53 protein-coding genes, 1 pseudogene and 1 riboswitch (2 of these 55 running past the window's edge) are annotated in these 56,434 nt (G+C 68.6%); of the genes and pseudogenes, 24 read left to right on the forward strand and 30 right to left on the reverse strand.

The annotated features are described in order from the left end of the window. Both Acor_RS20525 and Acor_RS20530 read left to right on the forward strand, forming a co-directional pair. Window positions 1–854: the 3' portion of a hypothetical protein gene (locus Acor_RS20525; protein ID WP_155338318.1), read on the forward strand. 316 nt of this gene lie to the left of the window's left edge; the window shows 854 of its 1,170 coding nt (coding positions 317–1,170); the start codon falls outside the window, past its left edge; its stop codon occupies window positions 852–854. A gap of 424 nt (window positions 855–1,278) precedes the next feature. Further along, entirely contained in the window at window positions 1,279–2,271 is a 993-nt protein-coding gene (locus Acor_RS20530; RefSeq protein WP_155338319.1) for a glycoside hydrolase family 11 protein, read from the forward strand. A 447-nt stretch (window positions 2,272–2,718) separates the two neighbouring features. On the opposite strand, the gene Acor_RS44500 is transcribed toward Acor_RS20530, so the two are convergent. The 3 genes and pseudogenes from Acor_RS44500 to Acor_RS20540 all read right to left on the reverse strand — a co-directional run bounded on the left by Acor_RS44500 (window position 2,719) and on the right by Acor_RS20540 (window position 3,566). Continuing rightward, a complete protein-coding gene (locus tag Acor_RS44500; RefSeq protein ID WP_246238850.1) occupies window positions 2,719–2,925 on the reverse strand; it encodes an MMPL family transporter in 207 nt (68 codons plus the stop codon). A 50-nt stretch (window positions 2,926–2,975) separates the two neighbouring features. Then, window positions 2,976–3,248, reverse strand: a pseudogene (locus Acor_RS44505) (MMPL family transporter); the annotation flags it as partial. A gap of 105 nt (window positions 3,249–3,353) precedes the next feature. Further along, complete coding sequence (locus Acor_RS20540) at window positions 3,354–3,566, reverse strand: cell division protein CrgA (protein ID WP_170317012.1); 213 nt, start codon at window positions 3,564–3,566, stop codon at window positions 3,354–3,356. A gap of 243 nt (window positions 3,567–3,809) precedes the next feature. On the opposite strand from Acor_RS20540, the gene Acor_RS20545 reads away from it, so the two are divergent. Next, window positions 3,810–4,562 carry a glycoside hydrolase family 12 protein gene (locus Acor_RS20545; RefSeq protein ID WP_155338321.1) on the forward strand — a complete coding sequence of 251 codons (753 nt, stop codon included), beginning with the start codon at window positions 3,810–3,812 and terminating at the stop codon, window positions 4,560–4,562. An 86-nt stretch (window positions 4,563–4,648) separates the two neighbouring features. Here the strand turns inward: Acor_RS20545 and Acor_RS20550 are convergent, their stop codons facing one another. Beyond that, complete coding sequence (locus tag Acor_RS20550) at window positions 4,649–5,320, reverse strand: helix-turn-helix domain-containing protein (protein WP_155338322.1); 672 nt, start codon at window positions 5,318–5,320, stop codon at window positions 4,649–4,651. A 421-nt stretch (window positions 5,321–5,741) separates the two neighbouring features. On the opposite strand from Acor_RS20550, the gene Acor_RS42820 reads away from it, so the two are divergent. Beyond that, window positions 5,742–7,253 (forward strand): trypsin-like serine peptidase, encoded by a 1,512-nt coding sequence (locus Acor_RS42820; RefSeq protein ID WP_174876172.1) that lies wholly within the window; start codon window positions 5,742–5,744, stop codon window positions 7,251–7,253. Window positions 7,254–7,397: 144 nt separating this feature from the next. After that, window positions 7,398–8,006, forward strand: coding sequence for a pentapeptide repeat-containing protein (locus Acor_RS20560; protein WP_155338323.1), 609 nt, complete (start codon window positions 7,398–7,400; stop codon window positions 8,004–8,006). Window positions 8,007–8,055: 49 nt separating this feature from the next. Here Acor_RS20560 and Acor_RS20565 read toward each other — a convergent pair whose 3' ends face one another. After that, entirely contained in the window at window positions 8,056–8,763 is a 708-nt protein-coding gene (locus tag Acor_RS20565; protein WP_155338324.1) for a hypothetical protein, read from the reverse strand. A gap of 287 nt (window positions 8,764–9,050) precedes the next feature. Here Acor_RS20565 and Acor_RS20570 point away from each other — a divergent pair, with 287 nt between their 5' ends. From Acor_RS20570 to Acor_RS20580, 3 genes are read left to right on the forward strand one after another with little or no spacing between them, the layout of a single operon-like run. Further along, on the forward strand, window positions 9,051–9,770 hold the full coding sequence (locus tag Acor_RS20570) for a GAF and ANTAR domain-containing protein (protein ID WP_170317013.1): 720 nt from the start codon (window positions 9,051–9,053) through the stop codon (window positions 9,768–9,770). After that, window positions 9,745–10,239 (forward strand): STAS domain-containing protein, encoded by a 495-nt coding sequence (locus Acor_RS44510; protein ID WP_155338326.1) that lies wholly within the window; start codon window positions 9,745–9,747, stop codon window positions 10,237–10,239. Before Acor_RS20570 ends, Acor_RS44510 begins: the two co-directional genes overlap by 26 nt. Continuing rightward, complete coding sequence (locus Acor_RS20580) at window positions 10,160–11,152, forward strand: quinone-dependent dihydroorotate dehydrogenase (RefSeq protein ID WP_246238852.1); 993 nt, start codon at window positions 10,160–10,162, stop codon at window positions 11,150–11,152. The genes Acor_RS44510 and Acor_RS20580 overlap by 80 nt, the downstream gene beginning before the upstream one ends. 48 nt (window positions 11,153–11,200) lie before the next feature. Here Acor_RS20580 and Acor_RS20585 read toward each other — a convergent pair whose 3' ends face one another. From Acor_RS20585 to Acor_RS20600, 4 genes are all read right to left on the reverse strand, one after another. Further along, window positions 11,201–12,052: a carbohydrate ABC transporter permease gene (locus Acor_RS20585; RefSeq protein ID WP_155338328.1), complete on the reverse strand. Its 852-nt coding sequence runs from the start codon at window positions 12,050–12,052 to the stop codon at window positions 11,201–11,203. Window position 12,053: 1 nt separating this feature from the next. Continuing rightward, the gene (locus Acor_RS20590; protein ID WP_218034391.1) at window positions 12,054–13,100 is read right to left on the reverse strand and encodes a carbohydrate ABC transporter permease; all 1,047 of its coding nucleotides are present in this window, start codon (window positions 13,098–13,100) and stop codon (window positions 12,054–12,056) included. A 68-nt stretch (window positions 13,101–13,168) separates the two neighbouring features. Next, window positions 13,169–14,428 (reverse strand): extracellular solute-binding protein, encoded by a 1,260-nt coding sequence (locus Acor_RS20595; RefSeq protein ID WP_155338329.1) that lies wholly within the window; start codon window positions 14,426–14,428, stop codon window positions 13,169–13,171. A 45-nt stretch (window positions 14,429–14,473) separates the two neighbouring features. Next, window positions 14,474–15,490, reverse strand: coding sequence for a LacI family DNA-binding transcriptional regulator (locus tag Acor_RS20600; RefSeq protein WP_155338330.1), 1,017 nt, complete (start codon window positions 15,488–15,490; stop codon window positions 14,474–14,476). Window positions 15,491–15,783: 293 nt separating this feature from the next. On the opposite strand from Acor_RS20600, the gene Acor_RS20605 reads away from it, so the two are divergent. Next, window positions 15,784–17,829, forward strand: a complete 2,046-nt coding sequence (locus Acor_RS20605) for a glycogen debranching N-terminal domain-containing protein (protein ID WP_246238837.1) — start codon at window positions 15,784–15,786, stop codon at window positions 17,827–17,829. Here Acor_RS20605 and Acor_RS20610 read toward each other — a convergent pair. The 4 genes from Acor_RS20610 to Acor_RS20625 all read right to left on the reverse strand — a co-directional run bounded on the left by Acor_RS20610 (window position 17,822) and on the right by Acor_RS20625 (window position 21,824). Beyond that, complete coding sequence (locus Acor_RS20610; protein WP_155338331.1) at window positions 17,822–19,456, reverse strand: beta-N-acetylhexosaminidase; 1,635 nt, start codon at window positions 19,454–19,456, stop codon at window positions 17,822–17,824. The two genes, Acor_RS20605 and Acor_RS20610, sit on opposite strands and share 8 nt — an antisense overlap. 33 nt (window positions 19,457–19,489) lie before the next feature. Continuing rightward, on the reverse strand, window positions 19,490–20,317 hold the full coding sequence (locus Acor_RS20615) for an N-acetylmuramoyl-L-alanine amidase (RefSeq protein ID WP_155338332.1): 828 nt from the start codon (window positions 20,315–20,317) through the stop codon (window positions 19,490–19,492). 78 nt (window positions 20,318–20,395) lie between these two features. After that, the gene (locus Acor_RS20620) at window positions 20,396–20,644 is read right to left on the reverse strand and encodes a hypothetical protein (RefSeq protein ID WP_155338333.1); all 249 of its coding nucleotides are present in this window, start codon (window positions 20,642–20,644) and stop codon (window positions 20,396–20,398) included. Between the two features lie 76 nt (window positions 20,645–20,720). Next, window positions 20,721–21,824, reverse strand: a complete 1,104-nt coding sequence (locus Acor_RS20625; protein ID WP_155338334.1) for a LacI family DNA-binding transcriptional regulator — start codon at window positions 21,822–21,824, stop codon at window positions 20,721–20,723. Window positions 21,825–21,954: 130 nt separating this feature from the next. On the opposite strand from Acor_RS20625, the gene Acor_RS20630 reads away from it, so the two are divergent. After that, the gene (locus tag Acor_RS20630; protein WP_246238838.1) at window positions 21,955–22,638 is read left to right on the forward strand and encodes a TetR/AcrR family transcriptional regulator; all 684 of its coding nucleotides are present in this window, start codon (window positions 21,955–21,957) and stop codon (window positions 22,636–22,638) included. A 141-nt stretch (window positions 22,639–22,779) separates the two neighbouring features. Here the strand turns inward: Acor_RS20630 and bldC are convergent, their stop codons facing one another. Beyond that, window positions 22,780–22,983, reverse strand: a complete 204-nt coding sequence (gene bldC, locus Acor_RS20635) for a developmental transcriptional regulator BldC (protein WP_013133571.1) — start codon at window positions 22,981–22,983, stop codon at window positions 22,780–22,782. 321 nt (window positions 22,984–23,304) lie between these two features. Beyond that, the gene (locus Acor_RS20640; protein WP_155338335.1) at window positions 23,305–24,159 is read right to left on the reverse strand and encodes a DUF8083 family protein; all 855 of its coding nucleotides are present in this window, start codon (window positions 24,157–24,159) and stop codon (window positions 23,305–23,307) included. A 129-nt stretch (window positions 24,160–24,288) separates the two neighbouring features. Here Acor_RS20640 and Acor_RS20645 point away from each other — a divergent pair, with 129 nt between their 5' ends. Beyond that, entirely contained in the window at window positions 24,289–25,383 is a 1,095-nt protein-coding gene (locus Acor_RS20645) for a Leu/Phe/Val dehydrogenase (protein WP_155338336.1), read from the forward strand. 151 nt (window positions 25,384–25,534) lie between these two features. Next, window positions 25,535–25,771 carry a DUF3073 domain-containing protein gene (locus Acor_RS20650; RefSeq protein ID WP_155338337.1) on the forward strand — a complete coding sequence of 79 codons (237 nt, stop codon included), beginning with the start codon at window positions 25,535–25,537 and terminating at the stop codon, window positions 25,769–25,771. Between the two features lie 259 nt (window positions 25,772–26,030). Here the strand turns inward: Acor_RS20650 and purM are convergent, their stop codons facing one another. Continuing rightward, the gene (gene purM / locus Acor_RS20655; RefSeq protein ID WP_155338338.1) at window positions 26,031–27,056 is read right to left on the reverse strand and encodes a phosphoribosylformylglycinamidine cyclo-ligase; all 1,026 of its coding nucleotides are present in this window, start codon (window positions 27,054–27,056) and stop codon (window positions 26,031–26,033) included. After that, a complete protein-coding gene (gene purF, locus Acor_RS20660) occupies window positions 27,053–28,489 on the reverse strand; it encodes an amidophosphoribosyltransferase (protein ID WP_155338339.1) in 1,437 nt (478 codons plus the stop codon). The genes purM and purF overlap by 4 nt, the downstream gene beginning before the upstream one ends. Before the next feature lie 133 nt (window positions 28,490–28,622). Between purF and Acor_RS20665 the strand changes: the two genes are divergently transcribed. Beyond that, window positions 28,623–29,681 carry a DUF4190 domain-containing protein gene (locus tag Acor_RS20665; protein WP_155338340.1) on the forward strand — a complete coding sequence of 353 codons (1,059 nt, stop codon included), beginning with the start codon at window positions 28,623–28,625 and terminating at the stop codon, window positions 29,679–29,681. A gap of 3 nt (window positions 29,682–29,684) precedes the next feature. Here the strand turns inward: Acor_RS20665 and Acor_RS20670 are convergent, their stop codons facing one another. Further along, complete coding sequence (locus Acor_RS20670; protein WP_155338341.1) at window positions 29,685–30,125, reverse strand: sterol carrier family protein; 441 nt, start codon at window positions 30,123–30,125, stop codon at window positions 29,685–29,687. Window positions 30,126–30,318: 193 nt separating this feature from the next. On the opposite strand from Acor_RS20670, the gene Acor_RS20675 reads away from it, so the two are divergent. Then, window positions 30,319–32,409, forward strand: a complete 2,091-nt coding sequence (locus Acor_RS20675) for a PhoX family protein (protein ID WP_218034392.1) — start codon at window positions 30,319–30,321, stop codon at window positions 32,407–32,409. Window positions 32,410–32,454: 45 nt separating this feature from the next. Here the strand turns inward: Acor_RS20675 and Acor_RS20680 are convergent, their stop codons facing one another. Continuing rightward, the gene (locus Acor_RS20680) at window positions 32,455–33,855 is read right to left on the reverse strand and encodes a DHA2 family efflux MFS transporter permease subunit (RefSeq protein WP_155338343.1); all 1,401 of its coding nucleotides are present in this window, start codon (window positions 33,853–33,855) and stop codon (window positions 32,455–32,457) included. A gap of 79 nt (window positions 33,856–33,934) precedes the next feature. Between Acor_RS20680 and Acor_RS20685 the strand changes: the two genes are divergently transcribed. Further along, a complete protein-coding gene (locus Acor_RS20685; protein ID WP_246238840.1) occupies window positions 33,935–34,600 on the forward strand; it encodes a TetR/AcrR family transcriptional regulator in 666 nt (221 codons plus the stop codon). Here Acor_RS20685 and Acor_RS20690 read toward each other — a convergent pair. From Acor_RS20690 to Acor_RS20700, 3 genes are read right to left on the reverse strand one after another with little or no spacing between them, the layout of a single operon-like run. Then, window positions 34,557–36,041, reverse strand: coding sequence for an MFS transporter (locus tag Acor_RS20690; protein WP_155338345.1), 1,485 nt, complete (start codon window positions 36,039–36,041; stop codon window positions 34,557–34,559). The two genes, Acor_RS20685 and Acor_RS20690, sit on opposite strands and share 44 nt — an antisense overlap. Before the next feature lie 22 nt (window positions 36,042–36,063). Then, a complete protein-coding gene (locus Acor_RS20695; protein WP_155338346.1) occupies window positions 36,064–36,729 on the reverse strand; it encodes a Crp/Fnr family transcriptional regulator in 666 nt (221 codons plus the stop codon). A 43-nt stretch (window positions 36,730–36,772) separates the two neighbouring features. Then, window positions 36,773–39,007 carry an adenylate/guanylate cyclase domain-containing protein gene (locus Acor_RS20700; protein ID WP_246238842.1) on the reverse strand — a complete coding sequence of 745 codons (2,235 nt, stop codon included), beginning with the start codon at window positions 39,005–39,007 and terminating at the stop codon, window positions 36,773–36,775. A gap of 382 nt (window positions 39,008–39,389) precedes the next feature. On the opposite strand from Acor_RS20700, the gene Acor_RS45510 reads away from it, so the two are divergent. Continuing rightward, window positions 39,390–40,109, forward strand: coding sequence for a collagen-like protein (locus tag Acor_RS45510; protein ID WP_218034393.1), 720 nt, complete (start codon window positions 39,390–39,392; stop codon window positions 40,107–40,109). Between the two features lie 277 nt (window positions 40,110–40,386). Here the strand turns inward: Acor_RS45510 and Acor_RS20710 are convergent, their stop codons facing one another. The 4 genes from Acor_RS20710 to pdhA form a co-directional block, all read right to left on the reverse strand. Beyond that, window positions 40,387–41,166, reverse strand: a complete 780-nt coding sequence (locus Acor_RS20710) for a hypothetical protein (RefSeq protein ID WP_155338347.1) — start codon at window positions 41,164–41,166, stop codon at window positions 40,387–40,389. 210 nt (window positions 41,167–41,376) lie between these two features. Continuing rightward, window positions 41,377–42,924: a dihydrolipoamide acetyltransferase family protein gene (locus tag Acor_RS20715; RefSeq protein WP_155338348.1), complete on the reverse strand. Its 1,548-nt coding sequence runs from the start codon at window positions 42,922–42,924 to the stop codon at window positions 41,377–41,379. A 12-nt stretch (window positions 42,925–42,936) separates the two neighbouring features. Then, window positions 42,937–43,911 (reverse strand): alpha-ketoacid dehydrogenase subunit beta, encoded by a 975-nt coding sequence (locus Acor_RS20720; protein WP_155338349.1) that lies wholly within the window; start codon window positions 43,909–43,911, stop codon window positions 42,937–42,939. Beyond that, the gene (pdhA, locus tag Acor_RS20725) at window positions 43,908–44,996 is read right to left on the reverse strand and encodes a pyruvate dehydrogenase (acetyl-transferring) E1 component subunit alpha (RefSeq protein ID WP_155338350.1); all 1,089 of its coding nucleotides are present in this window, start codon (window positions 44,994–44,996) and stop codon (window positions 43,908–43,910) included. The genes Acor_RS20720 and pdhA overlap by 4 nt, the downstream gene beginning before the upstream one ends. A gap of 269 nt (window positions 44,997–45,265) precedes the next feature. Here pdhA and purS point away from each other — a divergent pair, with 269 nt between their 5' ends. From purS to Acor_RS20750, 5 genes are all read left to right on the forward strand, one after another. After that, entirely contained in the window at window positions 45,266–45,517 is a 252-nt protein-coding gene (gene purS, locus Acor_RS20730; RefSeq protein WP_155338351.1) for a phosphoribosylformylglycinamidine synthase subunit PurS, read from the forward strand. Between the two features lie 104 nt (window positions 45,518–45,621). Then, window positions 45,622–46,071, forward strand: coding sequence for an ATP-binding protein (locus Acor_RS20735; protein WP_155338352.1), 450 nt, complete (start codon window positions 45,622–45,624; stop codon window positions 46,069–46,071). Between the two features lie 114 nt (window positions 46,072–46,185). Then, complete coding sequence (purQ, locus tag Acor_RS20740; protein ID WP_155338370.1) at window positions 46,186–46,860, forward strand: phosphoribosylformylglycinamidine synthase subunit PurQ; 675 nt, start codon at window positions 46,186–46,188, stop codon at window positions 46,858–46,860. Beyond that, window positions 46,857–49,106, forward strand: coding sequence for a phosphoribosylformylglycinamidine synthase subunit PurL (purL, locus tag Acor_RS20745; RefSeq protein WP_155338353.1), 2,250 nt, complete (start codon window positions 46,857–46,859; stop codon window positions 49,104–49,106). The genes purQ and purL overlap by 4 nt, the downstream gene beginning before the upstream one ends. Before the next feature lie 17 nt (window positions 49,107–49,123). Then, window positions 49,124–49,417: a Dabb family protein gene (locus tag Acor_RS20750; RefSeq protein WP_155338354.1), complete on the forward strand. Its 294-nt coding sequence runs from the start codon at window positions 49,124–49,126 to the stop codon at window positions 49,415–49,417. Window positions 49,418–49,461: 44 nt separating this feature from the next. On the opposite strand, the gene Acor_RS20755 is transcribed toward Acor_RS20750, so the two are convergent. Continuing rightward, on the reverse strand, window positions 49,462–51,273 hold the full coding sequence (locus Acor_RS20755; RefSeq protein ID WP_155338355.1) for an acyl-CoA dehydrogenase: 1,812 nt from the start codon (window positions 51,271–51,273) through the stop codon (window positions 49,462–49,464). Window positions 51,274–51,421: 148 nt separating this feature from the next. Continuing rightward, a riboswitch (guanidine-III (ykkC-III) riboswitch) is annotated at window positions 51,422–51,489 on the forward strand. A gap of 12 nt (window positions 51,490–51,501) precedes the next feature. On the opposite strand from Acor_RS20755, the gene Acor_RS20760 reads away from it, so the two are divergent. Then, on the forward strand, window positions 51,502–51,738 hold the full coding sequence (locus Acor_RS20760) for a CBU_0592 family membrane protein (protein WP_155338356.1): 237 nt from the start codon (window positions 51,502–51,504) through the stop codon (window positions 51,736–51,738). A 41-nt stretch (window positions 51,739–51,779) separates the two neighbouring features. Then, window positions 51,780–52,157 (forward strand): VOC family protein, encoded by a 378-nt coding sequence (locus Acor_RS20765; RefSeq protein WP_155338357.1) that lies wholly within the window; start codon window positions 51,780–51,782, stop codon window positions 52,155–52,157. Window positions 52,158–52,162: 5 nt separating this feature from the next. Here Acor_RS20765 and Acor_RS20770 read toward each other — a convergent pair whose 3' ends face one another. Next, window positions 52,163–52,609, reverse strand: coding sequence for a hypothetical protein (locus Acor_RS20770; RefSeq protein WP_155338358.1), 447 nt, complete (start codon window positions 52,607–52,609; stop codon window positions 52,163–52,165). An 86-nt stretch (window positions 52,610–52,695) separates the two neighbouring features. Here Acor_RS20770 and Acor_RS20775 point away from each other — a divergent pair, with 86 nt between their 5' ends. Further along, window positions 52,696–53,154 (forward strand): GNAT family N-acetyltransferase, encoded by a 459-nt coding sequence (locus tag Acor_RS20775; RefSeq protein WP_155338371.1) that lies wholly within the window; start codon window positions 52,696–52,698, stop codon window positions 53,152–53,154. Here Acor_RS20775 and Acor_RS20780 read toward each other — a convergent pair. Both Acor_RS20780 and Acor_RS20785 read right to left on the reverse strand, forming a co-directional pair. After that, window positions 53,142–55,169, reverse strand: coding sequence for a molybdopterin-containing oxidoreductase family protein (locus Acor_RS20780; protein ID WP_425542222.1), 2,028 nt, complete (start codon window positions 55,167–55,169; stop codon window positions 53,142–53,144). The two genes, Acor_RS20775 and Acor_RS20780, sit on opposite strands and share 13 nt — an antisense overlap. Window positions 55,170–55,264: 95 nt before the next feature. Further along, window positions 55,265–56,434 carry the 3' portion of a M28 family metallopeptidase gene (locus tag Acor_RS20785; protein ID WP_170317014.1) on the reverse strand. Its footprint extends 207 nt past the window's final position, so 1,170 of the gene's 1,377 nt are visible here — the last part of the coding sequence; its start codon lies beyond the right edge, outside the window — the gene reads right to left on this strand; it ends in the stop codon at window positions 55,265–55,267.

The raw sequence follows: 56,434 nt of genomic DNA on the forward strand, positions 1-56,434 counted from the left end.
TCCTGGATCTGACCAGCCAGGAGGAAGAGGAGTACTGGGAGGAGGACGTCGAACGTTCACTGTCGGCGATCGTCGGGGTCCGCGCGGAGCTGGCCGCCGGCGACCTGCGTCCGTTGTATCTGGCCTGGCTGTCCGCCTACGGAACGTGGGAGCGAGACGAGGACGCCTTCGACTACGCCGAGGAAGACGAGCTGGAACCACCCGTTCCGCCGGGGCTCGGCTCCCTGACCGCAGCGCAGCGTGCGTTGGCCGATTTCCTGCGTCTGGACGAGGATCTGCTCGCCGTCGCGGCTGCGGCCAGCCCGGTGGCACAAACCGTGAATCCTGACCGGGCCGTTCTGCGCGCCTGGATTCGCGACCTGCCCGTGGATCGGAAGGACGCACTGCTGCTGCGGGTCGTCGAAGACGAGGTCACCCGGGTGCGGCTCGAACTGCTCGCGGCGTTCCGCGGCGAGAGCGAGACCGCGGCGGTGCCGCAGCCGGGCCGTACGGTCGCCGAACTGCTGGACGCCGCCGCCAGTCGCCGCCACGCCCGCGAGGAGCGGGAAGCCGCCGTTCGCGCGGAGCAGCAGGCGCGCCGTGAACGCGAACGCGTGGCAGCCCGTGAGCGCCACCTCGACCAATTGGCTCAGGACGTTGAATCGGCCTGGGCGCGGGTGGAGTCCCTCATCCACACCAAGAAACCCCGCGACTACGACGAGGCCGTCACTCTGCTGCGTGACCTGCAAGCTGTCGCCTACCGCGCTGATCACATCGGGACGTACACCGAACGCTTCACCCACCTGCGGGAACGGCACCTGGGCAAGCCCAGCCTGATCAAGAGGTTCGACAACGCCGGGCTCATCCCGGACTGATGGGCGCAACATGACCGAAAGTGTCCCGAAACTTTCGGCTGTATCAACCCTGCTTTGGATGCCCAAAAGAGGCTTTCATAGGCCGACTCTGAACTTGATCAACTAATCATGCTCGCTGAACTGGCAAAACATCAATTCCAGCACCCCTTTATCAAGATCAAGTTTCCGATATATTTCTGAAAGTTGTTGACAGTCTGGTCGAGTCAAACTCATAATTTCGCCATCGACAGACCTCCACCCACTGTCGATCCGGGTCGCTCACCGCGACTCGGCCCTCCGGTCGCCGATCCCGCGACCATCACCGCCGCGTCGTACGGCGCCAAGCGCGGCGGCCGTCACCCTGTGCCACCAACGCTCCCCGCTGGGTTGTCTCACGCTGCCCGGCCCTGCCCCCGGCCGGCCCTCACGAGGAGGAAGCACGCACATGAACGACGCCCCCGCCCGTCCCAAACGCCGCAGAAGCGGCCGCGCCAGGCTGCTCATCGGCGGCACCTGGGCCGTTGCCCTGGCCCTGGTCGCGATGCTGCCCGGCATCGCCCACGCGGCCGTCACCACCAACCAGACGGGCACCAACAACGGCTACTTCTACTCCTTCTGGACCGACCGCCAAGGCTCGGTCTCGATGGAGCTGGGCTCCGGCGGCAACTACAGCACCTCATGGAGCAACACGGGGAACTTCGTCGCCGGCAAGGGCTGGAGCACCGGCGGACGCAGGTCCGTGAGCTACTCGGGCAGCTTCAACCCGTCCGGTAACGCCTACCTGACCCTCTACGGGTGGACCAGAAACCCGCTGATCGAGTACTACATCGTCGACAACTGGGGCACCTACCGGCCCACCGGAACATTCAAGGGTACGGTCACCAGCGACGGCGGCACGTACGACATCTACCAGACGACGCGCACCAACCAGCCCTCCATCGAAGGCACGCGGACCTTCCAGCAGTACTGGAGTGTCCGGCAGTCGAAGAAGACCGGCGGAACCATCACCTCCGGCAACCACTTCGACGCGTGGGCCAGCAGGGGAATGAGTCTGGGCAGCCACGACTACATGATCCTGGCGACCGAGGGCTACCAGAGCAGCGGGAACTCCAACATCACGGTGGGCGGCACCACTCCGCCGAACTCGCCGCCCCCGGGTGGCGGCGGTGGTGGTAACTGCACCGCGTCACTGTCGGCCGGCCAGAGCTGGAGCGACCGCTACAACCTCAACGTCTCGGTCTCCGGTTCGAGCAACTGGACGGTGACGATGAACGTGCCGTCCCCGGCGAAGATCATCGCCACCTGGAACATCACCGCCAGCTACCCCAGCGCCCAGGTGCTGACCGCCAGGCCCAACGGCAGCGGCAACAACTGGGGTGTGACGATCCAGCGCAACGGCAACTCGACCTGGCCGACGGTCTCCTGCAGCGCGAGCTGACCCTGAAATAGATGTGTGGGCGCGGTGGCTTATGGGCTGCCGCGCCCCACTCGGGGGATGCTTCACCCGGTATGGCCCAGATCGCTGGGCCACCAAGCCCGTACGCCCAGATCCCGTACCAGCGCGGGAACCAGCAGAGACCGCACCCGACCATGACGCCTTTCTCAGCGGAAAGCGCGGCACGCAGGCGCTTGACCGTGTCCTGCGCGGCGTCACTGTCCGGCGCGTCACGCAACGTCGCCTCCACCAGCCCATCGACGATCCGCGTCTCCGCCACGCCCTCGACCCCCCGCGCCGCCTCCGCCACAGCCGCGGCCCGCCCGGCCGGCGCGACGATGACCGCAGGCTGCCCAGAACCCCCGGGAAAGTGCCTGCTCAACGTCGCCTGCGCCGCCACCGACGGCGCATCGTTCACAAAAGTCTCATCCAGCGGTACGCCTCTCGCGTTCAACTGCGGCGCGAAAAGAGCGAGCCCGACGGCGGCAGCACAGTCCCGATCCAGAGCCGAAGCGGATGCTGATCGACCAAGGCGGCCACCCGCCGCCAAATCCCACTGGCCTCAGCCCGGTACGGCTTCGCCGGCCACAAAGCCGCACGATCCAGCAGAACAAGAACAGCAGGCAGAAAGGTGAGCGCGCTGAGCGCCGCACACACACGATGCCGATGGCGCCCACCGGCCCGAGCGCACGATTGTTGGTCAGGCTGCTGAGCAGCAGCGCCAGCGCCACCGTGGCCGCACTGGCGACGATCGGCGCGAACGAACGCCGCAACGCGACGCGGCCCGCGGCGAAGCGGTCGCCCGTCGCGGCCAGTTCCTCCCGGAAACGGGCGGTCAGCAGCAACGCGTAGTCGGTGGCCGCGCCGATGACCAGGATGAACAGGATCCCCTGCACCTGGCCGTCGACCCGGACGACGCCACGGTCGGCCAGGACGTACACGACGGCGTAGGCCAGGCCCAGCGCGAAGACCGCGCCCATGATGATGACGAGAGGCAGCAGCAGACTCCCGCCCTCCGCCTAGCTCAGTGATCAGGAACTCGATGTCCTGACCCTGTCTTCGGGTGCGTGGGCTGAATGGTTGCACTAGCGACGGCGGGCCACCAGGGTCGTTATCAACAGAGCCACCACAAACACCGCTCCGAGAGTGAGCAGCAGGCGTGCTATCAGGAGATTCAGGTTGCCCAGGGCGCTGATCACCGGTGTTTCCGGCGCGACATACAAGACCACCATCCACAGCAGGCCGATGACCCATGAAGACATCGTCGCTATGACCAGCCAGCGTCTGGAACTATTCATCGGACTCCCTGTGCGACGTCTTCCTGGCCCGAACATGACACAGGAGCGTGTGCGCCGGCGTGTGCATCCGACCACGCTGATGGATGTTTCATTTATCCACCGAAACGTTCTGTCCGTGACATGGCCTGTTGGGAAAAGCGCGGCCGAATCTGTTGCTTCTGGGTGTGACCGGACCTACGTTGACGCCACTCCAGCCGAATCCGAACCGCGGAAACGTCGAAATATCGTCGAAGCGCTTCGACGATGCGGATTCGACAAGACGGCGCCCGCCGTCAGCAAGGACAGCAACGGGAGAGGAAGATCATGCACAGAACGCTACGTCTCTTCGTTCCGGCCTCCATGCTCGTAGTGCTCGTCGGGCTGCTCGCCCAGCCGGCCCAGGCGGCCGTCTGGTCCTCGTCGGCCCAGTGGGGCACCTGGACCAACAGCGGCTTCACCCTCTACAACAACATCTGGGGCGGCGGCGCGGGCCCGCAGACGATCTGGGCGAACTCCGCGAGCAACTGGGGCGTCTGGGCGAACCACCCCAACACCGGCGGCGTGAAGTCCTACCCCAACGTCAGCCGGAACGTGAACCGCCGGATCAGCGCCCTGACCACCGCGACCAGCAGCTTCAACGTCACCGTCCCCGGCGGCGGCGCGTACGCGACGGCCTACGACATCTGGTGCGACGGCCACACCTACGAGATCATGCTCTGGATGAACAAGACCGGCCCGGTCGGACCGCTCGGTTCACGCCAGACCACGGCGACGGTCGGCGGCCACTCCTGGGACATCTACCGCGGCTCCAACGGCTCCAACCAGGTGTTCTCGTTCGTGAGCCGCGGCAACGCGAACTCGGGCACCGTGAACATCAAAGCCATCCTGACCTGGCTCAGAACCAGCAACTGGTTCGGCGACGTGACCCTGGGCGACGTCCAGTTCGGCTACGAGATCACCTCATCCAGCGGCGGCATGGACTTCCGCACCAACAGCTACTCCCTGTCGACCAGCTGACTGGGCGAGCGTGATCGCTGAGCGTGGCTGCGCAGGTCATCAGTCGATACCGCGCAGCCACCGGGCAGCCCGCGAAAGAGATCGGCCTAGAGATCGTCTGCCGGTTGTAGGTGGGGGTTGAGTTCGAAGGTTCGCCAGATTCGGCCGATGGTCGATTTTGACAGGCCGCTGTGCTGGGCCATGGTGGCGCGGGACCAGCGGGAGGCGTTCTTGGGGGACTCCTGGGTGGTGGCGATGATGACCTGTTCGACCTGTTCGGGGGTGATGGTGGTCGGGCGGCCGCGGCGCTGGCGGTTGGCGAGGCCTTCGAGGCGGCGGCGGACGAAGCGGTTGCGCCATTTGGAGACCGTGTCGGCGTGGATGCCGAGGTCGGCGGCGACGTCCTCGTTGCTTTTGCCTTCGGCGCAGGCCAGCAGGATTCGGGCGCGCAGGCCGATGCCGGCCGCGGTGCCGTCGGCGCGGGACCATTCGGCGAGTTGGGCGCGTTCCTGGTCGGTGAGGCCGATGTGGACTTTGGGGCGGCCGGGGCGGCCGGTGTCGATGAGGCCGGTCAGGCCGGCTTTGGCGAAGCGGGCGCGCCATTTGCCGACCGTTATCCCGGTGATGCCGAGGTCGGCGGCGATGCGTTCGTTGACGGCTCCGGGTTCGGCGCTGCGCAGCACGATCTCGGCGCGCATCGCAAGGGCGGGTACGGAGTCGTCCTGGGACCAGCTGATCAGTTGCTCGCGCTCCTCATCGGTCAGGTCGAGTTTGGTCACGGGAAAGCTCTCCAGTCGCATCCACTGCACGACAAACTAATTTCGTGCGGTATCAATGGACGCACTGATGTGCGTCGCGCGACCAGAGCCATTGCCTGTCGAGAAAACCGGAGTAGTGGTCCTGCCCGGCGCGGGCCAACGTATTTTCCGGTCGAATTCCGACGCATTATCCGGTCTAATTATGGCGCGTTAGTCAGTGGTGTGATTTACGTCACACTCGCCTTCGTCGGGTATTGAACAGGCGGCCTGCGCGAGGCGTCTAGCTGCGAGAACGCCGATATTTATCACTATTCACGAATGCCTCACACCATTATCCGAATAACTTCCGAAACATGTTCCCGGTCTTGTAGCGTCTGGCTGTTCCTTTACTGACGCATGGGGCGCAAGTGACGTCCCACGACAGACCTGGGGTTACGGCATCATGAAACGCACTCTCATTGTGGGCGGCATCAGCGCGGGCCTGCTGGCCTCCGCTCTCGTCTCCTCCCCGGCCCAGGCCGGCGACGAAGTCCCGTCGGTCATCCTGGCCAACACCAACCTCGCCGCGCGGCAGGTCGCCGCGTTCTGGTACGGCGAGGCCAAGGCCAACCTGACCGGCGCCACGCCGTACAACGTGGAGACCAAGGTCGTCGCCAAGCACGTCTCGACCGGTGGGCCGGCCGCGGACAGCAAGCCGGGCACGGTCCCGGCGATCGGCGACGAGAAGAAGAGCACCAGCAAGTCGAAGAACGTCAACCTGCCCAAGACCACGGGCAAGGTGTTCTTCATCGGCGCCGACCACAAGCCGCACTGGTGCACGGGCACCTCTGTCCAGTCGGCTTACCGCAACCTGGTCGCGACCGCCGGCCACTGCGTGTACGACACCGAGAGCAACAAGGCGACGCTCGACAAGTGGGTCTTCATCCCCGGGTACTACGAGGGCAAGACTCCGTGGGGCATCTACGTCGGTAAGCAGGGCTTCACCCACTACGACTACGACGTCTACGAGGACGGCGACCGCGACTACGCGTTCGTCACCGTCTACAACGGCGTGACCGTGACGGGGGGCGGCTTCGACCCCTGGTACGACAGCAAGACCTACCGCACCAAGCGGGAAGCGCAGACGGAGCTGGACCGGCTCCGGGCTGACAAGGAGACCGGCTACTCCGATCTGGAGATCAAGGAAGTCCTCGACACCACCATGCTCGCCGTGACCGGCGAGGAGTCGAGGAAGGTCGACCGGATCAAGTGGGAAGAGTTCCGGAAGTGGAACCCGACCGCCGACCTGGACGACTGGAACGACAGCACCAGGCCGCACACGGGTTACCGCGACGAGCCGATCAGCGAGTACCGGTTCACCAGCAACAAGCCGGTGGGTAGCAACCCGTACTACTACCTGGGCATCGACCACGGCAGCCTGAGCTACAAGAAGTACGAGAACAACCAGTGGAAGTACTACTACCGCACCTGGTGGGCGGAGTACGACCTGGACTACAAGATCGAGGGCAAGCTCCTCACGATCGGTCTGAAGGACGTCGGTCGCCTCGGTGACAACGTCGGCGGTCAGGGTCTGGCGTACAACCAGAAGGTCGGCAAGCCGGTCTTCGTGTTCGGTTACCCGAGCGGGTCGCACCCGGATGGCAACTACGCCTTCTCCGGCAAGACCCAGAAGTACCAGTACGGCAAGACCTTCGCCGCCTCGGCCGCCGCCATCAAGGCGGAGGAACTGATCGGCGTCAAGTCGTCCTTCACGGGCGAGGGTTCGATCGGTTCGGCCTGGCTGGCCGGGTACAAGAGCGCCCGTCGCCTCGGCTACCTGAACGGTGTGACCATCGGCGTGTCCGACACCGACGGGAACAACCGTTACGACACCAGCATCTCGCCGTACTTCGATGGTGAGACCTACGGGGTCTACAGCGCGGCCAAGAACCTTTGGTCGGGCAAGATCGTCTAGTAGAAACTTTGGCGGGATCCGGAGGTGCCCCCGGTTCTTGTCTGTGCTCGCAGCGGGGCCCGGTTCTTGCCAGAGGCCGGGCCCCGCTGGGCTGTCCGGAGAACTGTCGGTGGGGGTGCGTAGGGTGGCGGGGTGGTTGAACGTATGAGGAGGAGCCTCCCGCTGGAGGCGGACACGACGATCCGTTCGGTGAGCTGGGACGGTGATGACCTGTCAGGGCAGGAGCATCACCGCGTCGAGTTCGTCGACGTAGATATGACCGAGGCGACCAGCAGTCGCACGGTCTTCTCTGAATGCACCTTCCGCGGCGTGCGCTTCAACGTCTCCACCCACACCGAGTCGGCGTTCCTCAACTGCACTTTCGTGCGCTGCTCGTTCTTCGACGCCACGTTCACCGGCTGCAAACTCGTCGGCAGCACCTTCAACGACTGCACGTTCGCCCTCCTCAAGGTCGACGGCGGCGACTGGTCCTTCGCCGGCCTGGGCCACGCCGACCTGAGCGGCACCTCCTTCGATGGGGTACGGCTCCGCGAAGCCGACCTGGCCTACACCAACTGCCGCCGAGCCACCTTCCGCCGCGTCGACCTGTCCGGCGCCTCGTTACGTCAGACCGATTTCACCGAGTGCGACCTACGCGGCAGCGACCTGTCGGCACTCGATCCCCGCGAGACGACGGTCAAGGGCGCGAAGATCGACTTCACCCAGGCCATCACGATCGCCACCGCCCTGGGCCTGGACGTCAGCCCCGGCTAGGCCGCCGGAAACAGGCGTCCGGACCCGGCTGGGCGGCCGGAGGCCCTGGCTAGGCCGGAGAACCAGGCGTTCGGCTCCGGCTGGGCCGCCGGAACCAGGCGTACAGGGTGCCGGTGCCGACTGGGATCAACAGAAGCAGCCACCACAGGGAGAGACTCGGATCGCTGGGTCCGGTGGCGCTCGCCGGTGTGGCGGCGATCGCGGGATCGGTCGTGAGTCCGTCCGTGTTGGCGGGTTTGGTCGGCCATTCGGCTTTTGGTGTGCCGAGAGCTTGAATGAGTTCTCTGGTGGCCGGGGTGCCGAAGAGGTCGGGGCGGACGTTGGTCTCCGACAGTGTGGCCGAGTCGCCGACCTCGCGGTTGCCGGAGCACAGGCTCGTGCCGAGGGGGACGGAGTCGGGGGAGCGCGTCATCCGGCCGATGGCCTGGGTGTCGTAGGCGAAGATCAGGTAGCGGGTGCCCACGGCCAGTTTGACGCCGCAGGACGCCTCGTGGACGGCCGACTGGACCTGGGTGCTCTCCATGACATCGCCCTTGTACGCCGTGTCCACCCGGAAGGTGTAGATCACCCCGGTGCCGAGTTCGGACGACTCACCGGTCAGCAGGCGGTCGGCGACCACACCGCTGAACACGGCGGCCGACTCGCTCACCGCCTCGGCGGGTTCGACCGGGCCGCAGGAGCAGGCGGACGCCGTACCGGGCGTGAACACGAGGAGCCCGGCGAGGAGCGTTAGGACGATCAGGATTCGCTGCCGCATGCCCTCTGAACGAATCTCCGGTTCCCCGGGTTCATAGCCAATCCCGAAGAGGACTATGCGTGATCAAGACTGCCCACTACGCTTCCAGTGTTTCCGCCGTGTGTCCGCGGGCCGCTTCGTCATGGAGGTCGGCTTGTGGCTGGCGTTGATTTCGTGCTCGCCGGATGTGGTGACTCCGGCTTTCCTGCCGAGAGCAGGACTGACCTGCCCGGATTCGGGCAGTTGACGTGACCACGATGCCGCCTCTCCATGACCGCGCCGGCGCAGAGGTTACGAGAGGAAATGGAATGACCCATATCGATCCGGAAGCACTGGTCGCGAGCCTGCGACGGTTGCAGAAGGCCGCTCCGGCGACCGGGATCGTGTACCACCTGGAGCGAATCGTCCAGGTCGTGGATCGGATCTTCGGCTATTCCGGGGCCGGTCTGATGTTCGCCGAGCAGGACCGTACTCTGCGCTACCTGTTCTCGACCGACGAGCGGGGGCGCAGCCTGGAACACGCGCAGGCGACGAGCGGCCAGGGGCCGTGCGTCGCCGCGTACACCCTGAACCGGGCGGTCACCACCGTCGACGTCCGGAAGGACCCCCGCTGGCCGAAGCTGGCCGACCTGCCCCACCCGGACGTCTGGGCGGTCGCGGGCGTCCCGGTACGGCTCGGCGGCACCCCCGTCGGCACCCTCAACGTCTACCTGGACACCACCCACGACTGGGAGGAATCCGACACCGAGGCGCTGCACGCGTACGCGCACGTGATCGAGCAGGTGCTGGCCGCGGCCATCGAGGCCGAGGAGAAGTCCCAGCTGGCCGACCAGTTGCAGTACGCGCTCGACTACCGCGTCGTGATCGAACGCGCCGTCGGCTACCTGATGGGCAAACACGATCTGACCGCCACCCAGGCGTTCACCGGCCTGCGCAAACAGGCCAGGGACAGCAGACGCCGGGTCGCCGATCTGGCTGCGGAACTCCTCGGGGAGCAGGGCAGTGGAGATCCTGATCACGCGGTCTGAGCGGGTGGTCAGGATGTCCCTGATCGGCGACCTGGACCTGATCGGGCTCGGCACGCTGCGCGCCGCCGTCCGGGAGGTCACCACGCCCGATCTGGGCACGTGGGGGAAACCCCGCCCAGCCGCGAAGGTGCCCGGACATATCTACCTGGACCTGGCCAAGGTGGAATTCATCGACTGCGCGGGGGCTCGGACCCTGGTCTGGGTGGCGGCGCGGATGCGTGGCCGGGTGACGATCCTGAACCCGTCGCCGCTGGTGGGACGGGTGCTGGCGCTGCTGGAGTTTGATCGGTTTCTCACCATCGTCGAGCGGGGCGATACCCTGATCGGTGATGTACCGCATTCTACTCACGCGAGTCCTGAGCCGTTTCGACGCCGAGACGGTTCACCATCTGACGATCCGGTTGCTTCGGATTCTGGCGGTTCTGCCGATCGTGAAGCGCGTCCTCCACGGCTGGCTGGCCCCGCGTGACGAGGGGCTCCGGGTGCGGGCGTTCGGCGTGCACTTCCCTGGCCCGTTCGGCCTGGCCGCCGGGTTCGACAAGAACGCCGAGTGCGTGGAACCGCTGGCCGCGCTGGGGTTCAGCCATGTCGAGGTCGGCACGATCACCGCACACGCGCAGCCCGGCAACGCCCGCCCGCGCCTGTTCCGCCTGGTGCCGGAGCGAGCGATTATCAACCGGATGGGCTTCAACAACGAGGGTGCGGCCAAGGCCGCGAAACGGCTCAAGAAGCCCAGGAGCCTCCCGGTCGTCGTAGGCGTCAACATCGGCAAGACCAAGGTCATCCCCGAAGACGAAGCCGCTGCGGACTACGTGGCGAGCGCGCGCAAGCTGGCCCCGCTCGCCGACTACCTGGTCGTCAACGTCAGCTCGCCGAACACGCCCGGCCTGCGCAACTTGCAGGCCGTCGAGCTGCTCCGCCCGCTGCTCGCCCAGGTCAAGGAGGTGGCGGGCCGTACGCCGCTGCTGGTCAAGATCGCGCCCGACCTGGCCGACGAGGACGTGGACGAGGTCGCCCAGCTCGCGGTGGAACTCGGGCTCGCCGGAATCATCGCGACGAACACCACGATCAGCCGGGAAAAGGTCTCCTCCACCGAACAGGGCGGACTGTCCGGCCGCCCGTTGAAGGACCGCTCGCTGGAGGTCCTCCGCCGCCTGCACGCCAAGGTCGGGGCCAACATCACGCTGGTCTCGGTCGGCGGCGTGGAGAGCGTGGACGACGTGTGGGAACGTCTCCTCGCCGGCGCCACCCTGGTCCAGGGCTACACCGGGCTGATCTACGCGGGACCGCTGTGGCCGTCCCGGGTGAATCGCCAGCTCTCCCGCCGCCTGCGCCGACATGGTTACACCTCGATCACCCAGGTCATTGGGCGAGTCGACTAGGCCAGGACGGCCGACTCCGTGCGTGCGCGGAGCCGGGCGGCCTGGCCGCTAACCCTTGTCGGAGCCCTCGTTCGCTCCCCGCACGAAGTAGCGCTGGAAGATAACGAAGATCACGGCCACCGGGATGGTGGCCAGCAGGGCCGCGCCCAGTTTGAGCGGATACTGCGTTCCGACGCCCAGCGATCCCGACACCAGGTCCGCGAGCCCTCGGGGCAGCGTGAACAGGGCGGGATTCTGGACGGCCACCAGGCTGTGCGGAAACTCGTTCCAGGTGCCCTGGAACGAGATGATCGTCAGCGTGATGAGCGCCGGCCGCGCCATCGGCAGCACCACCGACCAGAACGTCCGGAACACTCCGGCTCCGTCGATCCTGGCGGCCTCCTCGACGCTGACCGGGATGGACTCGAAGAACTGCTTCATGATGAAGACGCCCGCCGCGTCCACGATCACCGGCAGGATCAGCGCGGTGTAGCTGTTGTAGATCCCGACCTGATTCAAAACCAGAAATTTCGGGATAAAGAGGACTACGCCGGGGACGGCCATGATGGCGAGGATCGCCGAGAACAGGCCGGCCCGCCCGCGGAACCGGAGGCGGGCGAGAGCGTAGCCCGCCATCGAGTCCAGCAGCAGCCGCCCCAGCGTCACCACGATCGTGATCACGAGCGAGTTGCCCAGCCACAGCGGCAGATCGGTGTCGATGAACACCCGCTCGTACCCGCCGGTGGAGATCGGGTCCGGGATCGGGGAGAGCGGGTTGGCCGCCGCGTCCGGCTCGGTCTTGAACGAGTTCCCGATCTGGATCACGAACGGATACAGGAAGACCAGCGCGAAGAAGATCAGGACGCTGTAGCCCAGGAAGCGCGAGGCCAGTGTGCGCCCGCCGGTGTTGTCGCGAGCCACCTCACACCTTCCGATCCCGCATGACCCACCGCTGGATCAGCGTCAGCACCACGATGATGGCGAACAGCACGAACGAGATCGCCGTCCCGGAGCCGTACTCGAAGCTCCGGAAGGCCGTCTGGTACGACAGGAACGCCGGAGTGAGCGTGGTCTTGGCGGGATTGCCCTGGCTCATCACGTAGATCTGGTCGAACACCTGCCAGGTGGAGATCAGCCCCAGCGTGAGCACCAGGAACAGCGTCGGCTTCAGCATCGGCAGCGTCACGTACCGGAACACGCCCCGGTTGCCGGCGCCGTCCAGTTTGGCGGCCTCTTCGAGGGTGACCGGGATGTCCTGCAACGCGGCCAGGAACATCAGCATGAACGTGCCCGAGGTGGTCCAGACGACCAGCATGATGATGGTCGTCATGGCCACGCTCGGCCCGGACAGCCAGTCCCACCAGGACAGCCCGAACGGCCCGGTCGCCAGCAGCGCGGCCGGGGGAGCGTCGACGTCCACCAGGCCGAGCCCGCTCAGCAGCAGGTGCAGCGTTCCCCTGGAGTCGGAGAACCACTGCGGCCCGTCGATCCCGAAGACACTCAGCAGGCTGTTGACCGCGCCCGAGTTGGCGAACACGAACAGGAAGACCACGCTGATCGCCACCGAGCTGGTGACCGAGGGGAAGAAGAACGCCGCCCGGAAGAACGACTTGCCGCGCAGCAGCCGGTTGTTGACGATCATGGCCAGGCCCAGCGCCAGCAAGGTCTGGCAGGGCACCACGATGATCACGTAGTAGACGTTGTTCCGCAGGCTCGTCATGAAGTCCTGCCGGGTGAGCCCGTCCTCGGTGAACAGCCGGGTGTAGTTCTCGGCTCCGACGAAGGGCACACTCGCCTTGAACGGGCTGCCCTGGCCGTTCCAGTCGGTCATGCTGACCCACAGGGCCATCAGGATCGGCAGCAGCATGAACACGCTCAGGATGACGACGACCGGCGCCACGAACAGCCAGCCCGCGAGGTTCTCCCGGGCTCTGCTGGATATCCCTCGGCGCGACGCGGCGACAGCCACGACGGCCTCCTTTCCAACCGTCCGGTACGGCACCCGCCTGCCGAGGCGAGTGCCGTACCGGCGCGGGATCAGTTGCCGAGGGCTGCCGTGGTGTTCTTCTGCACCCGCGCCAGCAGCGTCTTCGGGTCGATCGAGGCCAGCTGCTGGATGCCGGTGTCGAAGTCGGCCAGCACGCTGTCCATCTTGGGCGCGTTGACCGGGCCGTGCGCGTAGTCGGCGCCGTTCACGAAGGGGGCGTCGTCCGGGAAGGCCGCGGTGTAGGCGTCCTTGGCCGACTGGCGGGACGGCATGACGCCGAACGCCTGGGCGAAGGCCATCTGCTGCTCGACCGTGGTCATCGCCTCGACGAAGCTGACGGCCTGCTCCTTGAACTTGCTCTTGGCGGAGATGCCCCAGCAGTTGGTGAAGGACAGGGTGCCCTTGCCCTTGGGCCCGGCCGGCATCTCGTGGACCGTGTACTTCACGTCGGGGAAGTCGTTGGTCATCGCGCCCTTGATCCAGTTGCCCTCGACCGTCATCGCGGCCTTGCCCTTGCCGAAGGCCTCACCGGCCCAGCCGGCGTCCAGCTGCTTGGGGGTCTGGGCGTACTTGTCCTTCATCAGGCCCTGGACGTAGCTGAGCGCCGTCAGGTTCTCCGGCGAGTCGGCGGTCGCGGTCTTGCCGTCCGCGCTGACGATCCAGCCGCCCGCGCCGACCATGAACGCGCCGACCCGGTCCCGGGTGTCGCCGAGCGCCAGCGCGGTGATGTCCTTGGCCTTCAGCTTCTCGCTGACCGCGGTGAGCTGCTCCCAGGTGGTCGGCACGTCGGCGTCGGTCAGCCCGCCCTTGGCCCACAGGTCGGAGTTGATCACCAGCGCCAGGGTGGAGAAGTCCTTGGGCGCGCAGTAGTACTTACCGTCATAGGTGAAGGTGTCGCGCAGGCTCTGGTAGAAGTCGGTCGGGTTGGAGATCTTGTCGCCGTACGGCTCCAGCGCCCCCACGCTGGCGTAGTCGGCGAACCTGGACGCGTCCACGTAGAACACGTCCGGCGGGCTGTCACCCGCGAAGGCCTGGCCGAGCTGCTGGCCGAGGTCCTGGGCGGGCGTCACGGTGGCCTTGTCGCCGGTCTTGGTCGCCCACGCCGAGGCGGCGGCGTTGACCGCGCCGGTCTCGGCCTCGCCGGAGGAGCCGATCAGGATCTGCAGGTCGGCGGGGCCCGCGGAGGCCGGGGCCTGCGAGGCGGGGGCGGCGCCCGGCTCCTCGAAGCCACTGCCGCAGGCGGCCGCGGTGAGCAGGGTGGCGGAGGCGGCGGACAGGACGGCCGCGTTCCGGAGAGTGCTGCGCTTCATCGCGATATTCCTTGTCTTTCCGGGGGTTGTACAGATCGCCGGAGGTCAGGCGGATTGCCGGACCACCAGCGAGGGGGGGAGCAGGATGGTGCCGGGCGGAGTTCGTTCCAGGGCGCGGCTGAGCAGCTGCATGCAGCGGGCCGCGGCTTCGGTCAGGGGCTGGTGCACGCTGGTCAGCCCGATCGCCTTGGCCACCGGGGTGTCGTCGAAGCCGACCACGGCGATCCGCCGGTAGGCCTCGGCGTGCCAGGCGGGGTTGGGCGAGCGGGCCACCTGCAGGGCGCCGAGCGCGAGCGAGTCGCTGGCGCAGACCAGGGCGGTGATGTCGGGGTCGCCGGAGATCAGGTCGCGGGCCGCCGCCTCGCCGTCGGCGATGGCGTCGCTGGTGGCGCGGCTCAGCCCGGTGGGGTCGAGCCCGGCCCCCGCGAGGGCCCGCCGCCACCCTTCCCTGCGGTCGTCGCCGACGCCGGAGCCGGACGGCCAGCCGAGGAAGGCGATCCGGCGGTGCCCGGTGGCGAGCAGGTGCTCGGTGGCCGCCTCGGTGCCGGCCGAGCCGTCCACGTCCACCCACGGATGCGGCACTTCCGGCAGTTCGCTCCATGGGCGGCCGAACGTGACGAACGGCAGCTTCCGGTCGAGCAGCCAGGACGTGCGCGGGTCCTTGTGGTGGGTGCTGGTCAGCACGAACGCGTCCGGTTCGTGCGCGCCGAGCAGGTCCTCGAAGGCGGCAATCTCCTTGTCGTCGTCACCGGCGGTGTACAGCAGCAGCCGGTAGCCTGCTTCGGCGGCCGATTCGGTCAGTCCGTGCAGGAACCGGTCGAACACCGACCCGTTGATGCCGTCGCCGGCCGGGTCGATCCGGATCGCGATCAACCCCGACCGGCCGGTACGCATCTGCCGGGCCGCGAGGTTGACCCGGTACCCGAGCTCCTCCACGACTTCCAGCACGCGCTGCCGGGTCTCCGGCCGGACGACCTCGGGGGAGTTCAAGGCGTTGGAAACGGTCTGCCGCGACACACCCGCGATCCGGGCAACGTCGGCGATCGTCACCTTATCGGCCATGAACACACCTTTCGGGGGGTTGAACGTTCAAATAGAAGTAAGGCATGATTTGATCGTTCAAGTTAAGGAATTGTTTCGCAATCTGCACCCCCGGCGACCATCTGTCAAGACCCAACTCCGCAACGAGCCCTCGGCAACCCCCGCGCCATAACTCGTATGTCCCGGCTTGGCCGCGCCTGCGTCTGGACTGAGGAACGCAGGTCGCGAAGCGGCCGGAGAGACGAGGGAAGACGCAGGCTCCCCAGCGGCCAAGCCCGCCGAGCCGAAGGCTCGGCCATAAGAAAGGACTACGTGTGCTTGACCATCGGCTGCAACCGTTGCTGCATGACCTGATCAGCACGGTCATGGCGCCCACCAGCGCACTCAGCGGGGCTGACGGGCAGATCCGTCCGGCGGGGGTCCAGGGGCTCTTCCACGCCGACAGCCGTGCGCTGTCCCAGGCCATCCTGCTGGTCGACGGCCATGAGCCGGAGGCGATCGGCTACGCGCCTGCCGGTCCTGGCCGGAGCCGGTTCACCTCGCTGGCCCGCCGGCTCGGCGATCGCACGCCCGACCCGACCGTACGGATCGACCGGATCCGTGAGATCGGCCCGACCGGCATGAGCGAGAGCGTGGAGATCACCTCCACCGCCTCGATGACCGTGACCGCCACCATCAGCATCGACCTGAGCTGCGACTTCGCCTCCATCGACGTGGTCAAGTCCGGCGGCGTACCCCAAGCCCGCGACGCGGTCAGGACCGGCCAGGGGCAGCTGTCCTGGCAGTCCGGCCGGATCCGGGTGGTGGCCACCGGGGCGGGCGCCGCGGTGGCGGACGACACCCGGCTGGAATGGCAGATCTCGGTCGCGCCGCGCAGCCGGGTGATCCTGTTCTGGGACGTCCTGGTGGAGGACCCGGAGGCGGTCGTGGCCGCTCCCCGGGGCGCGCTGGAGTGGAGCGTACCGGGGGTGACCGCCGCGGACCGGCGGCTGACCCGGATGCTCGACCAGGCCCTGGACGACCTGAACTCACTCCGGCTGACCGAGGCGAGCACCCCGGAGGACACCTTCCTGGGCGCCGGCGTGCCCTGGTTCCTGACCCTGTTCGGCCGGGACAGCCTGTGGGCCGCGTCGATGATGCTCCCGCTCGGCACCGACCTGGCCGCGGGCACCCTGCGCACCCTGGCCAGGCGGCAGGGCGTCAAGCTCGACCCGGCCACCGGCGAGGCCCCCGGCAAGATCCTGCACGAACTGCGCAGGGACGAGTTCGTCGAGCCCGTGGGCAACAAGCGGCTGCCGGCCGCCTACTACGGCACCATCGACGCCACCCTGCTCTGGATCAGCCTGCTGCACGACGCCTGGCGCTGGGGCCTGGCCGAGGACCAGGTCAGGGCGCTGCTGCCGAACCTGCAAGCCGCGCTCGGCTGGCTGCGCGACCACGCCGACCCGGACGGCGACGGCTTCCTGGAGTACATCGACGCCGGCGGCCAGGGCCTGGCCAACCAGGGCTGGAAGGACTCCGGCGACTCGGTCAGGTTCCGGCACGGCGGCACGGCCGCGCCGCCGATCGCGCTGGTGGAGGTGCAGGGGTACGCGTATCAGGCAGCCCGGCAGGGGGCGTCGCTGCTTGAGGCGTGCGATCTGCCCGGCGCCGAAGAGTGGCGCGCGTACGCCGACGCGCTGGCCGACCGGTTCCGCGCCAAGTTCTGGGTGGACGGCCCGCACGGCCGCTACCCCGCCCTGGCCCTGGACGGAGACAAACGGCCGGTCGACGCGCTGACCAGCAACATCGGCCACCTGCTCGGCACCGGCCTGCTATCGGAGCAGGAGAGCGCGCAGGTCGCGGCGCTGCTCGCGTCGCCCGCGATGGCGGCGGGCTTCGGGCTGCGCACGATGTCGGCCGAGGACGGCGGCTTCAGCACACTGTCCTACCACTGCGGGTCGATCTGGCCGCACGACACGGCCATCGTGATCGCCGGGCTGGCCCGCGAGGGCTACGGCGACCAGGCCGCGCTGCTGGCCGAAGGGCTGCTGGCCGCCGCGGAGTCGTTCGGCTACCGGCTGCCCGAGCTCTACGCGGGGGACAGCAGGGACAGCGTGGTCCGGCCGGTGCCGTACCCGGCGGCCTGCCGTCCGCAGGCCTGGTCGGCCGCCGCGGCCGTGACGATCGCGCACGCGGCGGTCGGGCTCTACCCCGACGTGCCCGCCGGGCGCGCGGTGCTGCGCCCCCTGCCGGGCGCGCCGCTCGGGGCCGTGTCGGTACGTGGCCTGCGGGTGGGGACCGCCAAGGTCGACGTGCATGTGGACCAGGACGGCAAGGCCACGGCGACCGGGCTGCCCGCGGGGATCTCGCTCAGTTGATGCTGGGGCGGGTCGACTCGGCGGAGGCGGTCAGCTCGTCGAGGTGGCGCATCACCTCGGCGACCGGGACGACGCCGGGCCGGTGCGCCCGCCGGCCGCCGCCGCGCTGCCACGGGTGCGGTCCTTCGAGCGGGCGGTACTCGACGCCGAGCACGTCCAGGCGGGCCAGGTGCGCCGCCAGCCGGGGGGCGAAGTCCACGGCGGGACGGCCGGTCCAGCTGATCTCGGCCGCCGCGCAGCCCCGCGGCCAGGCGCGGTAGTCGAGGGTACGGGCGTCGGGGATGCGCTCGCTCCACAACTGGAACTGGGCTCCCGCCACCCTGGCCTGCTCGTCGGGGGTCCACCCGGCGGGGACCGGGGCGAAGGCGGCCACGTCGGCCACGGTGATCGCGTCCCCGATGGCGAGCGGTTCGGTGGTGGTGGCGGCTTCGGCGTAGTCGAAGTAGAGGGGGAAGACGGGGGTCATCACGACGTCGTGGCCGGCTGCGGCGGCGCGGTGGGCGACGTTCAGGCCGCGCCAGGGCATGACGATCGTGTCGGGGCGGAGCATGCCGCTGACGAAAGCCTCGTCCCAGACGACGGCGCGGGAACCCCGGTCGGCCAGGGCGTCGGCGAGCCGGCGCAGGAACCAGGCGTGCTGGTCGCCGGGGGTGGCGAGGCCGAGCGACTCCCGGTATGCCGAAATTTCGGCGGATACCGCCCAGGCGTCGAGGACGCATTCGTCGCCGCCGAGGTGGAAGTACGGGGTCGGGCCGAGGGCGTCGAGGAGCTCGTCGAAGATCGTGGTGAGGAAGTCGATGGTGGGCGGGAGGGGGGAGAGGATGGCGGGGGAGATGCCCCAGCGGTTCAGGACCTGGTGGGAGTTGGTGGGGTTCGCGCCGAGGGCCGGGTAGGCGGCGAGGATGGCGGAGGCGTGGCCGGGGACGTCGATCTCGGGGACGACGGTCACCGCCCGCGCCCGCGCGTATGCCGAAATTTCGGTTAGGTCAGTCAGCGTGTAGTAGCCGCCGTGGGGGATGCCGTCGTCCTGGGGGTCTTCGCCGGCGAAGCTCGTCGTGGTGGTGCTGGCCCGATACGACGAAATTTCGTGCAGGAGCGGGAACGCCCGGCTCTCCACCCGCCAGCCCTGGTCGTCGACCAGGTGGAGGTGCAGCCGGTTGAGCTTGTGCACACCCATCAGGTCGATCATCCGGAACACTTCCCGCTTCGGCAGGAAATGTCGGGACATGTCGAGGTGGGCACCGCGCCACGACAGCGCCGGAGCGTCCGTGAGACGGCCACAGGGGACCGTCCAGGCGATTCCCGGCCACAACACCGCCCGGAACACCGCCACTGGCAGAAGCTGCCTCAGCGTCTGCCCGGCGTAGAACGCTCCAGCCGCGTCCCCGGCCGCGATCGTCACGGCCGCCTCGGTGATCGTGATCGAGTACGCCTCCGCGCCCAGCTCCCGGTCCAGCTCCACGGTCACCGCCGCCGGGCCGTCCGTCCGGCCGAGATCGAGGACGGCCAGCGCTAGCCGTACCGAATCGACGAGATCCCCCGGACCGGCCACCGCTGACCCGGGGATGAAGGTGAACACCCCGGGCGCGGCTTCGGCGAAACGCGGGCGGGGCAGCAGATTATCCATGCCCCAAATATGCCCCAGAAGACCGATAAACGATCATTTCAGATAGGTCTGGAACCCCTGAACCAGCGACTCGGCCAGCTTCTGCCGCCACGCGGCGCTCTTCAGCTTCGCCGCGTCCCCGGCGTTCCGCATGTTTCCTGACTCCAGGAACACCTTCGGCACCGAGGACAGGTTCAGCCCGCCCAGGTCGTTCCGGTAGTCCAGCGCCTTCGACCCGATGTAGTTGGAATACGGCATCCCCGTGCCCGCGTGCACCGCGTTCCTGATCGCCAGGCCCAGCTTCTTGGAGTCCGCCACCACCGGATCCACCGGCCCGTTGATCTTCTTCGGCATGATCACGTGGAACCCGTGGCTCCCCGCCGCCGCGCCGTCCGCGTGGATGGAGATCGCCGCGTCCGCCTTGGCGGCGTTCCCGATCGCGGCCCGCTTGGTGATGCAGGGCCCGGCGCTGGTGTTGTTGACCCTGGTCAGCTTCACCGTCGCGCCTGCGGCCCTGAGCAGCTTGGCCAGCCGCCGCGAGACGTCCCAGGTGAACGCGGCCTCGCTGTAGCCGTCGTTGGTGGCGGTCCCGGTGGTGTCGCAGGTCTTCCACTTGGTCAGCACGTTGACCTGCTTGTTGATGATCTCGGGGTGCTTGTAGTTCCCGCCGTTGTGCCCGGGGTCGATCACGATGACCTTGCCGGCCAGCGGCTTGGCGGGCGCGACGGCCTCGCTCACCGCCTGGGCGGTGCCGTCCTGCTTTGCTTCGAGCGGCTTGGCGGCTTCGGAGGAACCGGTGCCGGCCCCCGTGGTGCCGCCGCACGCCACGGTGCTCAGCCCGGCCAGGGCGAGCACGGCGGCGAGAATCGCCGGACGACTCATCGCGCTGTTCCCTTCGCAGAGGTCTGTCGACGTCCCAACCTACGCGCAGCCGGGACGTGACCAGACCGTTATGCGAATCTACCAGGCACTCTCCACGGATTCCTGCCGGTGCAGCAGCGCGGCCAGCTCCCGCGCGTCCTCGGCGTCCAGGCCGAGCACGACGCGCGGGCGGCCCCACGGGTGGTCGATCGAGTGCGCCACGTAACTGGCGACCGACTCGATGCTCACGTCGGCGGGGCGGCCACGGGTGGCCCGCCAGTGACCCCAGGCCCGTTCGAGCTCGGCCGCGGCGCGCTGGGCGCAGGAGACCAACTCCGGATCACGCATTCATTCCCCCAGGTCGATGCGTCGGCGTCATGCCCGCAGTCAACACCTGCCGGGACATGACGCCGCCGCGATTGACCTAGCTTTGGGAGTCGCTTGGCGCGGGTCCGGTGCTGTGCCGTACCACCAGCTGGGGAGTGACCTGGCGGAGCCGGGAGCTCTTGCCCGGCTCGCAGATGCGGTCGCTGAGCAGTGCGGCGGCCGATCGGCCCATCGCGCGGCGCGGCTGGTCCACGCTGGTCAGCGAGATGTGGTGGACCGCGGCCAGGTGGGTGTTGTCGTAACCGACCACCGACAGGTCCTCCGGCACCCGCAGGCCCAGCTCGCTGGCGGCGGTGAGCACGCCGAGCGCGACCACGTCGTTGGCGGCGAAGATCGCGGTCGGCCGGGGCTCCCTGGCCAGCAGCGCCAGCGCCGCGCGGCGCCCGCCCTCCTCGGTGAAGTCGCCGTGCTCGACCATGATGTACGGCGCGAGCGCGTGCCTGCGCATCGCCACCAGATACCCCTCGCACCGGCACCGGGCGGCCGACGACGGCGCGCCCTCGATGTGCGCGATCCGGCGGTGGCCCAGCTCGACCAGGTGGTCGACGGCCAGTCTGGCGCCGAGCTGGTCGTCGTCCACCACGATGTCGACGCTGTCCAGCTCCACGTCCCGCTCGCCCACCACCACCGTCGGGGTGTACGCGGCGGCCTCGGCGAGCGTGTCGCTGGAGGGGGCGACCCCCAGCAGCACCAGCCCGTCCACGCGCAGCTCCAGGAAGGCCTCGACGGCCTCGTCCTCGAACGCCGGGTCCCAGCGGCCACTGCCGATCAGCAGGCGCAGGCCCTCGCCGTGCAGGCTCTCCTGGAGCCCGTCGAGGAACTCGGCGTAGAACGGATTGTGCAGGTCGGCGACGAGCGCCCCGACCAGATGGGTACGGCCTTCGACCAGACTGCGGGCCACCGCGTTCGGGCGGTATCCCAGCTCTCTGGCCGCTTGGAGGACCGCCTCCCGGCGATGCTCACTGACATGTGGTGACCCGCGCAGAACCAGGGAGACCAGTGACTTCGATACGCCCGCGCGCTCGGCGACGTTGCGGATCGTCGGTCGTGGCCGCGGGCTGAACCCGTCGGCGAGTCCGGAATCCGGTACGGGTACCGCGATGTCGTGCCGGGCAGTGGTCTGCATTGACGGTCCTGACATGGTTCTCCCCACGATGCGCGGACGTGCACCTGTCAGACAGAACGATCGAATCCCGGATAAGGTACGGGTAAATCCATCTTGATCGCTTCGGGGCGCGCTGTCAGGTAGCTACTCCGATAGTCTCGACAACGTGGGTGCAACTCCCCGGCCGGCGAAAGATGACGCCAAGGACCGGGACAATTCAGACCAACGACCGGCCAGAAGACGGCTCAGCGTCAACCGGCGCCGCGAGGAACTCATCGCCGCCGCGTTAGAGCTGTTCAGCAGACACGACGCGGAAGACGTCTCGATCGACGACGTGGCGGCCTCGGCCGGAGCCTCCCGGGCGCTCGTCTACCACTACTTCGGCGGCAAGCAGGAGCTCTACGTCGCGGCGTTGCGCAGCGCGGCCGACGAGCTGGAAGCCCGGCTCCGCCCCCAGGACGGGGGGCGGCCCATCGACGAACTGGCCGTCGGCCTGCGGCGCTATTTCGATTTCGTCGAGGAGCACGCCGCGGGGTTCGCGGCGCTCCTCCGTGGCGGCCCGGCGGACCGCGCCGGGGAGATCGGTGAGATCGTCGACGGGGTCCGGCAGCGCCTGTTCATGCTGATCATGAACCAGATGCGGATCTCCGCGCCCAGTCCGGTGCTGCGCATCACGCTCCGTACGTGGATCGCCTCCGTGGAGACGGCGGGACTCGACTGGCTGGAGCACCGCGACCTGGATCGGCCCACGCTGGAACGTTTACTGGTCGAGCAGATGGTGGCCCTGCTGGGAGTCGCCGCGGGCTACGACCCGGAGGTCGAACGGCTGACCCAGGGGCGCGAACCGTAGCTCGGCTGGGCCCTAGAAGGTGGTCGGCGCCGGGCGGGCGGCGCCGGAATCACATCCGGTACCTGGATGTGATGTGGACGCGCTCACATCGCTGACGCGAGCGCGCCGTTCGTCCCCCTAGGTGCTGCGTTCCCCCCGCTACTACTCCGAGCGCTGCTGCGGAATGCCCGCGAGCAGCGCCCGGACCTCGGTCTCCCGGTAACGCCGGTGTCCGCCGAGGGTGCGGATGGACGTCAACTTGCCCGCCTTCGCCCACCGAGTAACGGTCTTGGGGTCGACGCGGAACATGGTTGCGACCTCCGCCGGGGTGAGCAGTGGCTCGGCCTCGGGTGTACGAGCTGACATTTGTGCGGCCTCTCCTCCGTGTGGACCGGCGACAGCGATCCTGCGACTTATCTTGGCGCTTGTCACGGATGTCCCCCAATGATCCATAACGTGCGGTTTCTTGGACCATTTGCGGCATCACCCGATGTGACCATACAGCCACGTAGCGCGATTGGCGAGCCCTCTGGGCGCAACGTCTCGACCACGTGTTGATGTCACGCTCGGTGATTCTAGCGACACGTTTCGTGGTATCGCAGTGAAAACGGCAAACTACTCAGTTCGCAGTTGCCAACAAGTGCATCACGTGACCCAAAGCCGCAGGTCAGCCCCACTGGTTGGGGCTCAGTTGGCCGATTCCAGGCTCTGGATCGACCGCCAGCGGAGGATCACCCGCTGATACATCGCGAAGGCAAGTTCTTCCTGACCGTTGTCCAAACCCGTGAGGGCCGCCGCCAATTCGGCCACCGACTGGTCGGCCTGCAGCGTCTCGTCGTCCATCAGGTGCACCAGGCCGCCGTAGTCCAGCTCCACCAGCGAGTGCGGGTGGAACTCCTCCAGCCAGCGGCCCACGTCCTCGACGTCGGTCAGCGTGTCCACGTCGCCGACATGCCGCCGGATCACCACCAGCGCGCGGGCCACCCGCTTGCGGGCCTGCGCCATCGACGTCACGTAGAGCATGTTCCTGGCCGGGGCCATGGTGATGCCCTCGGACTCCTCGCCGCGCAGCACCAGCCAGCGCTCGGCCGAGTCGAACGGCACGAACCACGGGGTCGGCACATGCCAGGTGCTGGTCCTGATGTGCATCCGCAGCGACGGCTCGCCGCGCTTGAAGGCGTCGAACTCGTCGGCCGTACGCTCCGCGACCGGGGTCGGCACGAACCGGTCGGCCAGTTTCACCGGCATGCTGCCGCGGAAGGTGGCGAAGGCCAGCCAGGAGCGCAGCCGGCTCTGCCACGGGCAGACATAGAGCACGTCGTCCACCCGGCGCAGGTAGGCGTTGTGACTCTCCGCGCTCGGCGCCGGGAACGGCGGAACCCGCAGGATGCGCCGGACCGACTCCTCGTGCTCGACCTCCAGCGCCCCCGCGCGCCGCGGGCGTTCCGGATTCTGGGCATACCTGGCCCAGGCCACGCGATCCTGCTCAGGAAAGGCGGTCAGCGGCTCGTAGACGCGGAGATACGCGGCGTAGGGCAGCACACCCCGAATCGTGCCATGCGAAACGCTTCGGCGCAGGGTCAGGCTGCTGGTAATCCATGATCGTCGTTACCCTGGGGAGGAGATTCGCCGCAATGGGGCGGCGGACAGAGGCGATCAGGAGTCACCACAGTGACCGACGTCTTCGGGCTCTCCCACCAGGAACCGAGCCGACAATCCCGGCACGAGCAGGTCGTGTTCTGCGCGGACGAGCGCAGCGGCCTGTACGCGATCGTCGCCATCTACAGCACGGCTCTCGGGCCGGGCCTGGGCGGAACCCGTTTCTACCCGTATCCGGACGAGCAGGCGGCGCTGGCCGATGTGCTCAATCTCTCCCGGGCCATGGCGTACAAGAACGCCCTGGCCGGCCTGGACCACGGCGGCGCCAAAGCCGTGATCATCGGCGACCCCGCCACGGACAAGTCGGAAGCCCTGCTGCGGGCCTACGGCCGGTTCGTCCAGTCTCTCGGCGGCCGCTACTACACCGCCTGCGACGTGGGCACCTACAGCGAGGACATGGACCTGGTGGCCCGCGAGTGCGCGTTCGTGACCGGCAGGACCCTGGCCAACGGCGGCGCGGGCGATTCGTCCATCCTGACCGCCTACGGCGTCTTCCAGGGCATGCGGGCCGCGGCCGACCACCGGTACGGCACGCCCAGCCTGCGCGGCAAGCGCGTCGGCGTGGAGGGCGTCGGCAAGGTCGGCCACCGCCTGGTCGAGCACCTGCTGGCGGACGGCGCCGAGGTGGTCGTCTGCGACGTGGACGAGCGGGCCGTCGAACGGGTCCGCGGGCGCCACCCCGAAGTCGAGTCGGTCGCCGACGCCGCCACCCTGGCCGCCGCCGACCTCGACGTGTACGCCCCCTGCGCTCTGGGCGGCGCGCTCACCGACGGCACGGTGGCGGGCCTGCGCGCCACGATCGTCTGCGGCGGGGCCAACAACCAGCTGGCCCACCCGGGCGTCGAGAAGCAGCTGGCCGACCGTGGCATTCTGTACGCGCCCGACTACGTGGTGAATTCGGGCGGGGTCATCCAGGTCGCGGATGAGATCGCCGGCTTCAACATGGAGCGGGCCAAAGCGAGGGCAGCTCAGATTTTTGGCACCACCCAGAAAATCTTCGTCATCGCCGACGAGGAGGGCGTTCCACCAGCGGTCGCAGCAGATAGGCTGGCAGAGCGCAGAATGTCGGAAGTCGGGCGGCTTCGAGCCATTTGGCTGGGGCGCTGACCGCCGCCGCCCAGACGGCGTACCGAGCGGGGCGCAAAACAGGTACGGTTGTAGGCGAACGAGAGGCTGACGCCCTAAGTCAGGTGGCGTCAGTGCGTGGTGCGTTAGCGACGAGGGGTCGGGCACGACCCCGCATGAGGGGGTCGAGCCAATGGGGCGCGGCCGAGCCAAGGCCAAGCAGGTCAAGGTCGCCCGCCAGCTGAAGTACAACAGCGGCGGCACGGATCTTGAGCGCCTGCGTGCGGAGCTCGGGGTCGAGGACAACGTCGATTCCGACCGCAATGATGAGCACGACCCTTATGACGAGTTGGCTGATCGGTATGCCGATTACGCCGTCGTCGATGACGAGGACGATGGGGACGACCCACCACCGGGGAGCCGTCGTTGAGCGGTTCCTGATTTAGCGAAAGAACACCCGGCACGGCTTGCTGTGCCGGGTGTTTTCGCCGCCCTCGCAGGGTCGAAGCGCTCCGGCAGCCCGGAGCGCTGTTTAAACATGCCGCGCCTCCGGCACGGCGGGCTTGGCCGCTGGGGAGCCTGTGTCTTCCCTCGTCACTCCGGGCCGCTCCGCGACCCTGCGTTCCTCAGTCCAGACACAGGCGCGGCCAAGCCGGGATACGACTTATGGCGCGAAGATTGCCCTGGTGCTAGCGGAATGTGGCCTTGCCGGTGCCTGGGGTGATTTCGCCGAGGATCCAGGTGGGCACGCCTCTGGTGGTCAGTAGCGTGATCGCCTTGTCGGCTTCGTCGGCGGGGACGATCGCGGCCATGCCGACGCCCAGGTTGAATGTGCGGTCCATGTCGGCCTGCGAGACCTTGCCGCGTTCTGCCAGGGCGGTGAAGATCGCGGGCTGGGTCCAGGATCGCCGGTCCAGCAGGGCGTCCACCGTGCCGGGCAGCGAGCGGGCCAGGTTCGCGGTCAGGCCGCCGCCGGTGATGTGGGCGAAGGCCCGCACGGCCGTCTCCCTGAGCAGGGCCAGGCAGTCCAGTGAATAGATCCGGGTGGGCTCCAGGAGTTCCTCGCCGAGGGTCCGGGAGAGTTCCGGCAGGTGCTGCTCCAACCCCAGGTCCGCATTTTTCAGGATGTGGCGGACGAGGGAGTAGCCGTTCGAGTGCACCCCGGACGAGGCCAGCGCCAGCACCACGTCCCTCGGACGCACCCGGTCGGGCCCCAGCATGGCGTCAGCCTCGACCACGCCCGTGCCGGCCCCGGCCAGGTCGTACTCGTCGGCGGCCATCGCGCCAGGATGTTCGGCGGTCTCGCCGCCCACCAGGGCGCAGCCGGCCAGCCGGCAGCCCTCCGCCACGCCGCCCACGATCTCGGCGATGCGTTCCGGCACGACCTTGCCGCAGGCGATGTAGTCGGTCATGAACAGCGGCTCGGCGCCGCACACCACCAGATCGTCCACGACCATGCCGACCAGGTCGATCCCGATCGTGTCGTGTTTGTCCAGCCGCTGGGCCAGCATCACCTTGGTGCCGACCCCGTCGGTCGAGGTGGCCAGCAGCGGCCGGCGGAATCGCAGCAGCGCCGAGGCGTCGAACAGGCCGGCGAAGCCGCTGGCGTCGTCCACCACCTCGGGCCGCCGGGAGCTGGCGACCTTGGCCTTCATCAGCTCGACCGCCCGATCACCGGCCTCGATGTCGACCCCGGCGTCAGCGTAGGAGCTCATACCTTGACCTCAAGGAGGTATTTGCCGACCTGGTCCTGATCGATCGGGATCGGGTAGTTTCCGTCGAAACACGCCCGGCACAGCCGGTCCGCCGGGATCGTGGTGGCCTGGGTGAGGCCCTCCAGCGAGATGTAGCCGAGCGAGTCGGCCCCCAGCGACTGGCAGATCTCCTCCACCGAGAGCGAACCGGCGATCAGTTCGGCCCGGGTGGCGAAGTCGATGCCGTAGAAACACGGCCACGAGACCGGCGGCGAGGAGATCCGCACGTGCACCTCGGTGGCGCCCGCCTCGCGGAGCATCTTCACGATCGCCCGCTGGGTGTTGCCGCGCACGATCGAGTCGTCCACCACCACCAGGCGTTTGCCCTGCACGATCTCGCGCAGCGGGTTCAGCTTGAGCCGGATGCCCAGCTGCCGGATGGTCTGCGACGGCTGGATGAAGGTCCGGCCGACGTAGGAGTTCTTCACCAGGCCCTGCCCGTACGGAATCCCGCTCTGCTCGGCGTAGCCGATCGCGGCGGGGGTGCCGGACTCCGGGGTGGGGATGACCAGGTCGGCGTCGACCGGGTGCTCGCGGGCCAGCTGGCGGCCCACCTCCACCCGGGTGGCCTGCACGCCACGCCCGGCGATCGTGGTGTCGGGGCGGGCCAGATAGACGTACTCGAACAGGCAGCCCTTCGGTTCGGCCAGGGCGAACTTGCGGGAGCGCACGCCGCGCTCGTCGATGGTGATCAGCTCGCCGGGTTCGATCTCCCGGGTGAACACCGCGCCCACGATGTCCAGCGCGGCCGTCTCGGAGGCGACCACCCAGCCGCGCTCCAGCCGCCCGAGCACCATCGGCCGGACCCCCTGCGGGTCGCGCGCCGCGTAGAGCGTGGTCTCGTTCATGAACACCAGCGAGTACGCGCCTCTGACCTGCGGCAGCAGTTCGGCCGCGACGTCCTCGATGGAGCCGGAGCCGTCCTGGGCCAGCAGCGCGGTGAGCACTTCGGTGTCGGTGGTGGCCCGGATCGCGCCGGGCGCGAGCCGGACGGCCAGCTCGCCGGTGTTGATCAGGTTGCCGTTGTGGGCCAGCGCGAGACCGCCGACCTCGGTGGAGTTGAGGGTGGGCTGCGCGTTCTCCCAGACACTCGACCCGGTCGTCGAGTAGCGGCAGTGCCCGATGGCCAGGTGGCCGCGGAGGGTTCCCAGCACCGATTCGTCGAACACCTGCGCGACCAGACCCATGTCCTTGTAGACGAGGATCCGGGTTCCTTCACTGACTGCGATGCCCGCGGATTCCTGACCGCGGTGCTGCAACGCGTAAAGCCCGTAGTAGGTGAGTTTGGATACGTCTTCCCCTGGCGCCCAGACGCCGAAGACGCCACACGCGTCCTTCGGGCCCTGGTCCAGCGGGTCAAGGTCATGGCTCAGATGGCCGTCGCCCTTCAGCACATGCTTGAGTCTATTTCGGACCGGCCGCTGCTCGGACACGCGGGTACACATTCCCCGGTCAAAGGATCGACGGGGCTTTGCCGTGTCGCCCCGGTTCGGGCCGCCTGCGGCGGGAGAGCCTGGGAGCTCCGGCATGCCCAAATTCAGTCCGGGGGAGAAGACCGTGACGACACCTGAGGACCGCAGCACGCGCGGCGAGTGGACCGAGCCACGCGACGCCTATCCGGACACGAGGCCGCCCAATTCCTGGGAGGAGCCGGACACCGACCGCCCCTGGCCGTCCGCGGACGCCCATCCCTGGCAGTATCCGCATCCGCACGAGCTCCAGGGCGCGCAGTGGGCGACTCCGCAACCAGGGCAATCAGGGCAATCAGGGCAATCAGGGCAGCCGGGGCATTCGGAGCCGGACGAGTGGGCGTTCCCGATTCCGCAGGGGCAGCCGACCTTCGCCCCGCACGATTCTGGCTGGGATCGGGCGGACACCAAGGCGTTCGCGCCGAACGAGCTGCGGGCCGCGGCCGAGCCGCCACGCCCGGGCGGGGGCGCCAGGCCGGATGATTTCGGGAACCGGGCGCCGCGTGATCCCGGGCCGCCGAAGCCGCCCGCCGAAAATGGCGGGGAAGTTGGAACTCCAAGTGAGGGTCCCTACGGAGGGCCGCCTAGTGAGGGTCCCTACGGAGGGCCGTCAAGTGAGGGTCCCTACGGAGGGCCGCCCAGCGCGTACGGGCCACCTTCCGGGGGGCCGTCCGCGTATCCGCCGCCCGGTGGCTACTCGGATCCGCCCGCCTATCCGCCGCCCGGCGGGGGCAGCCCGTACCCACCGCCGCCGCCCGGGGGGCCGTACCCCGCCGCACCGCAGCAGGGTGGCGGGCTCGGCACGGCGGCGCTGGTGCTCGGCATCGCCAGCATCGTGCTGCTGTTCCTGTGCGGCCTGGGCATGCTCACCGCGATCGCCGGCGTGATCGTCGGCATCGTCGCCATCGCCAAACGCTCCAATAAGCCGCGCGCGGTCATCGGCCTGGTGCTCAGCATCGCCACCCTGGTGCTGGGCGCGATCCTGGCCGCCGTGCTGTGGGGGTGGGTGCACAACAAGGGCATCGACGAATGCTTCGACACCGCGCTCCACCCGACCCAGGAGTCCGCGCAGCGCTGCCTCGAACGCAAACTGAACACCGACACCTTCGACGACTGATCTTCAGGCCAGGGGCAGATAGGCGGATAGGTCGGCCCGCGAGCCACTGGCCGTGGCGCGCCCGTCCGCGACCGCGTCCCCCCACGCGGTCCGCCCGGTGGCGAGCTCCAGCCAGGTCCGCGGGTCGATCTGCACCACGTTGGGCGGCGTGCCACGGGTATGCCGCGGCCCCTCCACGCACTGCACCGCCGCGTACGGCGGCACCCGGACCTCCACCGTCCGCCCCGGCGCGACCGCCACCAGTTCGTCCAGCAGATAGCGCACCGCCGCCCGCGCGGCCTCCCTGAGCGGTTTCCCGCCCGCGTCGTACACCTTCAGGACCGCCGCCACGCACGCGGGGCCCGCGTCCTTGGCGGGGCCGGGGAACGGCGGCTCGCCCGCCTCGGCGAGCTGGGCGTTCAGGGCGGCGCGGATTCTGTCCTGGTCGAGTCTGCGGGCGGCCATGCCCGCATTCTCCCGCAGCTCCGCCAACCGGCCGACCTGGTACGGGTGATGCTGACGGGGGTTGTGGGACCAGCGTTCACTTTTCGGGGAAACTTTGTTCACCTGGGGTTTGGCTGGCAGCCGTACCGTCCCGGCGGGGAGCACCTTGTCGCGCCGTGCGTGTGCTCCTTCCCGCGCAACCCTTGGAGGAGCTGTGGCGAACACGTCACCGCAGAGAACATTGCCGCTGCTGTCCCCGCACTCGGGTGGCCGTAGCTCACTCACTTGTGCCTTCCGCTGTGGCATGGCTTGTGCCCACGAAGTGTCCAACCCGAGTGAGAACACCTATTTCGGGGACGTCGTCGCCGATGCCATTTCCCGCCGGGGCGCGCTCCGGGCCGGTGCGCTCGGCGCGCTGGTCGTTTCGACCGGTGTGGTCGGCGTTGGCGCCGCTCTCCCGGCCGCCGCCGATCCTGACAAGGAAACAATCCTGAAGGGGAGCTCCGGCGGTGGGCACGGCGGGTCGAGCAGCAGCGGCCTGAAGTTCACCCCCGTGGCGCCGAACAAACTGGACGCGATCACCGTGCCGCCGGGTTACGACCACTCGGTCGTGGTCCGCTGGGGCGACCCGGTCGTGCCGGGCGCGCCCGCCTTCGACTTCGACAACCAGACCGCAGCCGCCCAGGCCAAGCAGTTCGGCTACAACTGCGACTACGTGACGCTGTTCCCGATGGGCAAGGACCGCGGGCTGCTCTGGGTCAACCACGAGTACACCGACGAAGTGCTGATGTTCCGCGGCTACGTGGACGGCAACGCCGCCCCGCTGGAGCAGATCAAGATCGCCCTGGCCGCGCACGGCGGTTCGGTGGTGGAGATCGCGCGAGCCGGCAAGTCCGGCAAGTGGGCGCTGGTCACCCACGGCTCCCGCCGCTACAACCGCCGCCTCACCGCCCAGACCCCCATGCGGTTCAGCGGCCCCGCGGCCGGCAGCGCGCTGCTGAAGACCGCCGCCGACCCGACCGGCCGCTTCCCCAAGGGCATGCTCAACAACTGCGCCGGCGGCACCACCCCGTGGGGCACGGTGCTGACCGCCGAGGAGAACTTCAACCAGTACTTCGTCGGCGGCAACGGCGTCCCGGAGGACCAGAAGGCCAACCTGGTCCGGTACGGCATCAGCACCACGGTCGCCATCCCGTCCGGCAACCGCCGCTTCGACCGGGTCGAGGAGCGTTTCGACCTGGCCAAGCACCCCCACGAGATCAACCGTTTCGGGTGGATCGTGGAGATCGACCCGTTCGACCCGGACTCCACCCCGATCAAGCGCACCGCGCTCGGCCGGATGGCCCACGAGGCCGCCACCACCACCCTCGCCAAGGACGGCCGCCTGGTCGCCTACATGGGCGACGACTCGCGCTTCGAGTACTTCTTCAAGTTCGTCTCCAAGGACCGCTACATCCCCGGCTTCGACCGCCACAACCGCGACCTGCTCGACGAGGGCACGCTGTACGTGGCCAAGCTGACCGGTGACAGCCCCGCCGCCGAGATCGACGGCACCGGCAAGCTGCCGGGCGACGGCGAGTTCGACGGCGCCGGCGAGTGGATCCCGCTGGTCAGCGGCAAGCGCTCGTTCGTCACCGGGATGACCGCCGAGGAGGTGCTCGTCTTCACCCGGACGGCCGCCGACAAGGTGGGCGCCACCAAGATGGACCGTCCCGAGGACATGGAGCGCAACCCGGTCAACGGCGCCGTCTACCTGGCGCTGACCAACAACACCAACCGCACCGCCGCCCAGCTGGACGAGGCCAACCCCCGGCCGTCCAACCGGCACGGCCACATCCTGGAGATCGTCGAGTCCAGGAACGACGCGGGCGCCAACCGCTTCGCCTGGTCGCTCCCGCTGGTCTGCGGCGACCCGACCGACCCGAGCACCTACTTCGCGGGCTTCGACAAGACCAAGGTCTCGCCGATCTCCTGCCCCGACAACCTGGCCTTCGACCGCGACGGCAACCTGTGGATCTCCACCGACGGCAACGCGCTGGGCAACGCGGACGGCCTGTTCGTGATGCCGGTGAGCGGCCGCGAGCGGGGTTACGTCCGGCAGTTCCTGACCGTGCCGTTCGGCGCGGAGACCTGTGGCCCGATGGTCACCGACGACCAGCGCAGCGTCTTCGTGGCGGTGCAGCACCCGGGTGAGATCACCGGGGCCACCCCCGACAACCCGGCCAGCACCTGGCCGGACGGGGCCCAGCCGCGGCCCTCGGTCGCGGTCGCCTGGCACAAGCAGGGCAAAAAGATCGGTTCCTGAAATATCACGATGCCCCCGGGATTCCCCGGGGGCATCGTGCTGTGCTCAGCCGACCGGTTCGAGGACGCGTTCGGGGGTTTCCGTGCGGGTCCTGCGCAGCGCGTACAGGCTGACCGGTACGCCCACCAGCACGATCGCCGCCGCGACGAGCAGGGTGAACCGGTAGGCGTCCAGGAAGGCGGGCATGGTCGGCGCGGTCTGCCGGGCGTTCAGGATCGCGCCCAGGATGGTGATGCCGAGCAGGCCGAACACCTCACGGGAGACGTTCAGCACGCCGGAGGCGACCCCGGCCCTGTCACTGGGCATCGCGTTGAGGATCACGTTGGTGAGCGGGACGAGCAGGCCGGCGCCCGCGCCGTACAGCAGGAACCAGGGCAGCAGGTCGAGGTAGTCGGAACCGGCGCCGACGTTGGAGATCGCGCCGATGGCGACCGCCATCAGGGCCAGGCCGAGCGCGACCACCCGGGCCGTGCCGAACCGCTCGGCGATCCGCGGTGACATGGTGGCCAGCACCGCCATCAGCAGCGCCATCGGGACGAACCCGGCGCCCGCCTGGGTGGGGGTGAAGCCGAGCGCGCTCTGCAGGTAGATCGCGGTGAAGAAGTAGATCCCGAACACGCCGAACGCCCACAGGCCCATCGACAGCAGGCCACCGCTGAACACCCGCTCCCGGAACAGCGACAGGTCGATCATCGGCTGCCGGGAGCGCGACTCGATGGTCAGGAAGGCCGCGAACGACAGCACCGCCAGCGCGAACGCGCCCAGGATCGGCGCGGAGGCCCAGCCTTCGGACTCGCCCTCGATGAGGCCGAAGGTGAGCGCGAACAGGGCCAGCGTGGAGGTGGCCAGGCCCGGCAGGTCGAGGCGGGTGCCGGTGGTGCGCGGGGTGCGTTCCGGCCGGATGTGGACGGCCGCCAGGACCGCGGTGACCAGGCCGATCGGGACGTTGATCAGGAAGATCCAGCCCCAGTCGATGTTCTCGCTGATCAGGCCGCCGGTGAGCGGGCCGATGGCGAGGGCGAGCGCGCCGACCGCGCTCCAGATGCCGACCGCCGTGGCGCGTTCGCGCGGGTCGGGGAAGAGCCGGGGCAGCAACGCCAGCGAAACCGGGGTGAGCAAAGCCGCGCCGACGCCCTGCAGCGCGCGGGCGCCGATCAGGATCTCCTGGCCGCCCGCGAGGCCGGCCGCCACCGACGCCACCGTGAAGATTCCGAGTCCGGTGAAGAAGACCGTGCGCAGGCCGAACACGTCGGCCAGCCGGCCGCCGACGAGGAGCAGTCCGGCGAACACCAGGATGTAGGCGCTGACGATCCACTCCAGCCCCGAAATGCTCAACCCGAGCTCTCGCTGGATGGTCGGCAAGGCCACGTTGACCACGTTGTTGTCGAGATAGGTCATGAAAGTCGCGAGCGCCACCGCGGTCAGCGCCCACCAGCGTCCGTTCATCGTCCCCTCCTTATACGGCGTACATATACGGCGTACATGTACAGTGCATAGGAGACCGTGTACGTCGTATAGTTGTCAAGTGGCACCAGAGAAGTTGAGCCGGGAGACGGTCGTCGAACAGGCGATCAAGATCGCCGACGCCGAAGGTCTGGAAGCCGTCACCATCCGGCGGCTCGCCCAGCTCCTCGGCGTCACGCCGATGGCCCTGTACTGGCATTTCAAGAACAAGGAAGAGCTGCTCGCGGGCATGGCAGACCACCTGCTCCGCGAGGTCACCCCCGAGTTCCCGCCGGACTCGCCCTGGCAGGTGCGGCTGCGCGCGATGGTCGAGGCGCTGACCCGGGTGATCCGCCGCCATCCGGCCCTGACGGCGCTGCTCCCGATGATCCAGAAGCACGGCGTGGAGAGCTTCGCCCTCGCCACCAACACCGCGCTCGACCTGCTCGCCCAGGCGGGTTTCACGCTGGAGGAGGGCTTCCTGATCTCCTCGCACCTGATGCACGGCGTGTTCGCCCTGGTCGACGGGGAGCCCGGCTGCCCGCGCCGGCTCACCGCGGCGGAGGGGGTCGAGTGGCGGCGGCAGAAGCGGCTGCATCTGGAGTCGCTGCCGGCCGACCGATTCCCCCGGATGGTGGAGTTCGCCAAGACCTTCGAGACCGAACCCGATGTCGAGCGCTACTACGCCTTCGGCGTCGACCTGCTCATGAGCGGAGTGGAGTCGCTGGCGGCCGGCCGCCGCCCCTAGCCGGGTAGGTCAGCGCCGCGAAGACCGCCCCGAGCAGGCTCACGCAGAACAGCGCGGTGTAGGTCAGCCGGAATCCGCCCATCAGGTGCTCCAGCGAGACCGGCGACAGCTGGGACAGCGTGCCCGCGTAGACCTGCCCGCGCAGCTCCGGCGAGACCGACGCGGTCAGCAGGCTGAGCGTGGAGCCCACACTGAGCACGATCCCCATGTTCATGATCATGAGCCGGAACCCGTTCACCACCCCGAGACTCCCGGCCGGCAGCGCCGCCATCACCTGCGTGGTGTTCCCAGTCAGGAACGTCCCGCTCCCGCACCCCGCCAGGAACAGCCCCACCCCGATCACCCAGTACGGCGCCGCGGTGCTGAACACCAGCGTAAGCAGCCCGGCCGCACTCATGACCGACCCGCCCACCGCGATCGAGTACGGACTGATCCGCCGCCCCAGCGCCCCCGCGATCGGCGAGGCCAGCGCCATCCCGATCGGCACCGGCAGCAGCGCCACCCCCGCCTCCAGCGGGCCCACCCCCCGCGCGGCCTGGAAGTACAGCCCGGCCAGCAGGATCAGCGACGACCTGGCCATCGCGTTGCAGAACGACGCCACATTGGTCAGGGCCAGCATGCGCGCCCGGAACAGCGTGCCGTCCAGGACCGGATGCGCCGCCCGCCGCTCGACCACCACCAGCACGGGCACCAGCACCAGGAAGATCGCCCCGCCGACGAACACGACCGGGCTGCCCAGCCCGCGCGACCCCGCCTCGGTGAGCGCCACCAGCGCGGCGGATAACGCCGCGAGAATCAGGATGTTTCCGGCCGCGTCCACGGGCTTGCGCTCGCGCGGGGTCGTCCCCCGCAGCGTGAACAGCCCCCACAGCAGCCCCACCAGCCCGGCCGGAACGTTGATCCAGAAGATCCACTGCCAGCCCAGCGTGTCCGCGATCAGCCCGCCCAGCGTCGGCCCGACCAGCTGGGCGACCGACAGCGTCCCGATGTAGGCGCCCATGCCCTGGCTGAGGCGATCCGCCGGAAACGCGTCCGCGATGATCACCGTCCCGTTGGCCAGGATCATCGCCGCGCCCAGCCCCTGCAGCGCCCGCAGCCCGATCAGCACCCCCACGTTCGGCGCCAGCCCCGCCAGCAGCGACGCCGCCGTGAACAGCGCGAACCCGACCAGATAGACCTCACGCCGCCCGAGCAGATCGGCGACCCGCCCGAACAGCACCAGCGTCGCGGTGTTCACCAGCAGGAACGCCAGCAGGATCCAGCTCGACGCGAACGGGCTCGCGTGGAAGTGCCGCACCACCGACGGCAACGCCACGTTCAGCGTGCTTCCGCTGATCCCGATCAGCACCATGCCGAGGCTGGTGACCGAGCAGACCTTCCAGGCGTAGCGCAACGCGCGGGCGTATTCGGGGGAACCCGGTTCCAGGGGGACGGCAACCACAGAACACCATTCTGGATTACCGCTATCGGGCGCGTTTGCGCAGCCCCTCCAAGTCGTAGATGATCACGCGGCGGCGGCCGGTCTCGATCAGGCCCCGGTCGCGCAGGCTGCGCAGCGCCTTGCTGACCGCCTCGCGGGACGCGCCGGTCCAGCCGGCCAGTTCGTCCTGGGAGAGCGGCAGCATGACCCGGACGCCCTCGCTGGTGGCCTCGCCGTACCGTTCGGCCAGTTCGACCAGGCGGGTGGCGACCCGGCCGGTGGTGTCGAACGCGCCGTACTCGATGCGTTTGCGGTCGGCGTCCCGGAGCCGGCCGGTGATCAGCTGGAGCAGCAGCACCGCCATCCTGCCGTGATCGTGCAGGAAGGTGGCGAAGTCGCGGATCACGATGCCCTCGATCGGCTCCAGTGCGGTCACCGTGCCCGACCTCGGGCCGCCGTCCACCGCCGACATGTCGCCGAGCAGCGCGCCAGGACCGCGCACGGCCAGCACCACCTCGGTGCCGACCGCTGTGTGCGAGGACACCTTGACCCGGCCCAGGGTCAGCACCAGCACCCAGTCGGAGGTGTCGCCCTCGCTCATCACGGTCGTGCCACGATCCCACCGGCGCGGCCGACCGGCCACCCTGAGGTCCGCGATCTCCTCTGCGGTGAGCAGGGCGAGGAACTCGCCCGGTTCCGGAGTGCTCATGCGGTCAGTCTTGGGCCCCGGGGGGCGGTCCGTAAAGGGACTTTTACCCAAGTGAGTTCAGCACGTACGCGTGCACCGTCTGGTCCTTGCCCTTCAGGTTCAGGTCGCCCAGCGAACGGAGGTCCGCCGGCGAGGCCAGCAGATCCCGAGTGGACTGGCCGATCACCACCGTGCCCGGTTCGGCCAGCGTCTGCAACCTGGCGGCCACGTTCACCGCGTCGCCCATCGCGTTGAACCCCCGGAACTCCGGGCTGCCGATGTTGCCGACCAGCGCGGGGCCGGTGTTCACGCCGACCCGGAACTGCGGCCACTCGATGTCGGAAACCGAACCTGCGGCCTGCTCGCGGAGCACCTCGGCGTTCACCCTGGCCGCCGCTCGCTGCATGTCCAGGGCCGCGTGCGCCGCGCGTTCCGCGTGGTCCGGCTGCGCCGCCGGGGCGTTGAACAGGGCCAGCAGGGCGTCACCCACGAACTGCACGATCGTGCCGCCGTTGCCCAGAATGCAGGGGACCGCCGCGGTGTGGAACCGGTTCAGCATCTCCACGATCTCGCCCGGCGAGACGCGCTCGGAGAACGTGGTGAAGCCGCGCAGGTCCGCGAAGAGCGCGGTCACCTCTAGCAGCGAACCGCCGAGCGCGGCCCGGTTCGGATCCGCCAGCAGGCTCTGCGCCACATCCGGCGACATGTAGGCCCGGAACAGCGTGTCCAACTCGCCGTACAGGCGGGCGTTCTCCAGCGCGATGGACAGCTGGCTGGCCAGCGTCGCCGCCAGCGCCTCATCCTGCGAGGTGGTGCCGATCGGCACCGTCAGCGCCCCCGCCAGCCGGCCCTTCACCGTCAGCGGATGCACCACCGCCCCCGGCACCGGCACCGGCCGCCCGGCCGCCAGCGCCGTCGCCGGCACCTCACCGTGCGTCCCTTCCCCCGCTTGGTACGGCACCAGCACGCCGTCCTGCATGAGACTCAGCCGGACATCTCCGTACGCCTGCCGGACCCGGTCCAGGGAATCGGTCAGCAGCTCAGACTCGGCCAGCCCGACCCTGGCCCGGCCGCCGACGTGCACCAGGGCGGCCAGCCGGTCCGACAGCTCGCGCTCGTCCGCCAGTGCCTTCCCGGCCCGGTCCAGCACCGCCGCCTGGCCCTCGGTGAGGCGGAACCGCCCCGCCAGCCGGGTCGCCACCGGGACGCCCGACTCGGTCCGCCGGCGCAGGTGCCCGACGAGTTCCTCCAGGGCCTGCTCGTACTGGGCCTGGATCCGCCGTACGGTCGCCTGGAGCGCGACGGCGTCGAACAGGCCCGCGCTGGAGCCCTCCCGCCGGAACTGGATGTAGGCGCTGTAGGCGACGAAGGCGAACGCGAAGGTCAGCAGCACGTGCCAGAGCCACCAGGACAGGTGCCAGTTGTGGTGCGACATGCCGGCGATCATCGCCTCGGCCAGCAGCGCGAACGAGGTGATCAGGCTGATCAGGACCGCCGCCGGGCGCTTGCGGTGCAGCAGGAACATCATCAGGGCCGCCGCCGCGTAGAGCACGATGCTGATCAGCCCGAACGGGCCGAGGCCCAAGCCCTCGGGCGGCAGCGGGTCGCTCAGCGGGGTGAGTCCCGGGACCAGCGAGGCGACGCCCCAGATGATCATGATGGTGGCGAGCAGGGCGCGCAGCGGCAGCTGGGCCCGGAGCACGGTCGTGGCCTGGCGCTCGTCCAGCGGGAGGCCGGCCAGGAACGCGAAGACGGACGCGATGGTCAGCCCGACCGGCTGGGCCAGGTCGAAGCCGGCCGTGCCGCCGTCCAGGAAGATCTTGGGGGTGGCCAAGCCGTGCAGCAGGAAGAAGCCCGCGCTGCTCAGGAAGACCAGCGAGACCAGGAACAGCCGGGCATCCCTGCGCCGGGCCGACGCCTGGCTGATCAGCGCGCCGAGGGCCAGGTTCACCCCGGCGACGGCCAGGATCAGCCAGAAGTGGCTGGGGTTGTGCTGCCACTTGTGGTCGAGGTCGATGGTGGCCGGGTCCTGGTCGACCGGGTGCGACAGCAGCAGCCAGAGGCCGAGCATGGGCAACGCCAGGTGGATCAGCCAGACCACGCCGCGTACGGGCTGGGTCGCGGGCGGCAGGAACGGGGCGTCCGCCGAGGTGGCCGGTCCCCCCGGGGCAGCCGGGTCCGCCGAGGTAGCCGGTCCCCCTGCGGTAGCCGGGTCCGCTGGAGTCGCTGTGGTGCCCGGTAGGCGCATCGCGACGGTGGTCTCCGCCTCGGAATGAGTGGTGGGGTCGCTCGACGGCACGGTCGCCTCCGTGTCAGCCAGTCAACGTCCCTCGCCCCGCGGCCTGGCCGCTCAGCCCTGGTTCGCTCCCTGGACGTGCGTGTATCGCGCCCGATTAGGCGCGGTAATGCTCCCGAACGGTGCCGATTATTCCGGCGAGAACCAGCATCGCCAACGTCGCGCTCGGCTACTACGGACAATTACCGGTTCACCGATACGGATCTGTGATGTTTAGGCGGTGATCCAGTGGCGTTGGTGAAACGTCAACCGCTTAGTTCACCTCTGTACCAGAGGGCACACATTCTCGGAAGGAAGTTCAGTGGCTATCAGGTTGCCGGGTGGGCGTACGATCGGGATTCTGACCGTCGGTGCGCTCGCGGGATCCATTTTCGCCGTCGGGGGCATGGCGACCGCTTCTTCGGCCGCTGACACCGTCATCTACGCGTGTGTCAACAAGAAGACGCGCTACGCGCGCATCGTCACCGCGACCACCAAGTGCCGCGTGACCGAAACCAAGATCAGCTGGGGCGGCGAGGGCGCCCAGGGCCCCATGGGCCTCCAGGGCATGACCGGCAACACCGGCGCCCGCGGCCTGACCGGCCCCCAGGGCCCCAAGGGCGACACCGGAGCCACCGGCCCGCAGGGCCCGAAGGGCGAGACCGGGACCACCGGTCCCCAGGGCCCGAAGGGCGAAAACGGCGCTAACGGCCAGCAGGGCCCCAAGGGTGAGACCGGCGCTACCGGTCCCCAGGGCCCCAAGGGCGAAACCGGAGCCACCGGCCCGCAGGGCCTGAAGGGCAACACCGGCAACACCGGCCCGGCCGGACCTGCCGGACCGGCGGGCCCCACCGGCCCGAAGGGCGCTGACGGCTCCTCGGGCTCGATCACGCCCGTCGTCAAGACCGGCAGCGAGACCTCGGTCTACGGAAACAGCACCACGGTCACCACCACCTGCGACGGCGGCAAGAAGGTCGTCGGCGGCGGCTACGAAATCACGGACGACGCCGACGAAGTCGAGAACATCCCCACCAGCAAGCCCTCCAACGGCAACGCCTGGACCGTGAAGGTCGACCTCGAAAACAACGGCAGCGCCAAGATCAGGGTCTACGCGATCTGCGTCTAACCCGACCACCGCTGGAGTCCGCAGGGCCCCCACCGCCCCGCTGACGACGCCAGACATCCGAAAGCCCCTCCGGCCCGACTCCGGAGGGGCATTCGCGTCTCAGCCACCAAATCCGAGAGACGCAAACCTCGTTACGGGTGCTCCGGAAGGCCCCAAGCGGGGCATCGAGACGACCAACACGGACGCAAACCTTGATGAGCTGGCATCAGCCCCTATTGGCGCCGCGTCGGCGAGTGGCGGTATGGGCGTGATCGGCGCCGGATAACGGCGAGTGGCTCTACAGCCAGTGCCATTCGATGGAGGCTTGGCGGCGGCGGTCTGTGAGCCATTCGGTGAAAGCGGCGGAGCCGGCGGCGGTGAGGGTGGCTTCGTCGGGGGTTGCGGGGTGGCGTTCCAGGATTAGGCCGGTGAGGTAGGCGTCGCTGTGGCGTACCGGGCCGATCAAGGTGTCGCGGGGGGCGTGGCGGAGGGGGGCGGGGAGGGTGTGGGCGCGGTGTTCGCCGAGGGTGACGGATGCCTCGGCGCAGCCGAGGAGGCCGCCCAGGCCGCGGAGGAGTTCGCCGTGGATGGGGTGGGAGCTGGTTACCCAGAGAGCGCGGACCCGGTCGAAGTCGGGGCGGTGGGTGTCCAGGTAGGTGGCGGCGAGTTCGGCGGATTTGCGGAGGCGGAACCGGCAGCGGCGGGCGATGCCGGCGATGAACTCCTCGAACTGGCCGCCGGACATGCCCATCTCGGCCACCCAGGCGAGCGTGGCGGCGCGGTCGCGCAGGCCGATGGCGTGCCGGAACTCCTCGGCGGCGCTTCGGAGTTCGGCTTCGGTGAGTGGTTCGTGGTCGTCCAGGGTCTCGGCCTTGATCAGGCAGTGCTCCACGAGTTCGTCGCGCAGCCCCCGGCCCCGCTGGGAGAGATGCCGGACCATGGTCACCGCCTCGGCGACGGATAAGTGCACGTCGTCCACCCGTACCAGACAGTCATCAGGCGAATGCCCGGCATGTACGGCGTCTCCGTCCCCGGGCCAGCGCACCGGGCTGACGTGCTGCACGCGTTCCGCGGTCACGGGATCCTCCAGGCGCCTTCCCGGCACTGGTCGCGCGGCGAGGCCCTCCGAGGGGGCCCGGCGCCGGTCTCGCCGCGCGACTGTTCAGCGAAGTCCCCGTTGCGACAAAGGCGCGGCACGCCTTCGACGGGAACCTGAACTCAGGTTAGGAACGTCCTCTTGGGGATTACTGGTCGAGATCTTGTAGCGTGCTTGTGCGGTGCCGCGAGATCAACTCCAGGCGAGCATGCGCAGCGGATCCGTCAGCATCGCGCCCACGTCCCGCAGCACATACGACCCGATCTCGCCGTCGATGACCCGATGGTCGAACGACAGCGCCAGCGTGGTCACCTTGCGGACGGCCAGCTGCCCGTCCACCACCCACGGCATGTCCCGGATCTGGCCGAACGCCAGGATCGCGGCCTCACCCGGATTGAGGATCGGCGTCCCGGCGTCCACCCCGAACACGCCCACATTGGTGATCGTGATCGTGCCGCCGGTCAGCTCGGCCGGGCCGCACCGGCCCGCCCGCGCCCGCTCGGTCAGCTCGCCCAGCGCGCGGGCCAGCTCGGGCAGGGACATCGCGTCCGCGTCCTTGACGTTGGGCACGATCAGCCCACGCTCGGTCGCCGCCGCGATGCCCAGGTTCACGTAGCGTTTCACCACGATGGCGTCGTCAGTCCAGGTCGCATTCGCCATCGGATGCCGCCGCACCGCCGTGAGCAGCGCTTTCGCCACCAGCAGCAGCGGCGACACCTTGACACCGTCGAAATCGGGCAGCAGCCGCAGCCGCCTGACCGCGTCCATCGTCTCGGTGACGTCGACCTGGAGGAACTCGGTCACATGCGGCGCGGTGAACGCACTGGCGACCATCGCGGCCGCTGTCGCCTTCCGCACACCCCGAACCGGAATCCGTTCCTCCCGGGCGAGGGCGCCCACGGTGGGGGAAACACCCATGGAGGGCGCGAACGCGGTGGCAGGAGCACCCATAGGGGGCGCGGACGCAGAGGGGGCAGCGCCCACGGTGGGGGGTGCGATCGAGGCCGGCAGAGCCTGCCCGGACTCGCTGCGCGCCGCCTGCACGTCCTCCCGGGTGATCGACCCCTGCGGCCCGGTCCCGGCGATCGAGGCGAGATCCACCCCGAGATCCTTGGCCAGCTTCCGCACCGGGGGCTTGGCCAGCACCCCTGCTGATCGCAGAGCGGTCCCGTTGGTCCCGTTCGCGCCGGTAGCGCTACTGGCAGAGCCGGCCGTGCTGGTTGCGCCAGCCATGCCGGTGGGGCCAGAAGTGCCGCTGATCGGGCTGGTTGTGCTGGTTGCGCCTGCGGGGACGTTCGGGCCGTTCGGGATGGTCGGCACTGAAGCCGGGGCCTTTGAGTTCTTTCGTGGGCGTCGTTTGGTGGCGCCCAGCTTCACGCCGTACCCGACCAGGACGGGCTGGCGTTCCTCGCGGGCCGAGGCGGTCTCCGGGTCGGGTACCCGGGGGACCATGTCCTCGGTCAGTGCGGGGGACTGGGCGGGCGGGGGATTCTCCTCGTCGGGGACCGTGTCCACCGCGATGATCGGTGACCCCACGTCGACCGTGTCGCCCTCGTTCACGAGCAGGCCGGCCACGGTGCCCTCGAACGGGCTGGGCAGCTCCACCACGGCCTTCGCGGTCTCGATCTCCACGATAATCTGGTTCACCCGCACCGGCTCGCCCGCCGACACGTGCCACCGGACGATCTCCGCCTCGGTCAGGCCCTCGCCGACGTCGGGAAGCTTGAACTCACGCCGCATCGCGCGCCCCCCTCAGTACGCCAGGACGCGGTCGACCGCGTCCAGCACCCGGTCGAGATCCGGCAGGTAGTGCTCCTCCAGCCGGGACGGCGGATACGGCGTCGAGAACCCGCCGACCCGGATCACCGGTGACTCCAGCCGGAAGAAGCATGTCTCGCTGATCCGCGCGGCCAGTTCCCCGCCGAGCCCGGTGAAGACCGGCGCCTCGTGCACAACCACACACCGCCCGGTCCTGTTCACCGACTCGGCGATCACGCCCATGTCCAGCGGGCTGAGCGAGCGCAGATCGATCACCTCGACCGACCGCCCGTCCTCCTCCGCGACCGCCGCCGACTCCAGGCACGTCTTGACCATCGGCCCGTACGCCAGGAGCGTCACGTCATTCCCGGAACGCACCACCTTGGCCTTACCGAGCGGCAGCCCCGGAGCCCCCAGCTCCACGTCCGCCTTGTCCCAGTACCGCCGCTTCGGCTCGAAGAACACGATCGGATCGTCGCACCGCACCGCGTCCTGAATCATCGTGTACGCGTCGACCGGATTCGAGCACGCGACCACCCGCAACCCCGCCGTATGCGTGAAATACGCCTCCGGCGACTCGCTGTGGTGCTCCACCGCCCCGATCCCGCCGCCGCACGGAATCCGCACCACGACCGGCAGCTTGAGCTTGCCCAGCGAGCGCAGCGGCATCTTCGCCAGCTGGGTGATGATCTGGTCGGCCGCCGGGAACACGAACCCGTCGAACTGGATCTCGCAGACCGGCCGGTAGCCGCGGAGGGCCAGCCCGATCGCGGTCCCGATGATCCCGGATTCGGCCAGCGGCGTATCGATCACCCGATCCTCGCCGAAGTCCTTCTGCAGGCCGTCCGTGACCCGGAACACGCCGCCGAGTTTGCCCACGTCCTCGCCCATGACGAGCACTTTGGGATCGGCGTCCATCGCGGCCCGCAGGCCCTCGTTGAGGGCTTTGGCCAAGGTCAGTACGGTCATCGCTCGAACCCCGCAAGGTAGCTGAGGTACTGCTCGCGCTCTTCCGCCATGAGGGCGTGGGGCTCGGCGTACACATGCTCGAAAAGGGCTTCGGGGGCGGGGTCCGGCAGCGCCAGGCAGGACCGGCGCAGCTCCTTGCCGAGCGCGTCGGCCTCGGCGTCGATCTGGTCGAAGAACGCCTGGTCGGCGAGATCGCTGCGGAACAGATACGCCTTGACCCGTTCGATCGGATCCTTGAGCTTCCACGCCTCCAACTCGTCCGCCACCCGGTAGCGGGTGGGGTCGTCGGAGGTGGTGTGCGCGCCCATCCGGTAGGTGAACGCCTCCACCATGGTCGGCCCCTGACCGGCGCGCGCGTCCGCGAGCGCCTTGCGGGTGACCGCCAGGCAGGCGAACACGTCGTTGCCGTCCACCCGGACGCCCGGGAAGCCGAATCCGGAGGCCCGCTTGTACAGCGGGATCCTGGACTGCTTCTCCAGTGGCTCGGAGATCGCCCACTGGTTGTTCTGGCAGAAGAACACGACCGGCGCGTTGAACACCGACGCCCAGATGAACGCCTCGTTCACGTCGCCCTGCGAGGTCGCGCCGTCCCCGAAGTACACGATCGAGGCGGCCTCCGCGCCGTCCCGCTGGATGCCCATCGCGTAACCCACCGCGTGCAGCGTCTGGGTGCCGATGACGATCGAATAGAGGTGGAAATTGTGCTCGTACGGATCCCAGCCGCCGTGGTTGACCCCCCGGAACAGGCCGAGCAGGTTGACCGGGTCGACGCCGCGGACCCAGGCCACGCCGTGCTCGCGGTAGGTCGGGAACGCCATGTCGACGTCGGTCAGCGCGCGGCCGGAACCCACCTGCGCGGCCTCCTGGCCGAGCAGCGAGGCCCACAGGCCGAGTTCGCCCTGCCGCTGGAGCGCGACGGCCTCCAGGTCGATCCGGCGGACCAGGACCAGGTCGCGGTAGAGCGACCGGACCTCATCCGCGGTCAGGTCGATCTCGTAGTCGGGGTGCTCGATCCGTTCCCCTTCCGGGGTGAGCAGCTGGACGAGCTCAGGGGGTGCCGTAAGGCCGGTAGACGGGGCAGTCATGTGCCACTCCTGCACGGTCGGGGCCGGTCACGGTTGGGGTCGCCACCATGAGTCGGCCGATTCCAGACGCTTCTGTTCCGTTTGGTGTGGAACGTCCACGTATGCGGACATGGTTACAGAGGTCACACCCCGATGCACAAGACCCCTTCACACTCTCCCCGTTCCCGGTGATAGTTCTCCCACACAATCCACAACCTGTGGATAACCTACGTCGCCGGCGACCGCTAGGCTGAGGCCGCATCCAGCACTTCTACCAGGAGGAACCGACAGTGGCGCGCGTGATCGTCGATGTCATGCTCAAGCCGGAGATCCTCGACCCCCAGGGTCAGGCCATCGCCCGCGCCCTCCCGCGGCTGGGCTTCAGTTCCGTCGCCGACGTCCGCCAGGGCAAGCGTTTCGAGCTCGAACTGCCCGGCCCCGCCACCGAAGAGACCCTCGCGGAAGCCCGGAAAATAGCCGAAACCCTCCTGGCGAATACCGTCATCGAGGACTTCCACCTCCACATCGAGGAAGACGCCTGATTTTCGGAGAATGACAACCGCGTGATTTTGGTCGCGCGGTTGCGATTAGGCCTGATCCTCTGGGGAAGCACGTCTTAGTGACCTACGTCGAAGGGAGGGCCCCGGTGGACATCGAGTTCTCATTGGCTCTTCCGCGTGATGCGATCGGCATCCCGATGGTTCGTCGTGTGCTCGGGGATGCGCTGCGGTCGTTGGGCGTGACCGAGGAGTGCGTGTCGGACCTGCTGCTGGCTACCTCCGAGGCGTGCGCCAACGCCGTCAGGCACGGTGGGCCCGCGACGCGCTACCAGGTGCGGGCGGCCATCGACGACGACCGCTGCGAACTGCGCATCATGGATCGCGGGCATGGCCTGACCGCGATTCCGCAGCAGTATCCGTCGGGCGAGACCGAGAACGGCCGCGGGATCATGATCATGCAGTCGGTGGTGGACGAGATCTCGTTCGACATCACCCCGGGCAGCGGCACCACGGTCCGGCTGAGCAAGGAACTGGACTGGGACGAGGACGCGATCGCGCATCACCTGTCCCGGGATCGTCAGCTGGCCGCGGTCTGATCAGGACCCCCGCACTGAGCTCGGCGACCGTCCGATAACCTGAGGCGTACCGCCAAAGACTGCCGACCACCAGAGTCGGCGGCTTCTGCGTGTGCGTTGGGAGGGCCCTAAGTGATGCGGGTGGGCGTCGTCACCTTTCCCGGGACACTCGACGATCAGGACGCGGCTCGTGCCGTGCGGCTGGCCGGCGCGGAGGCGGTGCCGCTCTGGCACGCCGACCACGACCTCAGGGGGGTGGACGCGGTCTTCCTGCCCGGTGGGTTCTCCTATGGGGACTACCTCAGATGTGGGGCGATCTCGCGGTTCGCGCCGCTGATGGAGGAGCTGATCCCGGCCGCGAAGGCGGGGCTGCCCGTGCTGGGCACCTGCAACGGCTTCCAGATCCTCTGCGAGGCGCACCTGCTGCCGGGCGCGCTGACCAGGAACGCGGGGCTGCACTACCTCTGCCGTGACCAGGGCATCCGGGTCGAGAACAACGCCACCGCGTGGACCGGCCAGTTCGACCAGGGCCAGGAGATCCTGCTCCCGATCAAGCACGGCGAGGGCCGCTACGTCGCCGACGCGGCCACGCTGGCCGAACTGGAAAGGGCCGGCCGGGTGGTCTTCCGCTACACCGGCGGCAACCCGAACGGCTCGCTCAACGACATCGCCGGGATCTGCAACGAGGCCGGGAACGTCGTCGGCCTGATGCCGCATCCCGAGCACGCGGTCGAGGAACTGACCGGCGCGCCGAGCGTGGACGGGCGGGGCTTCTTCACCTCCATTCTCAAGAAGCTGGTGACCGCATGACCCTGGACAGCGTCAAGCGGGCGCTCCAGTCGCCGGACGAGCGCATGCCGTTCGCCGAACTCGGCATGAAAGAGGATGAGTACCAGCGGGTCAAGGAGATCCTCGGGCGGCGGCCGACGGGCTCCGAGCTGGCGATCTATTCGGTGATGTGGAGCGAGCACTGCTCGTACAAGTCGTCGAAGGTGCATCTGCGGCAGTTCGCCACCAAGGCCCCGGCGTCGGAGGCGCTGCTGGTCGGGATGGGGGAGAACGCGGGGGTCGTCGACATCGGTGACGGCTGGGCCGCCACGTTCAAGATCGAGTCGCACAACCACCCGTCCTACGTGGAGCCGCACCAGGGCGCGGCCACCGGGGTCGGCGGCATCGTGCGCGACATCATGTCGATGGGCGCCCGCCCGATCGCGGTGATGGACTCGCTCCGGTTCGGCGGCCTGGACCAGCACGACACCCGCCGGGTGCTGCCGGGCGTGGTGGAGGGCATCAGCCACTACGGCAACTGCCTGGGCCTGCCCAACATCGGCGGCGAGGTCGTGTTCGACCCTTGTTACATCGGGAACCCGCTGGTCAACGCGCTCTGCGTGGGCCTGCTGCGGAAGGACCAGATCAAGCTGGCGACCGCGCCAGGGCCGGGCAACAAGGTGGTGCTGTTCGGCGCCAGGACCGGTGCGGACGGCATCGGCGGGGCTTCCGTGCTCGCGTCGGCGACCTTCGAGGACGAATCCCAGGCCAAGCGGCCGGCCGTACAGGTCGGGGATCCGTTCATGGAGAAGCTGCTGATCGAGTGCTGCCTGGAGCTGTACCAGGCCGACGTGGTCGTCGGGATCCAGGACCTGGGCGCGGCCGGGGTGTCGTGCGCGACCACCGAGCTGGCCGCCAAGGGCACCGGCGGCATGGCCGTGGACCTCAATCTGGTTCCGCTGCGCGATCCGACGCTGCGGCCGGAAGAGATCCTGATGAGCGAGTCGCAGGAACGCATGATGGCCGTGGTCACGCCCGAGGACATCGCGGCGTTCATGGCGATCTGCGAGAAGTGGGACGTCCCGGCCACCGTGATCGGTGAGGTCACCGATTCGGGGCGCCTGACGATGACCTGGGACGGCGAGGTCATCGTCGACATCCCGCCCGGCACGGCCGCCGACGAGGGCCCGGTCTACCAGCGGCCCTTCCACGAGCCCGCCGGCCAGGCCGCCCTCAACACGCACGTCGAGCTGGCCCGCCCGGACGATCTGCGCGCCACCCTGCTCCAGCTGCTCGGCTCGGCGAACCTCTCCTCGCGGGAGTGGGTCACCTCGCAGTACGACCGGTATGTCCGCGGCAATACCGTGCTGGCCCAGCCGGCGGACGCGGGCGTGCTGCGCATCTCCGAGTCGATGCCCGGAGCCGACGAGACCACCCGGGGGATCGCCCTCGCCACCGATGGAAACGGGCGTTACGCGAAGCTCGACCCGTACGCGGGGGCGCAGCTGGCGCTCGCCGAGGCGTACCGGAACGTGGCCGTCACCGGCGCGACGCCGCTCGCGGTGACCAACTGCCTCAACTTCGGCTCGCCGGAGGACCCCGAGGTGATGTGGCAGTTCGCGGAGGCCGTGCGCGGTCTCGCGGACGCCTGCAAGACCCTCGGCGTCCCGGTGACCGGCGGAAACGTCTCCTTCTACAACCAGACGGGCGCGGCCGCGATCCACCCGACCCCGGTCGTGGGCGTGCTCGGCGTGATCGAGGACGTGGCCCGCCGGGTGCCGTCCGGCTTCACGGCCGCGAACCTGCGCGTGGTCCTGCTCGGCGACACCGCCGACGAGTTCGGCGGCTCCGAATGGGCTCATGTCGCCCACAACCACCTGGGCGGCCTTCCTCCGCGGGTACGGCTCGACGCCGAACGCGCCCTGGCCACCGTGCTCACCACGGCGGCCAAACGCGGCCTGCTGGCGGGTTCGCACGACCTGTCCGACGGCGGCCTGGCCGTCGCCCTGGCCGAGGCGTGCCTGGCCCGGGGGATCGGGGCGGCGGTGTCGCTGCCCGGCGAGGACGCTTTCGTGGACCTGTTCAGCGAGTCGTCCGCGCGGGCGCTGGTCTGCGTCGAAGCGGAGAAGTTCGCCGCGCTGGCCGAGCTGTGCGCCAACAACGAGGTCCCCTGCTACGGCCTGGGCGTCACCGGCGGCACGTCGCTGACCGTCGAGGACATCCTGGAGATCCCCATCGCCACGCTGCGGGAGACGCACCAAGCCACCCTGCCCGCGGTCTTCGGCTAACCCTTCGGAGGAGAGACATGTTCCGGCACATCGTGCTGCTGGCCTGGACCGCGGACGCCACCGCGGCGCAGAAGGCCGAAGTCGCCGCCCAGCTGGGCAAACTACCCGGCGCGATCCCGGAGATCCGGCGCTACGAGATCGGCGTGGACGCGGGCCTGAACGAGGGCAACCACGGGCTCGCGATCGTCGCCGAATTCGACGACGTCGCTGGGTATGTCGTTTATCGGGATCATCCCGTGCATCACGCGGTGATCGAGGAGTACATCAAGCCGATCGTGGCCGGTCGCGCGGCCGTACAGCACCAGCTTTAACAGCCAAAGACCGCCGCTCCGGTGGAGCGGCGGTCTTTCTGTTCCTAGAAGGCCTCTTCCGGGAGATCCATCAGCTCCTGGCCGGTGGCCATCAGCACCTGGCGCTCGGCGGACAGACGCGGCAGCACGGTCGTGGCGAAGAACGACGCCGAAGCCACCTTGCCGAGGTAGAAGTCCCGGTCGCGGTCGGATTCGCCGAGGGCGTTGAGGGCGACCTCCGCCTGGCGCAGCAGCAGCCAGCCGAGGATCAGGTCGCCGAGGGACATCAGGAAGCGGGTGGTGTTGAGGCCGACCTTGTAGACCTCCTTCGGCGTCTCCAGCGAGCCGATCGCCCAGCCGGCCATCGTGTCCGCCATCGTCTTGACGTCGTCGGCGGCCTGGTTGAGCAGGGCGCGTTCGACCTTCAGGCGGCCGTTGCCCGCCTGCGAGGCGGCGAACGCCTTGATGTCGGCGTGCAGGGAGCCGAGCGCGGCGCCCTGGTTGCGCAGGACCTTGCGGAAGAACAGGTCCAGGCCCTGGATCGCGGTGGTGCCCTCATAGAGGGAGTCGATCTTGGCGTCCCGGATGTACTGCTCGATCGGGTAGTCCTGCAGGAAGCCGGAGCCGCCGAGCGTCTGGAGCGAGCGGGTGAGCAGCTCGGAGGAGCGCTCGGAGCCGACGCCCTTGACGATCGGGAGGAGCAGGTCGTTCATCGCCTCCGCGTGGTGGTCCTCCGGGTTGATCTGGATGGCGTCCTGGAAGGTGGCCGTGTAGAGGACGAGGGCGCGCATGCCCTCCGCGTACGACTTCTGGAGCATCAGCTCGCGGCGTACGTCGGGGTGGGCGGTGATCCGTACCCTCGGGGCGGTCTTGTCCGTCATCTGGGTGAGGTCCGCGCCCTGGACCCGGTTCTTGGCGTAGTCGAGGGCGTTCAGGTAGCCGGTGGAGAGGGTGGCGATGGCCTTGGTGCCGACCATCATCCGGGCGTTCTCGATCACCAGGAACATCTGCTTGATGCCCTCGTGCACGTCCCCCACCAGGTAGCCGATGGCCGGGTGGCGCTCGCCGAAGGTGAGTTCGCAGGTGGTGGAGACCTTCAGGCCCATCTTCTTCTCGACGTTGGTGACGTACACGCCGTTGCGCTCGCCCAGTTCGCCGGTCTCCACGTCGACCAGGAACTTGGGCACCAGGAACAGCGACAGGCCCTTGGTGCCGGGGCCGTGGCCCTCGGGCCGGGCCAGCACCAGATGGTAGATGTTCTCCGCCATGTCGTGTTCCGCGCTGGTGATGAACCGCTTGACCCCTTCGAGGTGCCAAGTGCCATCCGCCTGCTGCACGGCCTTGGTACGGCCGGCGCCGACGTCGGATCCGGCGTCCGGCTCGGTGAGGACCATGGTCGCGCCCCACCGGCGCTCCACCGCGAGTTCGGCGAACTTCTTCTGCTCCTCGGTGCCGAGCAGGTGCAGCAGCCGCGCGAACGACGGGCCGCAGCCGAACATCCAGACGGCCGGGTTGGCGCCCATGACCAGCTCGCCGGCCGCCCACTGCAGGCTCCGCGGCGCGAGCGTGCCACCCAGCTCAACCGGGAGCTCCAGCCGCCACCATTCGGCGTCCATCCACGCCTGGTAGGACTTCTTGAAGCTCTCCGGCATGGTGACGCTGTTAGTGGCCGGGTCGAAAACGGGGGGATGCCGGTCACTGTCCTCGAAGGACGCGGCGATCGGGCCGATGGCCAGCCGGTTGACCTCGTCCAGGATGCTCCGGGCGGTGTCCTCGTCGATATCGGCGAACGGGCCGGTACCCAGGATCTCCCTGCGCCCGAAGACTTCGAAGAGGTTGAACTCCAAGTCCCGGATGTTGCTCTTGTAGTGGCCCATGACGACTCCTAGGGCTGGGGGTCTCCTACCAGCGAGTAACTCTACTGGAATGCTACCCATGAGTAACACCCGCTAAGCATGGTTATCTTGCGCTTATGGGTCAGTAGCCAGTCGGAAATAGTTCGCACAGCCCAATCGTTGGCGAGGTTAGAGGTTCCGGTTCGGGGTCTCCCGGACGAGGGTGTGCCGTACCCGGTTGAGCGAAGACGGCACGCAGAAACCGTGATCATGCATGGACTCGTTCAGATCATCGGCGCGATGTTCGTTCTCGGCGCCTTCCTGCTCACCCAGGCCAAGGTCATCGACGGCCGCTCGCGGCTCTACCTCGGGCTCAATCTGGTCGGCTCGGTGATCCTTACCTGGATCGCGCTGAGCAGCCAGGACTGGGGCTTCCTGCTGCTGGAGGGGGTGTGGGCGATCGTGTCCGCCGTGGGCCTGGTCAGGGTGGCGATTGGTGGTCGTTAATCCGATTGACGGTGTTTCGGGCGGTGCGCTTGGGTGGGCGCATGATGGAGATTCATACCGTGACGTTGGACTGCGCCCGGCCGTACGAGTTGGCCGAATGGTGGAGTGAGGCGATCGGGTGGCCGCTGGTGGACTCGGCGCCGGACGACGACGAGGTCATGCTGGAGAATCCGCACGGGCCGCCGCATGTGCTGTTCATCCGGGTGCCCGAGGACAAGACCGTCAAGAACCGTACGCATCTGGATCTGGCGCCGCAGGACGGCCGTACCCGGAATGAGGAGGTCGAGCGGCTGGTCAAGCTGGGGGCCACCGTCCAGGGTGACCACCGCCGGCCGGATGGAGCCGGCTGGGTGACCCTGTTCGATCCCGCGGGCAACGAGTTCTGCTTGGTCCGCAGTGCGGCGGAGCGCGTGATCTAGCGTCTCTAGCGCTTCTTGGCGTGTACGCGCATGGACTGGATGATCAGTGCGGTGATCAGGTAGATCATCGCGCCGCCACAGAGCGCGTCGAAAGCGGCTCCGAAGACGCCTTCCCGGTCGAGGATGAGCTGCACCGGGTACATCAGGATGGCCGATCCGGCGGCCGGGTAGAGCGCGAAGCGCCACGGGTGCTGGCGCGACCAGCGCCGGGCCTGCTGGGTTACCCGGTCTCCGTGGTCCGGCCTGGAGACCGCCCCGACTGCCGCGACCAGCGAGAACAGGGTGATGCCCACGCAGAGCACCCAGTTCAGGTCGACCGAGCCGGTGATCAGATCCACCAGCAGGCTGACCGCCGCGACGGAGCTTCCGGTCACGGCCGCGGCCTTCCAGGGAGCGCCGCGCAGCGCGGCGCCCGCCAGCGACATCTCATCGCGTCGTGTGAGTTCGTTCATGCCTTCAGACTGCCTCTCCGCCCGCTTTCGCCGCATCGGGGAAGTCCCTGACCGGCCCCTGACCCTGCTCGGGCATGCTGGTCGGCATGACCGACCTGATTTTCCGTGCGGCCCGGCGTGCTGATGTGCCGCGTGTGATCGAGTTGCTCAACGACGATGCGGTGGCGCGATCCCGGGGGGTTGTTCCTGAGGTGGGGGCGGGGCATTGGGCGGCTTTTGCGGCGATCGATGCTGATCCGAACAACGAGCTTGTGGTGGCGGAGATCGGGGGCGAGGTGGTGGGGACTTTTCAGCTGACTTTCATTCCGGGGTTGTCCAGGAATGGGGGTGAGCGCGCTCAGATCGAGGCGGTTCGGGTGGCGCGGGAGCATCGGAACCAGGGGATCGGGCGGGCGATGATGGTCTGGTCGATTGAGCGTGCCAGAGGCCGGGGGTGCGCTCTGGTTCAGTTGACCAGCGACAAACGTCGCGGCGAAGCCCATCGGTTCTATGGTTCGCTGGGCTTCGCCGCGTCGCACGAAGGCTTCAAACTTCAGCTTTTGTGAGCGGCTTCCGGGCTTCCGGCTGTCATATCGGCTTCGACTGCTTCGACTGTCGCGGGGTCCGCGGGGTCCGCGGGGGCGATTTCTACCCAGTTGTCGTGATAAAGCGGGCCTTTCGCCATGTCGGCGTCGGCTTCCTCGATGAGGGCGTTGGTGTTGGCGTTTCCGGGGCTGAGTTTGAGCCAGCGGCCCTTGGCCATCGCGGCCACCCCCGGCCGGACCTTGTCGGTAATTTCAACTTTCGCGGTGAGTTCGCCGTGGGCGTTGAAGACCCGGGCCGGCTGTCCGCTGGTCAGGCCGCGGGACGCCGCGTCGCGCGGGTTCACGAGCACCGTCGGGTCCTTCGAACGACGCAGCAGCTCCGGGTTGTTGGCGAAGATCGTGTTGAGGAAGGTGTGTGAGGCGGGGGTGATCAGGGTGAGTCTGGTGGAGACTTCGCTCGCCGTCCGGGACGGGACATAGGTCGCGACCCGGGAGTGACCGGCGGCTTCGGCTAGGTCGGAGACGAACTCGAGCTTGCCGCTCGGCGTGGGGAAACCCTCGGTGAACGGGACGAACGGGGTGGGCACGTCGAGCCGGACCCAGCCGTCCTTGCGGAGCTGGTCCAGGTTGACGGCCGGAGCTCCGGCCAGCAGTTGCTCGGCCAGTTCCAGATCGGAGTCGTACAGGGCGGGCTCGGTCAGGCCCATCGCGCGGGCCAGGCGGCGGAAGGTCTCCGTGGTCGACAGGCACTCGCCCGGGGGCTCGACGGCGGGTTCGTTCCAGACCAGGTACATGTGGCCGTACCCGGAGTGGAGGTCGGCGTGCTCGGTCTGCATGGTGGCGGGGAGCACGATGTCGGCGTAGTCCACGGTGTCGGTCGGGAACTGCTCCATCACCACGGTGAACAGGTCCTCGCGGAGCAGCCGCTGCCGGATGCGGTTCTGGTCGGGGGTGGAGCCCATCGGGTTCGCCGCGTACACCCATAGGCATTTGACGGACTCGTCCAGTTCGTCGGCCAGGCGGGTCATCGTCAGGCTGCGTACCGGTCCGGGCAGCAGGTCCTCGCGCGGGTCGACGGTGAGCGGGACGTACGCGGAGGTGGAGTAGGCGATGCCGCCGCCGGGGTGCCGCCAGTCGCCTGTGACGCCGGGGATGCAGGCGATCAGGCGCATCGCGGAGCCGCCGCCTCGGTGGCGTTGCAGGCCCATGGTGGCGCGGATGCCGGTGGGGCGGGTGTGCGCGAGCCGTACCCCGAGAGCACGGATGTCCGCTTCGGGCAGGCCGGTGAGCTCGGCTACCCGGCTCGGCGGATATTGCAGGATTTCTGCCTTGAATTCATCCCAGCCGAGCGTGTGGTTCTCCAGGTAGTCGCGGTCCTCCGCGCCCTCCTCCAGGACCACGTGGAGCAGGCCGAGGGCGAGCGCGCCGTCCGTGCCCGGACGGATCGGCAGGTGCTCGTCGGCCTGCTCGGCCGTCCGGGTGCGGATCGGGTCGATGGCGACCACGTGCGCGCCCGCCGCGCGGGCGTCCTGCACGAACTTCCACAGGTGATGCCCGCTGGTCAGCGTGTTCGTGCCCCAGAGCAGGATCAGCTTGGAGAGCGCGAAGGTCTCCGGGTCCATCCCGCCGGCGGTCCCGTTGGTGAAGCGCAGCCCGTCCCGTCCCGCCCGCGAGCAGATGTTCAGGTCATGGTTGGACGCACCGAGCACGTTCCAGAACCGCCGCCCGGCTTCTCCGGTCTCGCCCTGGATGTAGCCGAGCGTCCCCGTGCCCTGGTACGGCCAGATGGCCTCGCCGCCGTGCTCGTCGACGATCTCGGCGAGCTTCGCCGCGCAGATGGCCAGCGCCTCGTCCCAAGAGATCCGCTCGAACTGCCCGGATCCCTTGGGACCGACCCGCTTCATCGGGTAGAGGATGCGATCCGCGGCTTTGGTGTGCTCCAGATAACGATTGACCTTCACGCACAGCGCGCCCCGCGTGAACGGATGATCACGATTGCCCCGCAGCGCGACCGACTTCCCATCCCGTACGGTCACCACCCACGAACACGTATCCGGACAATCAAGCGGACATGCCCCCAGCACCTGTAACTCCATGGGCCAACTGTACGAGTGGCGCAATCGTGGTCGCACTAGCGGTCGTGGAACGCGTACTGGCCCACCACATGGGCGAGAGCGTCGGCGTTCACGTCGAGCGCCGCCAGGTCGACGTTCTTGATCGTGTCGCAGACCTGGTGGTAGCAGGGGTCCAGCGGAGCGTCCGCGATCCCGCCGAAGAACGCCACCTGCTCCGCGGTCTTCCGGTCCTCGGCCCCGGTGAACAGACCGCCCGCCGGAACCCCTACCGCGATGAACGGCCCGTAGTCCGACCGCCCGCTGAAATCGGTCCCCACATGGGGAAGGCTGCGGCTGTCAAAATACTCCTCGAACGTCCGCTCGATCTCCTCCGATCCGAGCGGTCCCGGCCCTTTCCCGATGAGATCGGAATCGTCACCATCGAAAATCCCATAAATGCCGTTAGGTGACGCGATCATATCGAAATTCAGATATAGCGCGATATTCTCGCGCTCCCGCTGGGGCAGCGCGCTCACATAGTGCAGCGACCCCAGCAAACCCACCTCTTCGGCACTCCACCACACCAACCGCACCGCCCGATCCGGTTGGAACCGGGCCAACCGCAACGCCAGCTCCAGGACCGCCGCGCTCCCGGACCCGTTGTCATTGACCCCCGGCCCCTCCGTCACCGAATCCAGATGCGCCCCCACCATGACCACCTCATCGGTACGGCCATGCGGCGTCTGCACGATGAGGTTCCGGGTCACCCGGCGCTCGCTCACCGTCGACGTGACCACCTCGACCTGCCCGTCCATCGCGCCGTCCTGCTTGCGCACCCCCACGACCGGCACCGTGGCCGGCAACTCAAGACCGCCCCGCAGGTCGCCCTCCCGGTCGTTGACGACCACGACCGCGGCGGCACCTGCGGCGACAGCGTTACTGATCTTCTGCTGGAATGTGCAGGTCCCCCGTACCACCTTCGCCACCGCACCCACCTCGAACCCGGCGAAATCCGTGGGCAGACAGCCCGCGGACGCGTCCCGGACCGGCCCCGTCACCCGTCCGGAACCTGAGTGCCGAATCGTGATCGCGCTGATCGCCTGGGGAGGTGCGGCAGGACCACCGGCGGGGTATTTGTTGGTGAGCTTTAGTTGAGCTGGGGCCAGTTCTTTGAAATACATGAACTCGAAAGGATCGGAGATGACCTCGTACCCGGCGGATTTCAACTGGCTTTCCACATAATCGGC

The sequence above is a fragment of the Acrocarpospora corrugata genome (assembly GCF_009687845.1).
GTDB lineage: Bacteria > Actinomycetota > Actinomycetes > Streptosporangiales > Streptosporangiaceae > Acrocarpospora > Acrocarpospora corrugata.

What these genes read in the sequence shown, in the direction of transcription:
- Acor_RS20540 (WP_170317012.1), bottom strand. Translation starts at nt 3,566, where the DNA reads ATGAATAGTTCCAGACGCTGGCTGGTCATAGCGACGATGTCTTCATGG.
- Acor_RS20720 (WP_155338349.1), bottom strand. Translation starts at nt 43,911, where the DNA reads ATGACCGTACTGACCTTGGCCAAAGCCCTCAACGAGGGCCTGCGGGCC.
- Acor_RS20570 (WP_170317013.1), top strand. Translation starts at nt 9,051, where the DNA reads ATGACCCATATCGATCCGGAAGCACTGGTCGCGAGCCTGCGACGGTTG.
- Acor_RS20625 (WP_155338334.1), bottom strand. Translation starts at nt 21,824, where the DNA reads ATGTCAGGACCGTCAATGCAGACCACTGCCCGGCACGACATCGCGGTA.
- purL (WP_155338353.1), top strand. Translation starts at nt 46,857, where the DNA reads ATGACCCTGGACAGCGTCAAGCGGGCGCTCCAGTCGCCGGACGAGCGC.
- Acor_RS20600 (WP_155338330.1), bottom strand. Translation starts at nt 15,490, where the DNA reads ATGGCCGATAAGGTGACGATCGCCGACGTTGCCCGGATCGCGGGTGTG.
- Acor_RS20775 (WP_155338371.1), top strand. Translation starts at nt 52,696, where the DNA reads ATGACCGACCTGATTTTCCGTGCGGCCCGGCGTGCTGATGTGCCGCGT.
- Acor_RS20750 (WP_155338354.1), top strand. Translation starts at nt 49,124, where the DNA reads ATGTTCCGGCACATCGTGCTGCTGGCCTGGACCGCGGACGCCACCGCG.
- Acor_RS20545 (WP_155338321.1), top strand. Translation starts at nt 3,810, where the DNA reads ATGCGGATTCGACAAGACGGCGCCCGCCGTCAGCAAGGACAGCAACGG.
- Acor_RS20665 (WP_155338340.1), top strand. Translation starts at nt 28,623, where the DNA reads ATGCCCAAATTCAGTCCGGGGGAGAAGACCGTGACGACACCTGAGGAC.
- purM (WP_155338338.1), bottom strand. Translation starts at nt 27,056, where the DNA reads ATGAGCTCCTACGCTGACGCCGGGGTCGACATCGAGGCCGGTGATCGG.
- Acor_RS20755 (WP_155338355.1), bottom strand. Translation starts at nt 51,273, where the DNA reads ATGGGCCACTACAAGAGCAACATCCGGGACTTGGAGTTCAACCTCTTC.
- Acor_RS20610 (WP_155338331.1), bottom strand. Translation starts at nt 19,456, where the DNA reads ATGGATAATCTGCTGCCCCGCCCGCGTTTCGCCGAAGCCGCGCCCGGG.
- bldC (WP_013133571.1), bottom strand. Translation starts at nt 22,983, where the DNA reads ATGTCAGCTCGTACACCCGAGGCCGAGCCACTGCTCACCCCGGCGGAG.
- Acor_RS20530 (WP_155338319.1), top strand. Translation starts at nt 1,279, where the DNA reads ATGAACGACGCCCCCGCCCGTCCCAAACGCCGCAGAAGCGGCCGCGCC.
- Acor_RS20565 (WP_155338324.1), bottom strand. Translation starts at nt 8,763, where the DNA reads ATGCGGCAGCGAATCCTGATCGTCCTAACGCTCCTCGCCGGGCTCCTC.
- Acor_RS20770 (WP_155338358.1), bottom strand. Translation starts at nt 52,609, where the DNA reads ATGAACGAACTCACACGACGCGATGAGATGTCGCTGGCGGGCGCCGCG.
- Acor_RS20670 (WP_155338341.1), bottom strand. Translation starts at nt 30,125, where the DNA reads ATGGCCGCCCGCAGACTCGACCAGGACAGAATCCGCGCCGCCCTGAAC.
- Acor_RS20680 (WP_155338343.1), bottom strand. Translation starts at nt 33,855, where the DNA reads ATGAACGGACGCTGGTGGGCGCTGACCGCGGTGGCGCTCGCGACTTTC.
- Acor_RS20560 (WP_155338323.1), top strand. Translation starts at nt 7,398, where the DNA reads ATGAGGAGGAGCCTCCCGCTGGAGGCGGACACGACGATCCGTTCGGTG.
- Acor_RS20765 (WP_155338357.1), top strand. Translation starts at nt 51,780, where the DNA reads ATGATGGAGATTCATACCGTGACGTTGGACTGCGCCCGGCCGTACGAG.
- Acor_RS45510 (WP_218034393.1), top strand. Translation starts at nt 39,390, where the DNA reads ATGGCGACCGCTTCTTCGGCCGCTGACACCGTCATCTACGCGTGTGTC.
- Acor_RS20695 (WP_155338346.1), bottom strand. Translation starts at nt 36,729, where the DNA reads ATGAGCACTCCGGAACCGGGCGAGTTCCTCGCCCTGCTCACCGCAGAG.
- Acor_RS20760 (WP_155338356.1), top strand. Translation starts at nt 51,502, where the DNA reads ATGCATGGACTCGTTCAGATCATCGGCGCGATGTTCGTTCTCGGCGCC.
- Acor_RS20595 (WP_155338329.1), bottom strand. Translation starts at nt 14,428, where the DNA reads ATGAAGCGCAGCACTCTCCGGAACGCGGCCGTCCTGTCCGCCGCCTCC.
- pdhA (WP_155338350.1), bottom strand. Translation starts at nt 44,996, where the DNA reads ATGACTGCCCCGTCTACCGGCCTTACGGCACCCCCTGAGCTCGTCCAG.
- Acor_RS42820 (WP_174876172.1), top strand. Translation starts at nt 5,742, where the DNA reads ATGAAACGCACTCTCATTGTGGGCGGCATCAGCGCGGGCCTGCTGGCC.
- Acor_RS20650 (WP_155338337.1), top strand. Translation starts at nt 25,535, where the DNA reads ATGGGGCGCGGCCGAGCCAAGGCCAAGCAGGTCAAGGTCGCCCGCCAG.
- Acor_RS20620 (WP_155338333.1), bottom strand. Translation starts at nt 20,644, where the DNA reads ATGCGTGATCCGGAGTTGGTCTCCTGCGCCCAGCGCGCCGCGGCCGAG.
- Acor_RS20615 (WP_155338332.1), bottom strand. Translation starts at nt 20,317, where the DNA reads ATGAGTCGTCCGGCGATTCTCGCCGCCGTGCTCGCCCTGGCCGGGCTG.
- purQ (WP_155338370.1), top strand. Translation starts at nt 46,186, where the DNA reads ATGCGGGTGGGCGTCGTCACCTTTCCCGGGACACTCGACGATCAGGAC.
- Acor_RS20715 (WP_155338348.1), bottom strand. Translation starts at nt 42,924, where the DNA reads ATGCGGCGTGAGTTCAAGCTTCCCGACGTCGGCGAGGGCCTGACCGAG.